Source organism: Demequina muriae (assembly GCF_030418295.1).
In the GTDB taxonomy this organism is placed as follows: Bacteria; Actinomycetota; Actinomycetes; order Actinomycetales; family Demequinaceae; genus Demequina; species Demequina muriae.
Genome location: NZ_JAUHQA010000001.1, coordinates 57,672 through 115,342, shown reverse-complemented (window position 1 = coordinate 115,342; position 57,671 = coordinate 57,672). Strand labels below are relative to the sequence as shown.

At 68.6% G+C, this 57,671-nt stretch carries 52 protein-coding genes and 3 rRNA genes (2 of these 55 cut by a window edge); 46 read left to right on the top strand and 9 right to left on the bottom strand.

The features are described from left to right. The 11 genes from argC to menC form a co-directional block, all read left to right on the top strand. Positions 1-660, top strand: the 3' portion of a protein-coding gene (gene argC / locus QQX02_RS00540) for an N-acetyl-gamma-glutamyl-phosphate reductase (protein WP_301140541.1). It extends 384 nt beyond the left edge of the window; the window shows 660 of its 1,044 coding nt (coding positions 385-1,044); its start codon lies off the left edge, out of view; it ends in the stop codon at positions 658-660. Next, positions 657-1,832 carry a bifunctional glutamate N-acetyltransferase/amino-acid acetyltransferase ArgJ gene (gene argJ / locus QQX02_RS00535; protein WP_301140540.1) on the top strand — a complete coding sequence of 392 codons (1,176 nt, stop codon included), beginning with the start codon at positions 657-659 and terminating at the stop codon, positions 1,830-1,832. Before argC ends, argJ begins: the two co-directional genes overlap by 4 nt. Then, complete coding sequence (gene argB, locus QQX02_RS00530) at positions 1,829-2,746, top strand: acetylglutamate kinase (protein WP_301140539.1); 918 nt, start codon at positions 1,829-1,831, stop codon at positions 2,744-2,746. Before argJ ends, argB begins: the two co-directional genes overlap by 4 nt. Positions 2,747-2,762: 16 nt before the next feature. After that, positions 2,763-4,004: an acetylornithine transaminase gene (locus tag QQX02_RS00525; RefSeq protein ID WP_301140538.1), complete on the top strand. Its 1,242-nt coding sequence runs from the start codon at positions 2,763-2,765 to the stop codon at positions 4,002-4,004. Next, on the top strand, positions 4,004-4,933 hold the full coding sequence (gene argF, locus QQX02_RS00520; RefSeq protein WP_301140537.1) for an ornithine carbamoyltransferase: 930 nt from the start codon (positions 4,004-4,006) through the stop codon (positions 4,931-4,933). The genes QQX02_RS00525 and argF overlap by 1 nt, the downstream gene beginning before the upstream one ends. Continuing rightward, complete coding sequence (argR, locus tag QQX02_RS00515; RefSeq protein WP_301140535.1) at positions 4,930-5,421, top strand: arginine repressor; 492 nt, start codon at positions 4,930-4,932, stop codon at positions 5,419-5,421. The genes argF and argR overlap by 4 nt, the downstream gene beginning before the upstream one ends. A 95-nt stretch (positions 5,422-5,516) precedes the next feature. Next, positions 5,517-6,719 carry an argininosuccinate synthase gene (locus tag QQX02_RS00510; RefSeq protein ID WP_301140534.1) on the top strand — a complete coding sequence of 401 codons (1,203 nt, stop codon included), beginning with the start codon at positions 5,517-5,519 and terminating at the stop codon, positions 6,717-6,719. Between the two features lie 2 nt (positions 6,720-6,721). Next, complete coding sequence (gene argH, locus QQX02_RS00505) at positions 6,722-8,182, top strand: argininosuccinate lyase (protein WP_301140533.1); 1,461 nt, start codon at positions 6,722-6,724, stop codon at positions 8,180-8,182. Positions 8,183-8,348: 166 nt separating this feature from the next. After that, positions 8,349-9,518: a M20/M25/M40 family metallo-hydrolase gene (locus tag QQX02_RS00500; protein WP_301140532.1), complete on the top strand. Its 1,170-nt coding sequence runs from the start codon at positions 8,349-8,351 to the stop codon at positions 9,516-9,518. Positions 9,519-9,625: 107 nt separating this feature from the next. Then, entirely contained in the window at positions 9,626-10,396 is a 771-nt protein-coding gene (locus tag QQX02_RS00495) for a hypothetical protein (RefSeq protein ID WP_301140531.1), read from the top strand. Next, positions 10,396-11,523: an o-succinylbenzoate synthase gene (gene menC, locus QQX02_RS00490; protein ID WP_301140529.1), complete on the top strand. Its 1,128-nt coding sequence runs from the start codon at positions 10,396-10,398 to the stop codon at positions 11,521-11,523. Before QQX02_RS00495 ends, menC begins: the two co-directional genes overlap by 1 nt. A gap of 58 nt (positions 11,524-11,581) precedes the next feature. Here the strand turns inward: menC and QQX02_RS00485 are convergent, their stop codons facing one another. Continuing rightward, a complete protein-coding gene (locus QQX02_RS00485) occupies positions 11,582-12,046 on the bottom strand; it encodes a YbaK/EbsC family protein (RefSeq protein WP_301140528.1) in 465 nt (154 codons plus the stop codon). Between the two features lie 22 nt (positions 12,047-12,068). On the opposite strand from QQX02_RS00485, the gene QQX02_RS00480 reads away from it, so the two are divergent. The 15 genes from QQX02_RS00480 to QQX02_RS00410 all read left to right on the top strand — a co-directional run bounded on the left by QQX02_RS00480 (position 12,069) and on the right by QQX02_RS00410 (position 31,032). Continuing rightward, positions 12,069-12,728 (top strand): nucleoside/nucleotide kinase family protein, encoded by a 660-nt coding sequence (locus QQX02_RS00480; RefSeq protein ID WP_301140526.1) that lies wholly within the window; start codon positions 12,069-12,071, stop codon positions 12,726-12,728. Positions 12,729-12,961: 233 nt separating this feature from the next. Beyond that, a complete protein-coding gene (gene tyrS, locus QQX02_RS00475; RefSeq protein WP_301140525.1) occupies positions 12,962-14,227 on the top strand; it encodes a tyrosine--tRNA ligase in 1,266 nt (421 codons plus the stop codon). A gap of 813 nt (positions 14,228-15,040) precedes the next feature. Beyond that, positions 15,041-16,563 (top strand): 16S ribosomal RNA (locus QQX02_RS00470). A 346-nt stretch (positions 16,564-16,909) separates the two neighbouring features. After that, positions 16,910-20,008, top strand: a 23S ribosomal RNA gene (locus QQX02_RS00465). A 68-nt stretch (positions 20,009-20,076) separates the two neighbouring features. Further along, positions 20,077-20,193: ribosomal RNA gene (gene rrf / locus QQX02_RS00460) — 5S ribosomal RNA — on the top strand. The 16S, 23S and 5S rRNA genes sit together here, the layout of an rRNA operon. 809 nt (positions 20,194-21,002) lie before the next feature. Beyond that, positions 21,003-21,737, top strand: a complete 735-nt coding sequence (locus QQX02_RS00455; protein ID WP_301140523.1) for a tetratricopeptide repeat protein — start codon at positions 21,003-21,005, stop codon at positions 21,735-21,737. Next, the gene (locus QQX02_RS00450) at positions 21,734-22,768 is read left to right on the top strand and encodes an HAD-IIA family hydrolase (RefSeq protein WP_301140522.1); all 1,035 of its coding nucleotides are present in this window, start codon (positions 21,734-21,736) and stop codon (positions 22,766-22,768) included. The genes QQX02_RS00455 and QQX02_RS00450 overlap by 4 nt, the downstream gene beginning before the upstream one ends. Next, positions 22,761-22,931 (top strand): hypothetical protein, encoded by a 171-nt coding sequence (locus QQX02_RS00445; protein ID WP_301140521.1) that lies wholly within the window; start codon positions 22,761-22,763, stop codon positions 22,929-22,931. The genes QQX02_RS00450 and QQX02_RS00445 overlap by 8 nt, the downstream gene beginning before the upstream one ends. A 93-nt stretch (positions 22,932-23,024) precedes the next feature. Further along, entirely contained in the window at positions 23,025-23,855 is an 831-nt protein-coding gene (locus tag QQX02_RS00440) for a TlyA family RNA methyltransferase (RefSeq protein WP_301140520.1), read from the top strand. Next, positions 23,852-24,802 carry an NAD kinase gene (locus tag QQX02_RS00435; RefSeq protein WP_301140519.1) on the top strand — a complete coding sequence of 317 codons (951 nt, stop codon included), beginning with the start codon at positions 23,852-23,854 and terminating at the stop codon, positions 24,800-24,802. Before QQX02_RS00440 ends, QQX02_RS00435 begins: the two co-directional genes overlap by 4 nt. Before the next feature lie 3 nt (positions 24,803-24,805). Next, the gene (gene recN / locus QQX02_RS00430; protein ID WP_301140518.1) at positions 24,806-26,506 is read left to right on the top strand and encodes a DNA repair protein RecN; all 1,701 of its coding nucleotides are present in this window, start codon (positions 24,806-24,808) and stop codon (positions 26,504-26,506) included. Between the two features lie 4 nt (positions 26,507-26,510). After that, positions 26,511-27,665, top strand: coding sequence for a putative cytokinetic ring protein SteA (gene steA, locus QQX02_RS00425; protein WP_301140516.1), 1,155 nt, complete (start codon positions 26,511-26,513; stop codon positions 27,663-27,665). Beyond that, the gene (locus QQX02_RS00420) at positions 27,662-28,630 is read left to right on the top strand and encodes a copper transporter (RefSeq protein ID WP_301140515.1); all 969 of its coding nucleotides are present in this window, start codon (positions 27,662-27,664) and stop codon (positions 28,628-28,630) included. Before steA ends, QQX02_RS00420 begins: the two co-directional genes overlap by 4 nt. Positions 28,631-28,696: 66 nt before the next feature. After that, positions 28,697-30,388 carry a CTP synthase gene (gene pyrG / locus QQX02_RS00415; RefSeq protein WP_301140513.1) on the top strand — a complete coding sequence of 564 codons (1,692 nt, stop codon included), beginning with the start codon at positions 28,697-28,699 and terminating at the stop codon, positions 30,386-30,388. Further along, a complete protein-coding gene (locus QQX02_RS00410) occupies positions 30,388-31,032 on the top strand; it encodes an NUDIX domain-containing protein (RefSeq protein ID WP_301140512.1) in 645 nt (214 codons plus the stop codon). Before pyrG ends, QQX02_RS00410 begins: the two co-directional genes overlap by 1 nt. A 28-nt stretch (positions 31,033-31,060) precedes the next feature. On the opposite strand, the gene QQX02_RS00405 is transcribed toward QQX02_RS00410, so the two are convergent. Then, positions 31,061-32,014, bottom strand: coding sequence for a COX15/CtaA family protein (locus QQX02_RS00405; protein ID WP_301140511.1), 954 nt, complete (start codon positions 32,012-32,014; stop codon positions 31,061-31,063). Between the two features lie 161 nt (positions 32,015-32,175). Here QQX02_RS00405 and QQX02_RS00400 point away from each other — a divergent pair, with 161 nt between their 5' ends. From QQX02_RS00400 to QQX02_RS00365, 8 genes are read left to right on the top strand one after another with little or no spacing between them, the layout of a single operon-like run. Further along, positions 32,176-32,826, top strand: coding sequence for a helix-turn-helix transcriptional regulator (locus QQX02_RS00400; RefSeq protein WP_367304242.1), 651 nt, complete (start codon positions 32,176-32,178; stop codon positions 32,824-32,826). Further along, positions 32,823-34,265 (top strand): Fe-S cluster assembly protein SufB, encoded by a 1,443-nt coding sequence (sufB, locus tag QQX02_RS00395; protein WP_436968487.1) that lies wholly within the window; start codon positions 32,823-32,825, stop codon positions 34,263-34,265. Before QQX02_RS00400 ends, sufB begins: the two co-directional genes overlap by 4 nt. Beyond that, positions 34,262-35,467, top strand: a complete 1,206-nt coding sequence (sufD, locus tag QQX02_RS00390; protein WP_301140508.1) for a Fe-S cluster assembly protein SufD — start codon at positions 34,262-34,264, stop codon at positions 35,465-35,467. Before sufB ends, sufD begins: the two co-directional genes overlap by 4 nt. Beyond that, positions 35,460-35,801 (top strand): Rieske (2Fe-2S) protein, encoded by a 342-nt coding sequence (locus QQX02_RS00385; RefSeq protein ID WP_301140507.1) that lies wholly within the window; start codon positions 35,460-35,462, stop codon positions 35,799-35,801. Before sufD ends, QQX02_RS00385 begins: the two co-directional genes overlap by 8 nt. A 16-nt stretch (positions 35,802-35,817) precedes the next feature. Further along, complete coding sequence (sufC, locus tag QQX02_RS00380; protein ID WP_301140505.1) at positions 35,818-36,573, top strand: Fe-S cluster assembly ATPase SufC; 756 nt, start codon at positions 35,818-35,820, stop codon at positions 36,571-36,573. A gap of 8 nt (positions 36,574-36,581) precedes the next feature. After that, the gene (locus QQX02_RS00375; RefSeq protein WP_301140504.1) at positions 36,582-37,856 is read left to right on the top strand and encodes a SufS family cysteine desulfurase; all 1,275 of its coding nucleotides are present in this window, start codon (positions 36,582-36,584) and stop codon (positions 37,854-37,856) included. Further along, the gene (sufU, locus tag QQX02_RS00370; protein WP_301140503.1) at positions 37,853-38,332 is read left to right on the top strand and encodes a Fe-S cluster assembly sulfur transfer protein SufU; all 480 of its coding nucleotides are present in this window, start codon (positions 37,853-37,855) and stop codon (positions 38,330-38,332) included. Before QQX02_RS00375 ends, sufU begins: the two co-directional genes overlap by 4 nt. Next, positions 38,329-38,655, top strand: coding sequence for a metal-sulfur cluster assembly factor (locus tag QQX02_RS00365; protein WP_062134265.1), 327 nt, complete (start codon positions 38,329-38,331; stop codon positions 38,653-38,655). The genes sufU and QQX02_RS00365 overlap by 4 nt, the downstream gene beginning before the upstream one ends. A gap of 27 nt (positions 38,656-38,682) precedes the next feature. Here the strand turns inward: QQX02_RS00365 and QQX02_RS00360 are convergent, their stop codons facing one another. Genes QQX02_RS00360 through QQX02_RS00350 form a run of 3 tightly spaced genes read right to left on the bottom strand, consistent with a single transcriptional unit; the run spans position 38,683 to position 40,898 of the window. After that, the gene (locus tag QQX02_RS00360) at positions 38,683-39,498 is read right to left on the bottom strand and encodes an energy-coupling factor transporter transmembrane component T family protein (protein WP_301140502.1); all 816 of its coding nucleotides are present in this window, start codon (positions 39,496-39,498) and stop codon (positions 38,683-38,685) included. Next, entirely contained in the window at positions 39,495-40,199 is a 705-nt protein-coding gene (locus tag QQX02_RS00355) for an energy-coupling factor ABC transporter ATP-binding protein (protein WP_301140501.1), read from the bottom strand. Before QQX02_RS00355 ends, QQX02_RS00360 begins: the two co-directional genes overlap by 4 nt. 9 nt (positions 40,200-40,208) lie before the next feature. Continuing rightward, on the bottom strand, positions 40,209-40,898 hold the full coding sequence (locus tag QQX02_RS00350) for a biotin transporter BioY (protein WP_301140499.1): 690 nt from the start codon (positions 40,896-40,898) through the stop codon (positions 40,209-40,211). A 121-nt stretch (positions 40,899-41,019) separates the two neighbouring features. Between QQX02_RS00350 and QQX02_RS00345 the strand changes: the two genes are divergently transcribed. Beyond that, positions 41,020-42,594: an ABC-F family ATP-binding cassette domain-containing protein gene (locus tag QQX02_RS00345; protein ID WP_436968518.1), complete on the top strand. Its 1,575-nt coding sequence runs from the start codon at positions 41,020-41,022 to the stop codon at positions 42,592-42,594. 10 nt (positions 42,595-42,604) lie between these two features. On the opposite strand, the gene QQX02_RS00340 is transcribed toward QQX02_RS00345, so the two are convergent. Further along, the gene (locus QQX02_RS00340) at positions 42,605-43,513 is read right to left on the bottom strand and encodes an SURF1 family protein (protein ID WP_301140496.1); all 909 of its coding nucleotides are present in this window, start codon (positions 43,511-43,513) and stop codon (positions 42,605-42,607) included. A gap of 74 nt (positions 43,514-43,587) precedes the next feature. Here QQX02_RS00340 and fabG point away from each other — a divergent pair, with 74 nt between their 5' ends. Continuing rightward, positions 43,588-44,292 carry a 3-oxoacyl-ACP reductase FabG gene (fabG, locus tag QQX02_RS00335; protein WP_301140495.1) on the top strand — a complete coding sequence of 235 codons (705 nt, stop codon included), beginning with the start codon at positions 43,588-43,590 and terminating at the stop codon, positions 44,290-44,292. 19 nt (positions 44,293-44,311) lie between these two features. Here fabG and QQX02_RS00330 read toward each other — a convergent pair whose 3' ends face one another. Further along, positions 44,312-45,646, bottom strand: coding sequence for a uracil-xanthine permease family protein (locus tag QQX02_RS00330; protein WP_301140494.1), 1,335 nt, complete (start codon positions 45,644-45,646; stop codon positions 44,312-44,314). Between the two features lie 144 nt (positions 45,647-45,790). On the opposite strand from QQX02_RS00330, the gene fabI reads away from it, so the two are divergent. Both fabI and QQX02_RS00320 read left to right on the top strand, forming a co-directional pair. Then, entirely contained in the window at positions 45,791-46,558 is a 768-nt protein-coding gene (gene fabI / locus QQX02_RS00325) for an enoyl-ACP reductase FabI (RefSeq protein ID WP_301143609.1), read from the top strand. Between the two features lie 4 nt (positions 46,559-46,562). After that, the gene (locus QQX02_RS00320; RefSeq protein ID WP_301140493.1) at positions 46,563-47,069 is read left to right on the top strand and encodes a SixA phosphatase family protein; all 507 of its coding nucleotides are present in this window, start codon (positions 46,563-46,565) and stop codon (positions 47,067-47,069) included. 133 nt (positions 47,070-47,202) lie between these two features. Here the strand turns inward: QQX02_RS00320 and serB are convergent, their stop codons facing one another. Then, entirely contained in the window at positions 47,203-47,835 is a 633-nt protein-coding gene (gene serB, locus QQX02_RS00315) for a phosphoserine phosphatase SerB (RefSeq protein ID WP_301140492.1), read from the bottom strand. 10 nt (positions 47,836-47,845) lie between these two features. Further along, positions 47,846-49,087, bottom strand: a complete 1,242-nt coding sequence (gene glgC / locus QQX02_RS00310; protein ID WP_301140490.1) for a glucose-1-phosphate adenylyltransferase — start codon at positions 49,085-49,087, stop codon at positions 47,846-47,848. A gap of 72 nt (positions 49,088-49,159) precedes the next feature. Between glgC and glgA the strand changes: the two genes are divergently transcribed. From glgA to QQX02_RS00270, 8 genes are all read left to right on the top strand, one after another. Next, positions 49,160-50,362 carry a glycogen synthase gene (glgA, locus tag QQX02_RS00305; RefSeq protein WP_301140489.1) on the top strand — a complete coding sequence of 401 codons (1,203 nt, stop codon included), beginning with the start codon at positions 49,160-49,162 and terminating at the stop codon, positions 50,360-50,362. A 10-nt stretch (positions 50,363-50,372) separates the two neighbouring features. Then, on the top strand, positions 50,373-51,155 hold the full coding sequence (locus QQX02_RS00300; protein WP_301140488.1) for an ABC transporter ATP-binding protein: 783 nt from the start codon (positions 50,373-50,375) through the stop codon (positions 51,153-51,155). Between the two features lie 96 nt (positions 51,156-51,251). Next, a complete protein-coding gene (locus QQX02_RS00295) occupies positions 51,252-51,689 on the top strand; it encodes an NfeD family protein (RefSeq protein ID WP_301140487.1) in 438 nt (145 codons plus the stop codon). A gap of 2 nt (positions 51,690-51,691) precedes the next feature. Further along, positions 51,692-52,768 carry an SPFH domain-containing protein gene (locus QQX02_RS00290; protein WP_301140486.1) on the top strand — a complete coding sequence of 359 codons (1,077 nt, stop codon included), beginning with the start codon at positions 51,692-51,694 and terminating at the stop codon, positions 52,766-52,768. Positions 52,769-53,006: 238 nt separating this feature from the next. Next, entirely contained in the window at positions 53,007-53,807 is an 801-nt protein-coding gene (locus tag QQX02_RS00285) for a TrmH family RNA methyltransferase (protein ID WP_301140484.1), read from the top strand. A gap of 115 nt (positions 53,808-53,922) precedes the next feature. Next, entirely contained in the window at positions 53,923-54,642 is a 720-nt protein-coding gene (gene imuA', locus QQX02_RS00280) for a DnaE2-dependent mutagenesis accessory factor ImuA' (RefSeq protein WP_301140483.1), read from the top strand. Beyond that, positions 54,639-56,411 carry a Y-family DNA polymerase gene (locus QQX02_RS00275; RefSeq protein WP_301140482.1) on the top strand — a complete coding sequence of 591 codons (1,773 nt, stop codon included), beginning with the start codon at positions 54,639-54,641 and terminating at the stop codon, positions 56,409-56,411. Before imuA' ends, QQX02_RS00275 begins: the two co-directional genes overlap by 4 nt. Positions 56,412-56,437: 26 nt before the next feature. Beyond that, positions 56,438-57,671, top strand: partial view of an error-prone DNA polymerase gene (locus QQX02_RS00270; protein WP_301140480.1) — the 5' portion only. It continues 2,153 nt past the right edge of the window; the window shows 1,234 of its 3,387 coding nt (coding positions 1-1,234); the start codon lies at positions 56,438-56,440; the stop codon falls past the right edge of the window.

The following is a 57,671-nucleotide window of genomic DNA, read 5'->3' as shown; positions in this document are numbered from 1 at the left end:
ATCACGGCCGACGGCCACCAGCGCGATTCCCTTGCGGGCGTCAAGCGCATCGCCGTTCCCGGCTGCAACGTGACCGCGGTGACGCTCGCTCTTCAGCCCGGAGTTGCCGCAGGCGTTGTGGACCCCACGGACATCGTCGCGGTGCTGGCCAACGGCTACTCGGGTGCCGGCAAGAAGCTCGCCACGAATCTGCTCGCCTCGGAGGGCCTGGGAGCCGCCTCCGCGTATGGCGTCGGCGGCGTGCACCGCCACATCCCGGAGATCGTGCAGAACCTCGGATCCGCAGGCGGTGAGGATGTCCGCATCAGCTTCACCCCCACGCTGGTCCCCATGGCGCGCGGCATCCTGGCGACGGTGACGGCACCGCTCGCGCAGGGCGTCACAGCCGACGAGGTCCGCGCTGCGTGGGAGTCCGCGTACGCCGACGAGCCGTTCGTGCACCTGCTGCCCGAGGGCCAATGGCCCACCACCGCCGCCACTCTCGGCGCGAACACCTGCCTCGTGCAGGTCGCCGTCGACGAGAAGGCCGGACGCGTGGTGGTGATCAGCGCGATCGACAACCTCGTCAAGGGCACGGCAGGCGCGGCGCTGCAGTCAATGAACCTCGCGCTGGGCCAGCCTGAGACCACCGGACTTCAGCTGAGGGGAGTGGCACCGTGAGCGTCACCGCAGCACAGGGCTTCGTCGCATCAGGCGTCGTGGCCGGCATCAAGTCGACGGGAGCCAAGGACGTGTCCGTCGTCGTCAACGAGGGGCCGTCCAAGGTCGCGGCGGGCGTGTTCACCACGAACCGCATCGAGGCCGCTCCGGTCACCTGGTCGCGCGAGGTCGTGTCCGACGGTCGCGCCGACGCCGTGATCCTCAACTCGGGCGGCGCGAACGCCTGCACCGGCCCCGAGGGCTTCGCCGACACGCACCGCACCGCGGAGCACGTGGCTCATGCCCTGAGCCAGACGGGCCGCGAGGTCGGTGCCGGAGACGTCGCCGTCTGCTCGACCGGTCTGATCGGACTGCGCCTCCCCATGGACACGCTGCTCGCGGGCGCCGATGCGGCGATCACCGGCCTCTCGCACGACGGCGGTGACGCCGCGGCCGAGGCCATCATGACGACCGACTCCAAGCCCAAGACCGCTGTGGCGGGCCGCGACGGCTGGACCGTCGGCGGCATGGCCAAGGGCGCGGGCATGCTGGCGCCCGGCATGGCGACCATGCTGTGCGTCGTCACCACGGACGCCGGGATCGATGCGGCGACCGCGAAGGCGGCTCTCGCATCGGCCGTCGCACGGACGCTCAACCGGGTCGATTCGGACGGCTGCATGTCCACCAACGACACCGTGCTGCTGATGGCGAGCGGCGCCTCGGGCCAGACCCCGGATCCGAGCCAGTTCGAAGCGGCTCTCACCGAGGTGCTCGCCAGCCTCTCCCGTCAGCTGGTCGCCGACGCCGAGGGCGCGAGCCACGACATCGCCGTCACTGTCGTGAATGCCACCACCGAGCACGCCGCAGAGGAGGTCGCGCGCGCCATCACCCGGTCGAACCTGTTCAAGGCCGCGATCTTCGGCAACGACCCGAACTGGGGCCGCGTGATCTCGGCTGCCGGCACGGTGCCGGAGGAGGTCGCCCCGTTCGACCCCACGCTCATCGACGTCTCGATCAACGGCGTCCAGGTGTGTAGGGCGGCAGGCGTCGGCGACGACCGCGATCTCGTTGACCTGACCGGCCGCGAGGTGACCGTGGTCGTCGACCTGCACGCAGGTGACGCCACAGCGACCGTCTGGACCAACGACCTCACCCACGACTACGTCCACGAGAACAGCGCATACTCCTCATGAGCCACGACATCGACACTCCGGACCTCACGCCCCAGCAGAAGGTGGGCGTCCTCATCGACGGCATGCCGTGGATCGAGTCCTTCAAGGGCGCGACCGTGGTGATCAAGTACGGCGGCAACGCCATGATCGACGAGACCCTCAAGAGGGCGTTCGCCCAGGACGTGGTGCATCTGCGCCTGCTCGGCCTGTACCCCGTCGTCGTCCACGGCGGCGGCCCGCAGATCTCCGAGATGCTGAACAAGCTGGGGATCGAGTCCGAGTTCAAGGGCGGGCTTCGCGTCACGACGCCCGAGGCGATGGACGTGGTGCGCATGGTGCTGACGGGCTCCGTCTCACGTGAGCTCGTCGGCCTCATCAACGACCACGGACCGCTGGCGGTGGGACTGTCCGGCGAGGACGCCGGTCTCCTGCAGGCCAAGCGCCGTCACGCCGACATCGACGGGAAGAAAGTCGACGTGGGCCAGGTGGGCGACGTCGTCAAGGTCAACCCGGCAGCGGTGGAGGACATCATCCACGCGGGACGGATCCCCGTGGTGAGCACGGTCGCTCCCGACATCGACGACCCGACCACTGTCCTGAATGTGAACGCCGACACCGCAGCGGCCGCCATCGCCGTGGCCCTGCGCGCGCGCAAGCTGATCATGCTCACCGACGTGGAGGGTCTGTACGCGAACTGGCCCGATCAGAGCTCGCTGGTGCGCCGCATCCACGCCACCGACGTCGAGAAGCTGCTGCCCACCCTCGCGTCCGGAATGGTGCCCAAGATGGAGGCGTGCCTGCGCGCGGTGCGCGGCGGCGTGCCCCAGGCGCACATCATCGACGGGCGCGAGCCTCACTCGATCCTCACCGAGATCTTCACCTCTCGCGGCATCGGCACCATGGTGCGCCCCGACGACGTCGATCTGTGGGCATGACATGACGGAGCGGAATATGGGAGAGCTGAGCAGCCACGGTGAGGCCGGCCTCGAGAAGGGCCGGGTCGAGACCCAGCGCTACGAGCACGCGCTCATGGCCACCTACGGAACGCCGATGCGCGCGCTCGTGCGCGGCGAGGGCTCATACGTCTGGGACGCTGACGGCAACAAGTACCTTGACCTCCTGGGCGGCATCGCCGTCAACGCCCTGGGCCACGGCCACCCCGCCTGGGTGAACGCGCTCACCCAGCAGGCCAGCACGCTTGCCCACGTGTCGAACTTCTTCGCGACCGAGCCGCAGATCGCGCTCGCCGAGCGCCTCCTCGATCTGGCGCACGCTCCGTCCGGCTCGCGCGTGTTCTTCTCGAACTCTGGGGCGGAGGCCAACGAGGCCGCGTTCAAGATGTCTCGCAAGACGGGGCGCGGCACGGTGATCGCCCTGGAGGGCGGCTTCCACGGCCGCACCATGGGCGCGCTCGCCATGACTCACAAGCCCGCGATCAGAGAACAGTTCGCCCCGATGCCCGCTGGCGTGGTGTTCGTCCCCGTGAATGACGCGGACGCGCTGCGCGCCGCCGTGACGGCGGCGGGCGACGACCTCGCCGCGATCATCGCGGAGCCCATTCTGGGAGAGGCGGGCATCCGTCCGCTCGATCACGAGTACCTCGCGCTCATCCGCACCCTCACGCACCGCACCGGCGCGCTGATGATCCTCGATGAGGTCCAGTGCGGCGTCGCGCGCACCGGCGCCTGGTTCGCCCATCAGCTGCACGGCATCCAGCCCGACGTGATGACCCTCGCGAAGGGGCTGGGCGGGGGCTTCCCTATCGGCGCGGTCGTGGCGTTCGGCGAGCGCGCGGGCACGCTGCTGGGCAAGGGAGAGCACGGCACCACGTTCGGCGGCAACCCCATGGGGGCGGCGACCGCTCTCGCGACGCTGCAGGCGATCGAGGACGAGGGCCTGCTCGCCAACGCGAAGTCGGTGGGCCAGCACCTGAGGGAGCGTCTCGAATCGATCCCCGGCGTGATCGAGGTGCGAGGCGAGGGGCTGCTGCTCGGCATCGGCCTCGCGGCGCCGGCGGCACCGGATGTCGCCCAGGCGGCGCTGTCCGCAGCCTTCATCGTGAACCCGCCGTCGCCCGACACGGTGCGACTCGTGCCCGCCCTGAACCTCACCACCGCCGAGGCGGACACATTCCTCGAGTGGTTCGCGGGCTACGCCGCGCGCCACCCGTTCGTCCCGGAAGGGGACCGCTGATGGGACGCCACTTTCTCCGCGACGACGACCTCACGCCCTCCGAGCAGCGCGAGGTGCTCGAGCTCGCGCTCGAGCTGCGCCGCGACCGGTACAAGGTGCAGCCCTTCGTGGGGCCCAAGGCCGTCGCCATCCTGTTCGACAAGCACTCGACACGCACGCGAGTGTCGTTCTCCACGGGGGTGGCGGAGCTGGGCGGCTACCCGCTCGTCATCGATGCGCAGAACTCGCACATGGGACGGGGCGAGTCCGTCGCCGACACGGCTCGTGTGCTGGAGCGGCAGGTCAGTGCGATCGTGTGGCGCACGTACGGACAGGACCGCATCGACGAGATGGCGGCGCACTCCTCCGTGCCCGTCGTGAACGCGCTCACGGACCAGTTCCATCCGTGCCAGATCCTCGCGGATCTCGCCGCGATCGCGGACGAGCGTGGGGGAGTGGGCGCGCTCGCCGGCCTCGACCTCGCCTATGTGGGAGACGGTGCCAACAACATGGCGCACTCCTACCTGCTGGGCGGGGCCACCGCAGGCATGCACGTGCGCATCGGCACCCCCGACTCCTACCTGCCTGACCCGGCCGTAGTCGCGCGCGCCGAGGAGATCGCCGAGTCCACCGGCGGCTCCGTGACCGTGACCTCCGACTGCGACGCCGCCGTGACCGGCGCCGACATCGTCGCGACCGACACCTGGGTGTCGATGGGCGATGAGGCGCAGAAGGCCGAGCGGATGGAGGTGTTCCTGCCGTACCAGGTGAACGATCGGACCCTCGAGCTCGCAGCGCCTGGTGCGCACGTGCTGCACTGCCTGCCGGCGTACCGCGGTCACGAGATCACCGCATCGGTCATCGATGGCGACCAGTCGCTCGTGTGGCTCGAGGCCGAGTACCGGCTGCACGCACAGAAGGCGTTGCTGAGCTGGCTGGTGGACCGGTGAGCCCGTACACGATCCCGGCTACCAAGGCCGCACGCCAGGCGCTCATCAGGCGTCTGATCGAGGCCGAGCCCATCCACTCGCAGGGGGAACTCGCCGTGCGCCTCGAGGTGCAGGGCATCACCGTGACCCAGGCGACGCTGTCACGCGATCTCGTGGACGTCGGAGCCGTCAAGGTCCGAGGCATCGACGGGCACCACGTGTACGCCACCGCCGACACCATGTCCGCGGGCGAGGACACGAATCAGCGCCTGACACGGCTGTGCGGCGAGCTGCTGTTCAGCGCCGACGGCTCGGCGAACCTCGCCGTGATCCGCACCCCGTCTGGGGCGGCGCAGTACCTGGCGAGCGCCATCGACGCCCATGAGGACCCCGACATCGTGGGCACGGTGGCGGGCGATGACACGCTCATGGTGATCTCGCGCGAGACGGACGGCGGGCGGCGACTGGCGCAGCGCTTCCTCGAGCGAGCCGCGGGCGCCGTCCACTAGGGCGCGCGCCCGCCGAACGACGTGCGCCGCCACCACGGCGGCGCTCCCAGCAGGATCTGACATACGCAATCGAGAAGTGAAGGAAACGAGCGAACATGAGCGACAGAGTGGTGCTTGCCTATTCAGGCGGGCTGGACACGTCGGTGGCGATCGGATGGATCGCCGATGCGACCGGGGCCGAGGTCATCGCGGTGGCGGTGGACGTGGGTCAGGGAGGCGAGGACCTCGAGCTCATCCGCCAGCGTGCGCTGGACTGCGGTGCCGTCGAGGCCTACGTGGCCGATGCCCGCGACGAGTTCGCGGAGGAGTACTGCATGCCGGCGCTCAAGGCGAACGGCCTGTACCAGGACAAGTACCCCCTGGTGTCGGGGCTGTCGCGCCCCGTCATCGTCAAGCACCTCGTCGCCGCCGCGCAGGAGTTCGGCGCGACCACGGTGGCGCACGGCTGCACGGGCAAGGGCAACGATCAGGTGCGCTTCGAGGTGGGCATCACGTCGATCGCTCCCGACCTCAAGTGCATTGCCCCGGTGCGTGACCTCGCGCTGACCCGCGACAAGGCGATCGAGTACGCGGGCCGTCACGAGCTGCCCATCGAGACCACCAAGTCCAACCCGTTCTCGATCGACCAGAACGTGTGGGGCCGTGCGATCGAGACCGGCTTCCTCGAGGACATCTGGAACGCCCCCACCAAGGACGTCTACAGCTACACCGACGACCCGGCCTTCCCGCCGGTGCCCGACGAACTGGTCATCACCTTCGCCCGCGGCATCCCGGTGGCGATCGACGGCCAGGCGGTGACGCCGCTGCAGGCGATCGAGCAGCTCAACCGCCGCGCCGGAGCGCACGGGGTGGGCCGCATCGACATCGTCGAGGACCGACTGGTGGGCATCAAGTCCCGCGAGGTCTACGAGGCGCCCGGCGCGATCGCGCTCATCGAGGCGCACCGCGAGCTCGAGAACGTGACGATCGAGCGCGAGCAGGCGCGCTTCAAGCGCGGCGTCGAGCAGAAGTGGGGCGAGCTCGTCTACGACGGCATGTGGTCCTCGCCGCTCAAGCGCTCGCTGGACGTGTTCATCGAGGACACCCAGGAGCACGTGAACGGCGACGTGCGGATGGTGCTGCACGGCGGACGCGCGACCGTGACCGGACGTCGCTCGGACACGGGGCTGTATGACTTCAACATGGCCACCTACGATGAGGGCGACGCGTTCGACCAGTCGGCCGCACGCGGGTTCATCGAGATCTACGGTCTCGCCGCCAAGCAGGCCGCCGCGCGCGAGGCCCGCCTGAAGGGGTAGTCATGTCCGATCAGCAGTCCGGTCCCGCTCCGAGAAGCGGCGAGCAGGGGACGAACGAGGGCGCCCTGTGGGGCGGCCGGTTCGCCGGCGGCCCTGCCGACGCTCTCGCCACACTGTCGAAGTCGACGCACTTCGACTGGCGCTACGCGGACGACGACCTGCGCGGCTCGATCGCGCACGCCCACGCTCTGCAGCGGGCCGGGCTGCTGACCGACGACGAGACGGACCGGATGGTCGCCGGACTGGACGCGCTGCGCCAGGACGTCGCCGCCGGCAAGGTTGGTGCCGCGGAGTCGGACGAGGACGTGCACGGCGCGCTCGAACGCCTCCTCATCGCACGCATCGGCACCGACCTGGGCGGCAAGCTCCGCGCCGGCCGGTCCCGCAACGACCAGATCGCGACCCTGGCACGCATGTACCTGCGCCGCCACGCCCGCATCGTCGCCTCCGGCGTGCTCGATGTGGTCGAGGCTCTTCTCGAGCAGGCGGATCGTCACCTCGACGCGCCCATGCCGGGTCGAACGCACTTCCAGCACGCGCAGCCCGTGACGCTCGGCCACCACCTGCTGGCGCACGCCTGGCCGCTGCTGCGTGACGTCGAGCGGCTCACGGATTGGGACGCCCGCGCGGCGTATTCGCCGTACGGCGCCGGGGCCCTCGCGGGGTCGACCCTCGGTCTCGACCCGCAGCGGGTCGCGGACGAGCTCGGGTTCGTGGGTGCGAGCGAGAACTCGATCGATGCGACCGCCTCGCGCGACGTCGTGGCGGAGTTCGCGTGGGTCGCCACGATGATCGGCATCGACCTGTCGCGACTGTCCGAGGAGGTCATCGCCTGGGCGACGGTGGAGTTCGGCTTCGCCAGCCTCGACGATGCGTACTCGACGGGCTCGAGCATCATGCCGCAGAAGAAGAATCCGGACATCGCCGAGCTCGCGCGCGGCAAGGCTGGCCGGCTCATCGGCGACCTGACGGGCCTGCTGGCGACGCTCAAGGGCCTGCCGCTGGCGTACAACCGCGACATCCAGGAGACGCACGAGCCGGCATTCGATGCGGTCGAGACGCTCGAGACCCTGCTGCCGGCCTTCTCCGGGATGGTCCGCACCCTGGTGTTCCACGAGGACCGCCTGGCCGAGCTCGCGCCCGCCGGCTTCTCGCTCGCCACCGACATCGCCGAGTGGATGGTCAAGGAGGGCGTGCCGTTCCGGGAGGCTCACGAGGTCGCCGGCGCGTGCGTGCGACTGTGCGAGAAGCGCGACAAGGAGCTGCACGAGCTCACTCCTGACGAGCTCGCCGCGATCCATCCTCGGCTGAACGAGCGCGTCCTCGAGGTGCTCACGGTCGAGGGGTCCCTCGCGGCGCGTGACGGCGCGGGTGGCACGGCACCGGCGCGAGTGCTCGAGCAGGGCAAGGCGGCGCGTGCACGCGTCAAGCACTTCCGCCCCTGGGCCTCCGCCTCCCACTGACCCGCCCCCACTCCTGTCCGGCACTAGTGGTCGGCTAGCGGCCCTCGCGGATCGCTGTCCGGCACTGGTGTCCACCGGGTGCCGGACAGGATGACGCCATCGCCTGGAGGGGTCAACCATTGCCGGACAGGGTCCGGCCACGCGCGCACCTGGCAGGATGGGCACGATGACCGACCTGCTGACCGACGCCCGCGCACGCTTGCCCGCGATGCTCGACGACGCCGTGCGCCTGATCGAGTGCGAGTCGCCGTCGAGCGATCTCGACGCGGTGGTGCGCAGCGCGGACGTGGTCGCGGAGGTGCTCGGCGCCCGGCTCGGCGCGGCGGGCCTCCCGGCGGAGCCCGAGCGCATCATCGTCGACGGCGTCACTCACCTGCGTTGGCGGCTGGGCGGACCGACCCGCGTGCTCCTGCTCGGGCACCACGACACGGTCTGGCCGCACGGCACCCTCGCGACGCACCCCGCGGTCGTCACCGACGGCGTCCTCACCGGTCCCGGCTGCTACGACATGGCCATCGGACTCGTCCAGGCGGCGCACGCGGCCGCATCGCTCGTGACCGTCCATGGGGCCGATGCGCTCGCCGGGGTCACCATCCTGGTCACCGGAGACGAGGAGGTGGGCTCGACATCGTCGCGTGCGCTCCTCGAAGACGAGGCTCGCGGGGCCGATGCGGTGCTCGTCCTCGAGGCGTCCGGACCCGGAGGGGCGCTCAAGACCGAGCGCAAGGGCGTCTCGCTCTACACGGTGACGGCGCTTGGCCGCGCCGCGCACGCGGGCCTCAACCCCGAGCGCGGCGTCAACGCCGGCCTCGAACTCGCCCACCAGCTTCCGGCGATCGCCGCCATCGCCGACGGCTCCACGACCGTCACCCCGACCCGAGGAAGCATCGGCACCACCGTCAACACGGTGCCGGCGCAGGCGCGGGTCGACGTCGACGTGCGGGCCACCACCGCCGCGGAGCAGCACCGCGTCGACACGGAGATCCGCGCGCTCGCCCCCGTCCTCGACGGTGCTCGCCTGAGCATCGACGGCGGGGTCAACCGGCCGCCGCTCGAGCTGGCGCTCGCCGACGATCTCTTCAGCCGCGCGCTCCAGCTCGCACCGACGGCAGGAATCGACGACCTGCGGCAGTGCTCGGTGGGCGGAGCCTCCGACGGCAACCTCACCGCCGGCCTCGGCGTCCCCACCCTCGACGGTCTCGGTGGGGTGGGCGGCGGTGCTCACGCGGCCGACGAACACGTCGAGGTCGCGCACGTGCCGCATCGCACCGCTCTGCTGGCACTGCTCGTGCACGACATCCTCGCCAGCCCACGCCTCAGCGCAGGCGCGCAGTGACCCCGGACCCCGCCCGCGCATCGGCCGCCCCTGGGTTGTCTGTTGCGACACGCGATTGGCTGCCTCGCGCCACTGAGGATGCCCGCGCGGCGGCCGAACGCGCGGGCGTGACGGTGCGTTCGCTCGCGACAGTCGAGGTGGGGGAAGCCGCGCGTCTGCTGGAGTCGATCTGGGGGACCGCCGCCGTCGAACCGCCGCTCATGGTGGCGCTCTCGCATGCCGGCGCCTACGTGGTCGGGGCGTTCGAGGGGCACCGGCTCCGCGGCGTATGCGTGGGATACTTCTCCATGCCGTTGGGCGTCGCACTCCACTCTCACGTCGCCGGAGTCGAGCCGGGAACCGGCCGGCGCGGTGTCGGCATGGCTCTCAAGCTGCACCAGCGTGCGTGGTGCCTGGAACGGGGCCTGTCCCGCGTCACCTGGACGTTCGACCCCTTGGTGTCGCGCAACGCGGCGTTCAACCTCAACCGTCTGGGCGTCGAGATCCAGGAGTACCTGGTGGACTTCTACGGTGAGATGAGCGACGGCGTCAATGCGGGACAGGGGAGCGACCGGCTGCTCGCGAGCTGGCCGCTCGACCGCGACCTGCCCGGTCCCTCGTCGCACGCGTCGGAGGAGCCTCCTACCGACCGCGACCTCGAGGCGTCGGCGCTGCTGACGACCACCGCCGATGGCCGTCCTCATCCTCACGTCCCGGACCCCGCCGCCCGCTTCCTCTCGGTGGCCGTTCCCCCCGATGTGGAGGCGCTGCGCCGCACCGATCCTCGGGCCGCCGCCCAGTGGCGCGGTGCCGTCCGTGGTGCGATGGCTCCCATGATTCAGAGCGGCCGTCGCGTCGCCGGCTTCCATGACCACCGCTACCTCTTGGAGACTCGCTGATGCAGATCGATCACGTGACCCTGCGCACCCTGCGCATCCCGCTCGTCACGCCCTTCACCACGTCGTTCTCGACTCAGACCGCGCGCACGGTGCTCACGGTCGAGGTCTCCGCCCGGGTGGCGGGACGCGAGGTGACGGGCTGGGGAGAGTGCGGTGCGCTCGCCGAGCCGGTGTACTCGGACGAGTATGCGGCCGGGGCCGCGGACGTCATCGAACGCTTCCTCCTTCCACGCCTCGCGGCGGCCTCTGCCGACACCGTCCTGACGGCGGAGACCGTCGGCGAGCTGCTCGAGCCCGTCGTCGGGCACCGGATGGCCAAGGCCGCCCTCGAGGCCGCGATCCTCGATGCGCAGCTGAAGGCGGCCGGGACCAGCTTCGCCACCTACTTGGGCGTGACGCGCGACAGGGTCCCGTCCGGCGTCTCGGTGGGGATCCAGGACTCGATCCGGGCGCTGCTCGATGCGGTGGCGGGCTACCTGGACGAGGGCTACCAGCGCATCAAGCTCAAGATCCAGCCGGGGTGGGACGTCGAGCCCGTGCGCGCGGTGCGCGAGGCGCACCCGGACGTGGCGCTGCAAGTCGATGCCAACGCCGCGTACACCCTGGTGGATGCCGCCCACCTGCGCCGTCTCGACGAGTTCGACCTCCTGCTCATCGAGCAGCCGCTCGCCGAGGACGACCTCCGTCAGCACGCCGAACTCGCCCGCGCCATGGCCACGCCGATGTGTCTCGACGAGTCCGTCGTCTCCGCCGCATCGGCCGCAGACGCCATCCAACTGGGGGCCGCCGCCGTGATCAACATCAAGCCCTCGCGCGTGGGCGGCTACCTCGAGGCGCGGCGCATTCACGACGTCGCGCGCGCATCGGGCATCGCCGTGTGGTGCGGCGGCATGCTGGAGACCGGTCTCGCGCGCGGCGCCAACGCGGCCCTTGCCGGGCTTCCCGGATTCACCCTGCCGGGCGACATCTCCGCATCGTCGCGCTTCTACGCTCGCGATCTCACGACCCCGTACGTCATCGAGAACGGATCGATCGCCGTGCCCACGTTCCCGGGGCTGTGCGAACAGCCCGAGGCCGATGCGCTCGCAGAGTTCAGCACCGAGGTGCGCGAGGTGTCGCCGGCCTGAGTGCCGGCCCAGACATGCGGTCAGGCGCCGCCCTCGTCCTGCGGTGGCGCGGGTGCGGCTACTCCACCGCGATCTCGACGGCGCCAGTCAGCGCCTTGAGGTCCGCGTAGGAGATCTCGAACACGCTCGCAGGCACCCCCGCGGCCGCCCACAGCTCCCCATGCTCCGCGAGCTCGACATCGAGATAGGTGGGCAGCGGTGCCGGATGGCCGATCGGCGCGACGCCCCCGATGGGCTGGCCCGTCGCGGCCCGCACCTGGTCGGGAGTCGCACGGCTCACGGCCTCGGCGCCGATCGCGGCTGCGACCACGTCCGTGTCGACACGATGTGCGCCGGACGTGAGCACCAGAATGGGCCCCTTCTCCGTCATGAAGATGAGAGAGTTCGCGATCGCGCCCACCTCGCAGCCCAGCAGCGCGGCCGCCTGGGCCGCAGTATGGGTGCCTTCGGTGAGCTCCCGCACGCGCCCGTGGAGTCCCGCCTCGTCGAGGAACGTCTTGACCTTCTGCACGTTCGGATGCATACCGCTACCGTAGCCTGGCCTGGTGACCCTGCACGAGACGAAAGCGGGCCGAATGCTGGCGGACGTGGCGAGCATCGGCCGCATCGCCGACCTTGTCCGTGCTCAGCCGCCCACGCTCGGCACCACCCGGCTGGTGCTCGTCGACGGGCCAGGGGGGTCGGGCAAGACCACGCTCGCAGGCAGGCTGGCGGTGACTCTCGGGGGCGCATCGGGTCAGGGTCCGGACGGCGTCCCGCCCGGCGATCACTCGGACGAGGGTGCGGCAGTGCAGGTGCTCCATGCCGATGACATGTACGAGGGGTGGGGCGGCCTCCCCTCGCTGGGAGACATCGTGATGGATCAGGTGCTCACCCCGATGGCCCGTGGCGAGACCGGCAGGTTCCGGGTGTGGGACTGGCATCGCGGTGAGCGTGCCCGCGAGGTCGTGGTGACGGCGCGAGATGTCCTCATCATCGAAGGCGTGGGTGTCGCAATGCGTGGCGCTCGCTCCCTTGCGAGTCTGGTGGTCTGGGTGGAAGCGGACCCGGACGAGAGGCTGCGGCGCGGCATCGAGCGTGACGGAGAGGCCACCCGCGACGACTGGGTGCGTTGGCAGCGCGCCGAACTCGAGGAGTTCGCGCGCCAGGGCACGCGTGCCGCGGCTCACGTGCGGGTCGACGGGAACCGCGCGCTTCCGAACTGACCCGAGCTCGCGCGCCTGTGCCGCGGCCTCACTCTGAGAGCCCTCTCAGATTGACGGGATTAGCGTCGATGGTGTCGCTGGGCATGCGACACTCGAGTCGGTAGGACCCCTCGCAAGACGTCCACCCCTCAGCGCCGATTCGTGGATCCGCTCCGCGTGCCCAGCGGCACTTTCGTGTCCTGGGTCAACGACGCCTCAGGACCGCACTCCCGGGCTGGCACAATGGCCCCATCATGACTGAGCACATTCTCGACGAACTCGCGTGGCGCGGGCTGATCGCACAGACGACCGGCCTCGACGACCTCCGCACTCACCTCGACCAGGGGCCCGTGACGCTCTACTGCGGGTTCGACCCGACGGCACCGAGCCTGCACCACGGACACCTCGTGCAGCTGGTGGTGCTGCGCCATCTCCAGCGCGCTGGACACCGCGTGCTGCCACTCGTGGGTGGCGCGACCGGCATGATCGGCGACCCCCGCATGTCCGGCGAGCGGGTGCTGAACACCAAGGAGACGGTCGCGGAATGGGTGGACAGGCTCCAGTCCCAGATCTCGCGGTTCCTCGACTTCGATGGCGACAACCCTGCCCAGATGGTGAACAACCTCGATTGGACAGGGGAGCTCACCGCGATTGACCTGTTGCGCGAGGTCGGCAAGCACTTCCGGCTCGGCACGATGCTAGCCAAGGACACGGTCGCGAGACGACTGAACTCCGACGAGGGCATCAGCTACACCGAGTTCAGCTACCAGGTGCTGCAGGGCCACGACTTCCTTCAGCTGTACCGGCGGCATGGGTGCACGCTGCAGACCGGTGGCAATGACCAGTGGGGCAACCTGCTGAGCGGTGTCGAGCTGGCGCGCAAGGCGGACGGTGCGCAGGTGCACGCGATGACCACGCCTCTCATCACCAAGGCGGACGGCACCAAGTTCGGCAAGTCCGAGGGCGGAGCCGTGTGGCTCGCCCCCGATCTGATGAGCCCGTATGCCTTCTACCAGTTCTGGTTGAACACCGACGATGCGGACGCTGTCCGGTTCCTCAAGATCTTCACCTTCCTCGACCGTGCCGAGATCGACAGGCTCGAGCACGCCGTCGCAGACGAGCCATTCCGACGAGAGGCCCAGCGCACTCTCGCGTGGGAGGTCACCGCGCTCGTCCATGGGGCCGATGCGACCGATGCTGTCGTGGAGGCGTCTCAGGCGATCTTCGGCCGAGGTGAGCTCGCCGGGCTGGATGAGGTGACGCTCGCCGGATGCGCGTCCGCACTCGGCGGCGTCGACGTGGGGGAGGGCGCCACGGTGGTCGACGCGCTGGTGGAGTCAGGACTGGTGGGCTCTCGCTCGGATGCCCGTCGGGCCGTTCAGGATGGCGGGGCCTACGTCAACAACGTCAAGGTGGAGTCCATCGATGCGACGATCGCAGAGTCCTCTCCACTCGCCGGCGGCTGGTTCGTGCTGAGGAGAGGCAAGAAGTCCGTGGGACTTGTGCGGACGGGCGCCTGACGCCAGACGCACGTGCCACGGCCAGATGCCGGTCTGCCAGGCCGAACGCCGGGCTTGGCGCCGCGACACGCCGCAGACGCTTGGATTTGACTTGATGTTCACGGAGCCGTAATGTCTTGCTCGCTGCCAAAGACGGAAGCGCTTCTCGGAGGACTGCACAAGGCCACGAGAGGCCCCACTTGACAGCCACCCCATCAAGTCACAGCCGCGGTCGCAAGAGCGACCGAGGTGATGTACGATGGAGAGCCCCCCACGGGATCGGACCTGAAAACCCGCCGACACGGCGAGTTGACAGAGCGAAAACAAGGGGGTAAGTTGGAAGGGTTGCCCGGACGGGCTCAGGGAAGTCAGCCGCTCAGAGAGCTGGATTTGACACACTGAATACGGCCGAGTAACTTAACCGAGTTGCCTGACAGATGTGAACTGCGAAACGCTGATAAGCGATTTGACAGACAAATGACAGGCAAGTAACTTAATCGAGTTGCCACAGCAGAATGAAGCATGGCGGTCGCTCACAGAGCGATTTGACAGCGCGGAAACATGTGTGTAACTTATAAGGGTTGCCCCGAGACCGGCTCAGAAGGCCGAGAGCGGTGCGCGTCCGAACCTTGAGAACTCAACAGTGTGCCACATAGTCGATGCCAAAAACCTCCGGCATCACGGCGTCAGAGCTTTGCTCTAGCAACGTGATGTTGGATTCCTTTGGTAGACAACGAAATGTCAGTGACATTTTGTTCGAAGCTAGAGATTAAACGGTTCTTCGGAACCACTTCGTTATGTAAGTAAACCGGCTTGCCGGATTGCTAATAAACATTCACGGAGAGTTTGATCCTGGCTCAGGACGAACGCTGGCGGCGTGCTTAACACATGCAAGTCGAACGGTGAAGTGAGAGCTTGCTCTCGCGGATCAGTGGCGAACGGGTGAGTAACACGTGAGTAACCTGCCCCAGACTCTGGGATAAGCCTTGGAAACGAGGTCTAATACCGGATACGAGACGAGATCGCATGGTCATCGTCTGGAAAGAATTTCGGTCTGGGATGGACTCGCGGCCTATCAGCTAGTTGGTGAGGTAATGGCTCACCAAGGCGACGACGGGTAGCCGGCCTGAGAGGGCGACCGGCCACACTGGAACTGAGACACGGTCCAGACTCCTACGGGAGGCAGCAGTGGGGAATATTGCACAATGGGCGCAAGCCTGATGCAGCGACGCCGCGTGGGGGATGAAGGCCTTCGGGTTGTAAACCCCTTTCAGCAGGGAAGAAGCGAAAGTGACGGTACCTGCAGAAGAAGCGCCGGCTAACTACGTGCCAGCAGCCGCGGTAATACGTAGGGCGCAAGCGTTGTCCGGAATTATTGGGCGTAAAGAGCTCGTAGGCGGTTTGTCGCGTCTGCTGTGAAAACCCGAGGCTCAACCTCGGGCCTGCAGTGGGTACGGGCAGACTAGAGTGTGGTAGGGGAGACTGGAATTCCTGGTGTAGCGGTGGAATGCGCAGATATCAGGAGGAACACCAATGGCGAAGGCAGGTCTCTGGGCCACTACTGACGCTGAGGAGCGAAAGCATGGGGAGCGAACAGGATTAGATACCCTGGTAGTCCATGCCGTAAACGGTGGGCACTAGATGTGGGGCTCTTTCCATGAGTTCCGCGTCGCAGCTAACGCATTAAGTGCCCCGCCTGGGGAGTACGGCCGCAAGGCTAAAACTCAAAGGAATTGACGGGGGCCCGCACAAGCGGCGGAGCATGCGGATTAATTCGATGCAACGCGAAGAACCTTACCAAGGCTTGACATATACCCTTTATCCCTAGAGATAGGGAGTCCTTCGGGGGGGTATACAGGTGGTGCATGGTTGTCGTCAGCTCGTGTCGTGAGATGTTGGGTTAAGTCCCGCAACGAGCGCAACCCTCGTCCTATGTTGCCAGCACGTAATGGTGGGGACTCATAGGAGACTGCCGGGGTCAACTCGGAGGAAGGTGGGGATGACGTCAAATCATCATGCCCCTTATGTCTTGGGCTTCACGCATGCTACAATGGCCGGTACAATGGGCTGCGATACCGTAAGGTGGAGCGAATCCCAAAAAGCCGGTCTCAGTTCGGATTGAGGTCTGCAACTCGACCTCATGAAGTTGGAGTCGCTAGTAATCGCAGATCAGCAACGCTGCGGTGAATACGTTCCCGGGCCTTGTACACACCGCCCGTCAAGTCACGAAAGTCGGTAACACCCGAAGACGTCGGCCTAACCCTTTTGGGAGGGAGACGTCTAAGGTGGGATTGGCGATTGGGACTAAGTCGTAACAAGGTAGCCGTACCGGAAGGTGCGGCTGGATCACCTCCTTTCTAAGGAGCACTTGGCGCTCTTCGGAGCGTCCAAATCTCGTTTCGTTCTCATACGTAGAACGGCGAGAGCTCATGGATGGAACATCGACGTGGCAGCGAGAGACACCGCACACACCTAGTACACCTTCGGGTTGGAACGCGTGAGTATGAGTAGAAGTCGCTGCATGGCACACTGTTGGGTCCTGAGGGATCGGGCGAAAGCTCACCTCAGGCTGGCCATAAGCCGGCTGGACGGATCACCGGATCTGGATGAACCACCTCGCGAAGCGGGGCAGGCGCCAGTGGTAGGTGAGACCGCCCGTACCTTGAGAACTGCATAGTGGACGCGAGCATCTTTGATTTCTGTAGTCAAGTTTTTAAGAGCACATGGTGGATGCCTTGGCAGTGGGAGCCGAAGAAGGACGTTGTAGCCTGCGATAAGCCTCGGGGAGCTGGCAAACAAGCTTCGATCCGAGGATGTCCGAATGGGGAAACCCCGCTGGAGTCATGTCCAGTGACCCTCGCCTGAACACATAGGGCGAGTGGAGGGAACGTCGGGAAGTGAAACATCTCAGTACCGACAGGAAGAGATATTCCGTGAGTAGTGGCGAGCGAAAGCGGAAGAGGCCAAACCGTCAGCGTGTGATAGCCGGCAGGCGTTGCGTTGACGGGGTTGTGGGACCTTTTGGAGGGAACTGCCGTTCTCTCAAGGAGTCAGAAATCCGCGTAATAGTCGAAGGGCATTGAAAGGCCCGGCACAGAGGGTGTGACCCCCGTAGACGAAATTGCGCGGACTCCTAAGAGTCATCCCAAGTAGCACGGGGCCCGAGAAATCCCGTGTGAATCCGCAGAGACCACTCTGTAAGCCTAAATACTACCCACTGACCGATAGCGGAACAGTACCGTGAGGGAAAGGTGAAAAGTACCCCGAGAGGGGAGTGAAATAGTACCTGAAACCGTGTGCTTACAATCCGTCGGAGCCTCCCTAGCAGGGGTGACGGCGTGCCTTTTGAAGAATGAGCCTGCGAGTTAGTGGTACGTGGCAAGGTTAACCCGTGAGGGGCAGCCGTAGCGAAAGCGAGTCCGAATAGGGCGTTTCAGTCGCGTGCTCTAGACCCGAAGCGAAGTGATCTATCCATGGCCAGGTTGAAGCGCGGGTAAGACCGCGTGGAGGACCGAACCCACTTGGGTTGAAAACCGAGGGGATGAGCTGTGGATAGGGGTGAAAGGCCAATCAAACTTCGTGATAGCTGGTTCTCCCCGAAATGCATTTAGGTGCAGCGTTGCGTGTTTCTTACCGGAGGTAGAGCTACTGGATGGCTAATGGGCCTCACCAGGTTACTGACGTCAGCCAAACTCCGAATGCCGGTAAGTCAGAGCGCAGCAGTGAGACTGTGGGGGATAAGCTTCATAGTCGAGAGGGAAACAGCCCAGAACACCAACTAAGGCCCCTAAGCGTGTGCTAAGTGGGAAAGGATGTGGAGTTGCACAGACAACCAGGAGGTTGGCTTAGAAGCAGCCACCCTTGAAAGAGTGCGTAATAGCTCACTGGTCAAGTGATTCCGCGCCGACAATGTAGCGGGGCTCAAGTACACCGCCGAAGTTGTGTCATTCACACATTGCCTGATCTTCGGATCCAAGCGTGTGGATGGGTAGGGGAGCGTCGTGTGGCGAGTGAAGTCGCGGGGTGACCCAGCGGTGGACGCCACACGAGTGAGAATGCAGGCATGAGTAGCGAAAGACGGGTGAGAAACCCGTCCGCCGAATGATCAAGGGTTCCAGGGCCAGGTTAATCCGCCCTGGGTAAGTCGGGACCTAAGGCGAGGCCGACAGGCGTAGTCGATGGACAACGGGTTGATATTCCCGTACCGGCGAAGAACCGCCCATGCAGAGGCAGATAATGCTAAGCGCCCAAAGTCACTGAACTCTTCGGAGGAACGTGATGGAGCGCGCGACCCAAGTCTGTAGTAAGCAAGCGTATTAACAGGGGTGACGCAGGAAGGTAGCCAGGCGTGGCGATGGTAGTCCACGTCCAAGGTTGTAGGGCGAGTCGTAGGCAAATCCGCGACTCACATAGCCTGAGAGCTGATAGTGACCGCATCTAGCGGGAATCTGGTGATCCTATGCTGCCAAGAAAAACCTCGGCGCGAGGTTCTAGCCGCCCGTACCCCAAACCGACTCAGGTGATCAGGTAGAGAATACTAAGGCGATCGAGTGAATCACGGTTAAGGAACTCGGCAAAATGCCCCCGTAACTTCGGGAGAAGGGGGGCCTGAGGCGTGAAGGAACTTGCTTCCGGAGCGTTCGAAGGCCGCAGAGACCAGGGAGAAGCGACTGTTTACTAAAAACACAGGTCCGTGCGAAGTCGCAAGACGATGTATACGGACTGACGCCTGCCCGGTGCTGGAAGGTTAAGAGGAAGGGTCAGCCGCAAGGCGAAGCTCTAAATTTAAGCCCCAGTAAACGGCGGTGGTAACTATAACCATCCTAAGGTAGCGAAATTCCTTGTCGGGTAAGTTCCGACCTGCACGAATGGCGTAACGACTTCTCCGCTGTCTCAACCGTGAACTCGGCGAAATTGCACTACGAGTAAAGATGCTCGTTACGCGCAGCAGGACGGAAAGACCCCGGGACCTTTACTATAGCTTGGTATTGGTATTCGGTGTGGTTTGTGTAGGATAGGTGGGAGACTTTGAAGCCGATACGCCAGTATTGGTGGAGTCATTGTTGAAATACCACTCTGATCACTCTGGATATCTAACTTCGGTCCGTAATCCGGATCAGGGACAGTGCCTGGTGGGTAGTTTAACTGGGGCGGTTGCCTCCCAAAGAGTAACGGAGGCGCCCAAAGGTTCCCTCAGCCTGGTTGGCAATCAGGTGGCGAGTGCAAGTGTACAAGGGAGCTTGACTGTGAGACTGACAGGTCGAGCAGGGACGAAAGTCGGGACTAGTGACCCGCTGGTGGCATGTGGAAGCGCCAGCGCTCAACGGATAAAAGGTACCCCGGGGATAACAGGCTGATCCTGCCCAAGAGTCCATATCGACGGCATGGTTTGGCACCTCGATGTCGGCTCGTCGCATCCTGGGGCTGGAGTTGGTCCCAAGGGTTGGGCTGTTCGCCCATTAAAGCGGTACGCGAGCTGGGTTTAGAACGTCGTGAGACAGTTCGGTCCCTATCCGCTGCGCGCGCAGGAAATTTGAGAGAATCTGACCCTAGTACGAGAGGACCGGGTTGGACGAACCTCTGGTGTGCCAGTTGTTCCGCCAGGAGCACGGCTGGTTGGCTACGTTCGGAACGGATAACCGCTGAAAGCATCTAAGCGGGAAGCCGGTCTCAAGATGAGATTTCCATGAGATTCGTCTCGAGAGGCCCCCAGTAGACCACTGGGTTGATAGGCCGGATGTGGAAGAGAGGACTAAAGACTCTTGAAGCTGACCGGTACTAATAGGCCGATAACTTGACTTTTATCAATGTGCTATGCGTCCACTATGCGGTTCCCGAGATACGGTCGGGTACCAACATCTCAATAGAGTTTCCGCTGTCATAGCGAGAGGGAAACGCCCGGCTCCATTCCGAACCCGGAAGCTAAGCCTCTCAGCGCCGATGGTACTGCACTCGTGAGGGTGTGGGAGAGTAGGTCGCAGCGGGACATTTTTCTACGAAGGGCCGCCCAATGCTGGGCGGCCCTTCGTCATTTCAGGGAGAATGTTCTCGAGCACCACCCCGTAGCAGGGATCGGAGAGCCATGTCGAATCAGCATGACGACAGCGGAGACAGCGCGAAGCGTCCAGAGGACCGCGGCGACGACACGTCGTCGAGCGAGGCAGCGAAGCCGCCTCGCAAGAGCGGCCCTACACGTCCGCCGGCGATCGGCGGCCCACGCGGCAGCGCCAACGACCGCGGACGTGCTCCCTTCGGCGGACGCGGTGGCGCAAGCCCCCGCACCGAGGGCGGCGCCCCGTCCCGGGGTGGAGACCGCGAGCGTCCTGCACGGGATGCCCGTCCCGATCAGCGGCGTGCCTCGGACGGTCAACGCTCGGGCAGCAGCGCCGGAGCTGACCGCGGGGCTCGTTCCGGTGGTCCGCGGCGAGACTCGCGACCTGACCGCGGCTCCAGTTCCGACCGCGGCTCCAGTTCCGACCGCGGCGACCGCTATGGATCGCGTGAACGTGGGGGCGACCGCGACACCCGCGGTGCGGCGCCTCGAGGCGACTCACGCAAGGGCGGCCCGAGCCGCTACGGCCGTCCTGACTCCTCGCGTTCGGACGGGCGCTCTGGCGACCGTTTTTCGCGGGGCCGTCCCGACGCTGCTGGTCGACCTGACTCACGCGGCCGTCCCGACAGGGGCGATCGACCGTCGTACGGCAACGCCGGTGCCAGGCCGGGTGGTCGGGACGCCGTGCGTCGTGAGGACCGTCGGTCAGAGCGCGAGGACGGCTCCCGTCGCGGCGACCGGTCCATGCAGCGACCCTCCGTCGAGGTTCCCGAGATCCCCGATGAGGTGTCATTCGGTCAGCTCGACCGCGAGGTGCGGCAGCGACTGCGCACACTGAGCAAGGACAACGCTGAGGACGTGGGCCGCCACCTGATCATGGCTGGCGCATTGATCGAGCTCGATCCCGAGCTCGCGTATCGGCATGCCCAAGTGGCACTGCAGCGCGGTGGCAGGGTCGATGTGGTGCGCGAGGCCAACGCTCTCGCGGCGTATGCGACAGGGCGCTTCACCGAGGCGCTGCGCGAGTTCCGCACCGTGAGGCGTCTCAACGGTTCGCACGAGTATCTGCCGCTCATGGCGGATTGCGAGCGGGGTCTGGGCCGTCCGGAGCGCGCGATCGACCTGGCCCGCAGCGACGATGCCGCGACGCTGCCTGCGTCCGCACGTGCGGAGCTCGAGATCGTCGCGGCGGGCGCGCGGCTCGACCTTGGCGACGCCGAGGCCGCGCTCGTGGCGCTCCGACGGATCACCGTGACCGACGACGAGCTCCGTGCCCGCGTGGATGAGGCGTCGGTCCCCGTGCTTCGTGCACTCGGTCGCGACGCCGACGCCGACGAGATCGAGAGCCGCCTCGCGACAGCGGAGGGCGACGACGATGGCGAGGTGGAGTTCGACGTCACGGTGTATGACGTTGCCGAGCTCGCCGTTCCCGTCGATGAGCGACAGCAGACCGACGAGGTGAAGGAGGAGGACCGATGACCGCATCGGACCTGCGGGGAAGCGACGAGCCGCTCTTCACTGCCTTCGACGCCGCGCTCGTGGACCTCGACGGTGTCGCGTATCGCGGTCCTCACGCGATCCCGTCCGCACCGCCGGCGCTCGCCGCAGCGCGCGAGGCCGGCATGAGTGTGGTGTTCGTGACCAACAACGCGTCCCGCGAGCCCGAGACCGTGGCCGCCCACTTGACCGACTTGGGCATGCCCGCGGAGGTCGACGAGGTGATGACGGCCGCACAGGCAGTCGCCGCACTCATGCGCGAGTCTCTCGACGCGGGTGCGAGCGTCTACGTCGTCGGGGGTGCGGGTCTGCGCACGGCCGTGACACAGGCGGGCTACCGCATCGTCGACGCGGCAGAGCCCACGCCCGATGCGGTGGTCCAGGGCTTCTCGCCGGACGTGTCGTGGCGCGAGATGGCGGAGGCTTCGTACGCCATCCGGGCGGGCGCGCGATACTTCGCGTCCAACAAGGATCTGACGATTCCGAACGAGCGGGGAGTGGCTCCCGGGAACGGCGCTCTCATCAACGTGGTGGTGACCGCCACGGGCGTGGAGCCTCCCGGCGCGGGCAAGCCGGAGCCTGCCATGTTTCGACTCGCAGCGGCGAAGGTCGACGCTGAACTCCCCCTCGTCGTAGGCGACCGTCTCGACACAGACCTCAAGGGGGCTCGCGCGGCCGACATGCCCGGTCTGCAGGTGCTGACCGGCGTCGATGGAGTGCGCGAGGCCATCCTGGCCCCGCCCGCGCATCGGCCGTCCTTCCTCGGCCGAGACCTGACCGCTCTCGCCGACCCCCACCCTCACCCGGAGCGCGAGGGCGCCAGGTGGCGCGTCCGTGCCGCGACCGCGTGGATCCAGGGCGGAGTTCTCCGTGTCGACGAGGCCGATGCGGGCCCGGACGGACTCGACGGCGCCCGCGCCGCGTGCGCCGCCGCGTGGGAGGCCGCAGACGGCGGCGCCACCGTGACGGTTGAGTCCACGCCCGGCCGGGAGGTACGCTCGTCCCATGGGTGAGATCAAGGATCAGCGCGAGCCTCTTGGCGAAGTCAAGTACCCCGCCGAGGTGCGAGAAGCGCTCAACGCCGTCACGGAGCTCCCGGATGACCTCGACCAGCAGGCCGAGTTCTTCGACAAGATCCAGGACTCGCTGTCGACGCGCCTGCGCGAAGAGCAGTAGAGACACCGCTGTCCAGACCACGCGGAGCCGTCACGACGACGCAGGGCAGTAGCAACGACTCAGAGCAGTGACGACATCGATGCAGGAGGGGCCGTGGTGCGCCTCGACCGGGCATTGCATGCACGCGGGCTTGCTCGGTCCCGTTCGCATGCCCAAGAACTGATCGCCGCAGGCGCGGTCACCGTCGACGGCAGAGTGGCGACCAAGTCCGCGCACCCGGTGTCGGACGATGCCGTGCTAGACGTCGCTCCCGACGCGGGACGCTATGTCTCGCGTGCCGCCCACAAGCTCGTCGGCGCTCTCGACGCGTGTGCTCCGGACGGGCTCTCCGTGGACGGACGCCGGGCGCTCGACGCGGGCGCCTCGACGGGTGGCTTCACCCAGGTGCTGCTCGAGCGGGGGGCCGCTCATGTGCTGGCCGTCGACGTGGGCCATGATCAGCTCTCCCCGTCGATCCGTGGCGACGCGCGCGTGACGGTGCGCGAGGGCGTCAACGTACGCGATCTCGACGCGAGCACCCCGGGTGCGGGCGTGGGTCTCGTCGTCGCCGACCTGTCGTTCATCGCGCTGCCGCTCGTCATCCCCGCGCTCGTGGCCTTCGCCGGCGAGGGCGCCGATCACCTGCTCATGGTCAAACCGCAGTTCGAGGTGGGGCGCGGCAAGCTGAGCGCGCGAGGCGTCGTGACGTCCCAGGCAGCACGCGCATCGGCCGTCCGTGGCGTGGCCCGGGCCATGGCGGATGCGGGGCTCACTCTGCATCGGGTGGCGCGCAGCGCACTGCCTGGCCCACAGGGCAACGTGGAGTTCTTCATCTGGGCCTCGAACGTCTGGCAGGCTAGGAGCGGCGACGCGCACGCGCGTCCTGTGCTCGACGGAGAGTTGCTCGAGCAGGCCATTGCACGCGAGGTGAAGGAAGACTCATGACCCGCAGGATCCTGATCGTCGCCAATCCGCACCGCCCCGAGACCCTCGAGGCAGGCGAGGAGGTCGCGCGGGTGCTCGCTGACGCGGGCATCGACTGCTGCACTGACTTCACGCCCGGCGTGTCCGTGCCGATCGAGGCCGCGATCGTCCTGGGAGGAGACGGCACGATGCTGCACGCCGCCCGCATGACGCACGGCACCGACATTCCGCTGCTGGGAGTGAACCTTGGCCGGGTGGGATTCCTCGCCGAGCTGGAGCGCGACGATGTCGCTCGTGCCGCCCAGCGCCTCGCCGACGGCGACTACACGGTCGAGGAGCGCGGCACCCTCCGCGTGACGGTCACCAGCGCCGACGGCACCGTCGAGGAGGGATGGGCCCTCAACGAAGCGACGCTCGAGCGCGCGAACCGGCTGCGCACGCTCGAGGTGACGCTCGCCGTCGATGGCGAGCCGCTGTCGAGCTTCGGATGCGACGGCGTGGTGGTGTCGACCGCCACCGGGTCCACGGCTCACGCCTTCTCCGCGGGCGGCCCGGTGATGTGGCCAGACGTGGATGCGCTGCTGTGCGTCCCTCTCGCGGCGCACGCGCTGTTCGCCCGCCCCCTCGTGGTGGGACCGTCATCGTCGTTCGCGATCCAGGTGGTGCCCAGCTCCGAGTCGTCCGGCCAGGTGGTGCTCGATGGCGCGCACAGCATCGAGGCGGGCCGCGGTTCCGTGGTCGACATCCGCCGCGGAGTGCACAGCGTGCGCCTCGCGCGTATGTCCGACGCTCCCTTCACCGCCCGTCTGGTGCGCAAGTTCTCCCTGCCGACCGACGGCTGGCGGGGCGAACGCGCCTACCCGACGCCGATCGGTCAGGAGATCCATTCCGAGCACTGGGCTGTCGAGCACGACGCTGCGCCGGTGGCCGAACCGGTGCGTGCCGGCGGCCCCGACGAGGACGGGTGACCCGTGCTGCATGAGCTGACCATCTCCGATCTCGGGGTGATCGAGTCCGCGCGACTCGAGTTCGGTCCAGGACTGACATGCGTGACCGGCGAGACGGGCGCGGGCAAGACGATGGTGCTGACGGGCCTGGGTCTGATCCTGGGGGCGAAGACCGTTCCCGCCACGGTGCGCACAGGGGCCGATGCGGCGGTCGCCGAGGCGATCATCGACGTCCCGGCCGCAGGGCCGCTCGCCGAGCGTCTGGCCGACGCGGGCGTCGCCGTGGAGGAGGACGGCTCGGCGGTGGTGGCCCGCACGGTGGGAGCGACCACGCGGTCGCGCGCCGTCATGGGCGGTCGCACCGTTCCGCAGACCCTGTTGGGCGAGGTCGCGGCGGAGCTGGTGACCGTGCACGGTCAGTCGGATCAGGTGCGTCTGCGCTCGCCCGCCCGCCAGCGCGACACCCTGGACGCGTACGGCGGCGCCGAGACCGCCGATGCGCGTCGCGACTACGCCGCAGCGTGGGACGAGTGGCTCACGGCCGCGGAGCGCCTGCGCCGGATGCAGGAAGGAGCCGACGCCGAGCGCGCAGAGGTGGCTCGCCTGCGCGACGACCTCGCCGCGATCGACGCTGTCGCTCCCGAGGCGGGAGAGGACGCGGCGCTCGTCGCCGAGGCCGGGGTGCTGGAGAACGCCGAGGCGGTGCGCACCGGCGCCGCGGCCGCATACGAGGCGATCGCGGGCGACGAGGCGATCACGGTGGTCGCGACGCTCGAGGCCGCTCGGCGTGCTCTCGCGGATGCGGCCAGGCATGACAGTGCGCTCGCAGCGCTCGAGGAGCGCCTCGCGGACTACTCGTACGGCGCGACGGACGTCGGCGCGGAGCTCGCCTCGTATCTCGACCGCCTGGACGCCGATCCGGGCCGTCTCGACGAGATCAACCAGCGCCGTTCCGACCTGGCGACGCTGACGCGCCGCATCGGCGTGCCGGATGTCGACGGCGTGCTCGCCTACGCCGAGCGCGCTCGTCCGCGGGTCGAGGAGGACGACGCCTGGGACGAGACTCTTGTGGCCCGTCGGGAGGACGAGGCGCGCTGCCGCGCGGCGCTCGAGGCCGCAGCCACGACTCTCCACGACGCGCGCGCCGCGGTCGGCGAGCGACTCGCGCGTGCGGTGCGCGACGAGTTGGCGCTTCTCGCGATGCCGGATGCTGACATCGCGATCGCGGTCGAGCGCACCGAGCCGACGGCGCATGGCGCCGACGTGGTGACGATGACGCTGGCGTCTCACCCGGGGGCTCCCCACCGCCCGGTCGCGGACGCGGCGAGCGGCGGCGAGTTGTCGCGCATCATGCTGGCAATCGAGGTGTCGCTCGCCGGCGCCGACCATGAGTCCGATGACACGGCGCGCACGTTCATCTTCGACGAGGTGGACGCTGGCGTCGGCGGCAAGGCGGCCGTGGCGGTCGGAAACCGACTGGCTCAGCTGGCGCGCACGCACCAGGTCATCGTCGTCACGCATCTGGCCCAGGTGGCCGCCTTCGCCGACACCCACGTGGTGGTGGCGAAATCCACCGACGGCGCGGTGACGCGTGCACAGGTGGGCGCCGTCACTGGCGAGGACCGAGTGCAGGAGATCGCACGGCTGCTGTCGGGCCAGGAGGACTCGACGACGGCACGCGCCCATGCGCTTGAGCTGTTGGAGGGCTCCGCCGTGGCACGATGACGGCATGAGCCGTTCCGACCGCACGACCAGCGGGGACGACGGCACCGTCACCGGCGCTCTGCGCATCGAACCGAGTGTGAGGACGCTGCTGCGTCGCCTGCGCCCCGGAGACGTGGCCGTCATCGACATCCTCGACCTCGATCAGCAGACCGCCGAGGCCATCGCGGAGCGTCGTCCTGCCGCCGTGGTGGACGTCCAGGCCGCGATCTCCGGCAGGTATCCGACCGGAGGGCCTCGTGTCCTCCTCGAGGCGGACATCCCGCTCATCGACGAGGTGGGCGGCGCGATCCTCGGAACCAAGGACGGCGCCCAGGCGAGCATCAGCGGGTCTCAGGTGCTGGTGGGCGGCGACGTCATCGCGGAGGGAAGGCTCGTCACGCTGGACGTGCTGACCGAGGTGATGGTCGGCGCCACCGAGGGTCTGCGCGTCCAGCTCGCGACGTTCACTGCGAATGCGATGGACCACGTCGAGCGCGAGGCGGACACGATCCTCGACGGTGCGGGCCTGCCCGACCTGGGACTCGACCTCGACGGGCGCCACGTCGTGATCGTCGCGCCCGGCCTCCGCCACCGCGAGCAGCTCACCGCGATTCGACGCTATGTCCGCGACCATCGCCCCATCCTCATCGCCGTCGGCGAGGCGGCCGATGCGACCCTCGCGCTGGCCTCGGCGCCTCACCTCATCATCGGAGACGTCGACGGCGTCGGCGATGATGCACTGCGGTCTGCTGACCGCGTGCTGCTTCACGAGCCACGTGGGGGTGCCTCGGGGCAGGCACGCGTCGACGCGCTCGGCCTCGCGCACAGCGTCTCCGACTCGGCGCTGTCGTCCGTGGCCCTCGCAATCCTGCTGGCACACGCCGGCGGGGCGTCGGTGATCGTGACGGTCGGCGTCGAGTCGTCGCTTCAGGACTACCTCGACACCTCGCAGGCCGATGCGTCGGGCACGTTCCTGGCCCGGCTCCAGGCGGGCACGAGCATCGTCGATGCGCCTGCGGTCGCGCAGGTCTACCGGCACCGCTACTCCGCCTGGACGCTCGTCCTGCTCGTCGTCTCAGGCCTCCTCGCGCTGGCCGTGGCGATCGCCTCGACCCCGGCCGGGCGGGCGTGGGTGGCTGACCTCTGGACGGCGGCGACGTCGTGGATCGGTGGCACATGATGAAGGACTTCCGTTACCACGTCGTGTCGCTCGTCGCGGTGTTCCTTGCGCTCGCGGTCGGCGTCGTGCTCGGCTCCGGTCCCATGCGGGACGCGCTCGTCGGGGACCTGTCGGACCAGATCTCCTCCCTCGAGGAGGAGGCCGAGTCGGCCCGTGCGGACGCCGATGCGGCCCAGGCGCAGACCACCACCGCACAGCAGTTCACGGACGAAGCGGCGCCAGCGCTGCTGTCGGAGACCCTGCTGGGGGTGGCGGTGGCCACCGTGGAGGTCGCCGGGCCGGATCCGCAGGACTCCTCCGGCGTCCGCGACCGGCTCGTGCAGGCGGGTGCCACCGTGGCGGCAGAGATCGTCATCGAAGAGGCGTGGACGAATCCCGACCAGACGGCCTTCCGTTCGTCGCTGGCGTCCACCATGGCTCCCAACGTGGTCGGGGTGGACGACGCGACCTCGCCCACGACGGTGCTGTCGCACGCGCTGGCACAGGCGCTCATGCCGGGCGTCCTGCCGCCCGGCTCCACCGAGGACGACCTCTCCGGAACAGACTTCCCCGATCCTGCCAACGCCGCTGAACGCTCGGCGCTGCTCCTCGACCTGCTGGTCGAGGCGGAGCTCGTCTCCGGCACCACCACTGCGCCGATCGAGTCCTTCGCGATCATCGCCGGCCCGGGCGCCGAGGACGATGCCGCCAGGGCCGAGCTGTCGAGCTCGCTCGCCGCGACCGCGGTGGTGCTGGCGGATTACACCGCAGGAGTCGCGGTCGCCTCGGGGCCCGACGCGCCCGGCGATCTGGCAAGCGCCGTGCAGAACTCTCCCGATGCATCGGCCGTCGTGGCAACGGTCGTGGAGGGCACCGACAGCTACGGCCAGATCTCGGTGCCACTCGCGATCTCCCAGGCCTTTTCTGGCACCGTCGGCCACTATGGACCGGGGGAGGGGCGCACCTTGGTGCCCCCGACGCCGTGATGAATCGGCAGACGATCGGCCTCGTCGCGATGTCGGCCACCTGAATCGCTGTTAGTGTTGAAGCCCGTGGAGCGAACGCGATTCTCGTCCGGCACGGACCATGTCACCCGTCACATCTTTGTCACGGGAGGCGTTGTGTCCTCCCTCGGCAAAGGCCTTACTGCATCGTCCTTGGGACGCCTCTTGCGCTCGCGCGGACTGCGCGTCACGATGCAGAAGCTCGATCCCTATCTCAACGTGGATCCGGGCACGATGAACCCCTTCCAGCACGGCGAGGTCTTCGTCACCGATGACGGTGCCGAGACCGACCTGGACATCGGACACTACGAACGCTTCCTCGACGTCAAGCTGTCGGCGAGCTCGAACGTCACGACCGGCCAGGTCTACTCGCAGGTGATCGCCAAGGAGCGCCGCGGCGAGTACCTGGGCGACACGGTCCAGGTGATTCCGCACATCACCGACGAGATCAAGCGCCGCATGCGCGATCAGGCGGGACCCGAGTGCGACGTCATCATCACCGAGGTGGGCGGCACCGTGGGCGACATCGAGTCGCAGCCGTTCCTCGAGGCAGCACGTCAGATCCGGCACGATGTGGGCCGCGACAATGTGTTCTTCCTGCACGTCTCGCTGGTGCCGTACATCGGCCCGTCGGGGGAGCTCAAGACCAAGCCCACCCAGCACTCGGTGGCGGCGCTGCGTTCGATCGGCATCCAGCCCGACGCGATCGTGTGCCGCGCTGATCGTGAGATCCCGCAGGCGATGAAGAACAAGATCGCCCTGATGTGCGACGTCGAGGGCGAGGCGGTCGTGACCGCCAAGGACGCCCCCAGCATCTACGACATCCCCCGCGTGCTGCACTCTGAGGGTCTGGACGCGTACGTGGTCCGGCGCCTGAACCTGCCGTTCCACGACGTCGAGTGGGGCGCGTGGCAGCAAGTCCTGGACCGCGTCCACCGCCCCCAGCACCAGGTCGAGGTCGCGTTGGTCGGCAAGTACGTCGACCTGCCGGACGCCTACCTGTCGGTGGGCGAGGCGCTGCGCGCTGGCGGCTTCCACCACAGCGCGAAGGTCAGTATCCGATGGGTCGCCTCCGACACGTGCCAGACGCCTGAGGGCGCGCAGAAGGCACTGGGCGGCGTCGACGCCGTGCTGGTGCCTGGCGGCTTCGGCGTGCGCGGCGTCGACGGCAAGATCGGCGCGCTGCGCTGGGCGCGCGAGAACCGCGTGCCCACGCTCGGCATCTGCCTGGGCCTTCAGACCATGGTCATGGAGTATGCCCGCAACGTGCTCGGCCTCGAGGGCGCCTCGAGCTCCGAGTTCGACCCGGGAACGCCGCACCCCGTGGTCGCCACCATGGAGGAGCAGCACGAGTTCATCGATGGTGAAGGCGACATGGGCGGCACCATGCGGCTGGGCGAGTACCAGGCGGTCCTCAAGGAGGGGTCGGTCGCGGCCGAGACCTACGGCGCGACCACCGTCGGCGAGCGTCACCGTCACCGCTACGAGGTCAACAACGCCTATCGCCAGCAGCTGGAGGAGGCCGGTCTCGTGGTGTCGGGGGAGTCTCCGGACCGCGAGCTGGTCGAGTTCGTCGAGCTGCCGCGCGAGACTCACCCGTATTACATCTCGACGCAGGCCCACCCCGAGTTCCTGTCGCGGCCCACGAAGGCGCACCCGCTGTTCGCCGGGCTCATCGGCGCTGCTCTCGAGGTGCGCGAGGCCGCCGCAGAGGCGACGACCGAGCCCGCGACTGCATGATGGCGGAGGCGTCGCTCGCCGATCTCCGTGCCGAGCGACCGGTCCTCGCGACCCACGAGCGCTTCGAGGGCAAAGTGTGGAACGTCGCCAGCGACGAGGTGGATCTGGGCGAGGCCGGTGAGGTGACGCGAGATTACCTACGCCACACTGGCGCCGTGGTGATCATCGCGATGGACGACGCCGACCGGGTCTACCTGGTGCGTCAATATCGCCACCCCGTCAGCGCCGAGTGCTGGGAGCCCCCCGCCGGCCTGCTCGATGTTTCGGGGGAGTCCCCGGTCGATGCGGCGCGTCGCGAACTGCACGAGGAGGCCGACCTCACCGCGTCCGAGTGGCACACGCTCGTCGACTACTACCCGTCAGGCGGGTCGAGCTCGGAGGCGGTGCGCATCTTCCTGGCCCGTGGCATCGGCGAGGTGCCCGCAGACGAGCGTCATGTGCGCACGGACGAAGAGAGCGACATGCTCGGCGCGTGGGTCGCGCTCGACGACGCCGTCGACGCGGTCATGGACGGACGCATCCACGCCTCGTCGGCCGTGGCGGGGTTCCTCGCCGCCGACCACGCGCGTCGCAGCGGGTATGCGACGCTGAGGGCGGCCGATGCGCCCTGGATGCGTCCGGAGGCGACGCGCCTTCAGCGATAGGCGACCGGCACTGGCGAGTGAGCGGCTGCTAGGCCGCAGCGGTCGGTGAGCGCCGAGCGCTCAGCAGGTAGTGCATCGCGGCGTGAGCAGCGGTGAGCGCGCCCACCCCGACCAGGTGGAGCCCCACCAGCACCTCGGGCAGACCGGTGAAGTACTGGGCGTAGCCGATGCCGCCCTGGGCGAACGTGATGATGACCAGCACCACCCATGCGCGGCGCACCTCGTCGCGACCGCCTGCTGCGTGGTGGGCGGACTCGGACACGTCGCGGCGGACCCGCCAGACGATCCACGCGAGGCACGCGACGAATGCCCACACCGCGAGAGCGTGAGCCCTGGCGATCATCGCGGGATCAAGAGAGAGCCGCTCGGTCGCATCGGCGTCCCCCGAGTGCGGACCGGCTCCGGTGGTGAGGGCGCCGAGGACGAGCAGCACCACGAGCAGGAGCGAGGACAGGCGAAGCGACCACCGCATCGGCCGCCCCGCACGCCGGGGTGCGCGTCGATATCTCAGCGCAAGCCACACCGAGTACCAGACCAGCAGCGCGGAGAGCAGCAGGTGAGGGGCTACCACGAGCGGGTGCAGCTCGACGAGCACGGTGATGCCGCCCACGACGGCCTGCAGGATCACGCCGATGCCGGGAACGAGCCCCAGCCACTTGAGGTCGGGACGGTTGCGCCATACGGCGATGGCGACCCCGAGGGCGACGATGACCAGCACGAACGTCAGCAGCCGGTTGCCGAACTCGACGGCGGGATGCAGCCAGTTCTCGCTGTGGAACTCGGGGGTGAAGCGCCCGGGCTCGCACTGCGGCCAGGTGGAGCACCCCAGTCCGGATCCCGTGAGCCGCACGACGCCACCGGTGACGATGATGCCCGCCTGCGCGAGGATGTTGGCGATGGTGAAGCCGCGTCCGTGCCGGGCGACGAGGTCGAGGACCCATGTCAGGGCGGATCGCAGGGCGTGAACGAGGCGGGATGGCACGCCCCAATCCTAGATCGCGCACCCCGAAGGTCCCGCCATCGGACGGCGCTCGGGGGCGCCGCGGGGCGTCACCGCACGCTCAGGTTAGGTCGTCCTTGCTTGCCGGGAACGAATTCAGCAACAACACTGTTGTCTAAGCACGAGACCAGAAGGAGGGCACCATCGGCAACGACACTACGCGTGACCGCGTCCTCGGTCTGATCGCGTCTGCTGGACCGATCACCGCCTCGACCCTCGCTCATGAGCTCGGCGTCACCCCGGCTGGGGTGCGTCGTCACCTGGGCGCGCTCGGTCTCGACGGCCTCATCACCGAGCACGAGCCCGCCGGTCACCACGCGCGCGGGCGGGGCCGCCCGTCCAAGTCCTACGTCGCGACGACGGAAGGACAGCAGTCGCTCGCGACGGCGTACACGTCCGTGGCCGTCGACGCGATGTCGTTCATGCGCGAGAACGGGCAGCTCGACCAGTTCGTCGAGGCCAAGATGGCCGAGCTCGAGACTGCACTCGAGGAGGCGGTCCCGGCGGACGCCCCCATGTCGGAGAGGGTCGACGCGCTGTCACGGGCGTTGGCCGACAAGGGCTTCGCCACCTCCGTGCGGCCCGGCCCCGGCGGCTACACGGTCCAGTTGTGCCAGGGGCATTGCCCCATCCAGTCCATCGCCGAGGAGGCGCCCGAGTGGTGCGAGGCGGAGACCCGGGTCTTCTCTCGCATCCTCGACGTCCACGTCCAGCGCCTGTCCACCCTGGCAGGCGGCGCCCATGTGTGCACCACGACCATCCCCGTCGCGACAGCGGCGGCCAAGGAAGGATGACTATGAGCACTCCCACCGACAAGGCTCCCGCGCAGACCGATGAGGAGATCATCGACTCGATCGGCTCATACGAGTTCGGGTGGCACGACTCCGACAGTGCCGGTGCCATCGCGGCCCGCGGCATCTCCGAAGACGTCGTGCGCAACATCTCGTCGCTGAAGGACGAGCCCGAGTGGATGCTGAACCAGCGTCTCAAGGGCTACAAGCTCTTCGGCAAGAAGCCGATGCCGCACTGGGGATCCGACCTCTCCGGCATTCACTTCGACAACATCAAGTACTTCGTGCGCTCCACCGAGAAGCAGGCCACCAGCTGGGAGGACCTGCCCGAGGACATCAAGCGCACGTACGACAAGCTCGGCATCCCCGAGGCGGAGAAGCAGCGCCTGGTCTCCGGCGTCGCGGCGCAGTACGAGTCCGAGGTCGTCTACCACCAGATCCGCGAGGACCTGGAGGAGCAGGGCGTCATCTTCATGGACACCGACACCGCGCTGAAGGAGCACCCGGAGCTGTTCGAGCAGTACTTCGGCACCGTGATCCCCGCCGGCGACAACAAGTTCGCTGCGCTCAACACAGCTGTGTGGTCGGGCGGATCGTTCGTGTACGTCCCCCCGGGCGTCCACGTCGACATCCCGCTGCAGGCCTACTTCCGCATCAACACGGAGAACATGGGCCAGTTCGAGCGCACGCTGATCATCGCGGACGAGGGTTCGTACGTGCACTACGTCGAGGGCTGCACCGCGCCGATCTACACGTCGGACTCGCTGCACTCGGCCGTCGTCGAGATCATCGTCAAGAAGAACGCCCGCGTGCGCTACACGACCATCCAGAACTGGTCGAACAACGTGTACAACCTCGTCACCAAGCGCGCCACGGCCGCCGAGGGCGCCACCATGGAGTGGGTCGACGGCAACATCGGCTCGAAGGTCACCATGAAGTACCCGGCGATCTGGCTGCTCGGCGAGCACGCTCGCGGCGAGACGCTGTCGATCGCCTTCGCAGGCGAGGGCCAGCACCAGGACGCGGGCGCCAAGATGGTGCACGCCGCTCCCAACACGTCGAGCTCGATCGTCTCCAAGTCGGTCGCGCGCGGCGGGGGTCGCACCAGCTACCGCGGTCTCGTCCAGGTGCTCGAGGGCGCCAAGGGCTCCAAGTCCAACGTGCTGTGCGACGCGCTGCTCGTCGACCAGATCAGCCGGTCCGACACCTACCCATATGTCGACGTGCGCGAGGACGACGTCAGCATGGGCCACGAGGCGTCCGTCTCGAAGGTGTCCGAGGACCAGCTGTTCTACCTGATGTCCCGAGGCATGACCGAGACCGAGGCCATGGCCATGATCGTGCGCGGGTTCGTCGAGCCCATCGCGCGCGAACTGCCCATGGAGTACGCGCTCGAGCTGAACCGCCTCATCGAACTGCAGATGGAAGGATCCGTCGGTTGACCGTCACTGATCACACCCGAGCCACCGCCGACGCCGCGCACACGCACGGCCTCGCCGCTCCCACCCCCGACGCGTCGCGCGCGGACCGTCCCACGTCCTTCGACGTGGACGCGTTCGCGATGCCGACCGGGCGCGAGGAGGACTGGCGGTTCTCCGCCGTCCGCGACCTCGCACCCGTCCTGAAGGACGTCGACGCCGGCGGCACCCTCGACTGGAGCGTCCCCGACCTCCCCGAGGGCGTCACGCTGACCGACCTGGACGTGGCGAGCGCGCGTGAGCGCTCCGTCCGCGCCCCAGGCGACCGCGCATCGGCCGTCGCCGCTGCTCACTCCGGCGGAGCGAAGGTGCTGGCGATCGCGCCGGGCACCATCGTCGACAAGCCGATCACCATCACGGTGACCGGGAACGGCGCCGACGCACGCGGCCACCTCCTGGTCGAGGCAGGCACCAACTCGGAGGCTGCGGTCGTCATCGAGCGCAAGGGCTCCGCGACGTACTCCGAGTTCGTCTCGGTGGACCTCGGCGCGAACGCCGGCCTCAAGCTCGTCCTGCTCCAGATGTGGGAGGCCGATGCGGTGCACGCGGGAGAGGTCGTCGCCCGTCTGGGCCGCGACTCGCGCCTGCGCGGCTCGGTCGTCACGCTCGGCGGAAAGGTGGTCCGTCTCAACACGTCGGTCGCCTTCGCCGGCGAGGGGGCCAGGGTCGACCTGTTCGGCCTGTACTTCGCGGACTCGGGCCAGCACCAGGAGCACCAGCTGTTCGTGGACCACGCGGTGCCGCGCTGCACCTCGCGCGTCACCTACAAGGGTGCGCTGGCGGGAGCCACGGCTCGCACCGTGTGGATCGGCGACGTGCTGATCCGCAAGGAGGCCGAGGGCACCGACACGTACGAGCTCAACCGCAACCTCGTGCTCTCCGACGGCGCTCGCGCCGACTCGGTGCCGAACCTCGAGATCGAGACCGGTGAGATCGAGGGAGCGGGCCACGCATCCGCGACCGGCCGGTTCGACGACGAGCAGATGTTCTACCTGCGTTCGCGTGGCATCTCCGAGGACCTCGCGCGCAAACTCGTCGTCCGTGGCTTCTTCGCCGACCTGGTGCAGGAGATCGGTGTGCCCGAGGTCGAGCAGGGCCTCATGGACGCGATCGAGCTCGAGCTGGAGCACGTCAACGAGGAACTGTCAGAGGGCGACCATGGCTGAGCAGTTCGCGTGCGACGTGACGGCTCTCGAGCCGGGGTCCGCACTGCAGACCGACCTCACGCTGGCGGACGGCACGGACACGCCGGTCGCGGTCGTCCGTACCGATGACGGCGACTACTACGCCATCGGCGGCATGTGCACGCACGGCGAGGTTCCGCTCGGCGAGGGCGACGTCGACGGCTGCCACCTCGAGTGCTGGGCGCACGGGAGCCGCTTCGATGTGCGCACGGGCGTCCCTGACGAGCTGCCCGCGATCGACCCCGTCGCCACCTACCCCGTCCGCATCGACGGCGAGCGCGTGCTCGTCGACGTCGACAACCCCCTGTCTTCTTAAGAGTTTGGAGCAACACATGAGCACCCTGGAAATCAAGAACCTCCACGTGAGCGTGGATACGCCTGAGGGCACCAAGGAGATCCTGAAGGGCGTGGACCTCACCATCAACTCTGGTGAGACGCACGCCATCATGGGTCCCAACGGCTCGGGGAAGTCCACGCTGGCCTACTCGGTCGCCGGACACCCCAAGTACCAGATCACCGACGGCGAGGTGCTGCTCGACGGCGAGAACGTGCTCGACATGAGCGTCGACGAGCGCGCCAAGGCGGGCCTGTTCCTCGCGATGCAGTACCCGGTCGAGGTCCCCGGCGTCTCGGTGTCCAACTTCCTTCGGACGGCGAAGACCGCGCTCGACGGCGAGGCACCCAAGCTGCGCCACTGGGTCAAGGACATGAAGGCCTCGATGGAGCAGCTGCGGATGGACCCCGCGTTCGCCGAGCGCAACGTCAACGAGGGCTTCTCCGGCGGCGAGAAGAAGCGCCACGAGATCCTCCAGATGGAGCTCCTGCAGCCCAAGATCGCGATCCTCGATGAGACGGACTCAGGACTCGACGTGGATGCGCTCCGGATCGTGTCCGAAGGCGTGAACCGCGTCAAGGAGACCACCGGCCTGGGCGTCATGATGATCACGCACTACACGCGGATCCTCCGTTACATCAAGCCCGACTTCGTGCACGTCTTCGTGGACGGACGCATCGCCGAAGAGGGCGGCCCCGAGCTCGCCGAGCAGCTTGAGGCCGAGGGCTACGACCGGTTCCTGGCGAGCGCGTAAGGACCCCCATGCTGCTGCCCGATCTGCGCGACGACTTCCCGCTCCTGGCCCGCACGGTCAGGAACGGGAAGCCGCTCGTGTACCTGGATTCGGGAGCGACCTCGCAGAAGCCCCGTGTCGTGCTCGACGCGGAGCGGGACTTCTACGAGCATCACAACGGCGCGGTCGCGCGTGGTGCCCACCTGCTGGCGGAGGAGGCGACCGACCTCTTCGAAGGCGCGCGCTCTGACGTCGCCACGCTGGTGGGCGCCGCACAGGACGAGATCGTGTGGACCGAGAACGCGACTGCGGCGCTGAACCTCGTCGCCAGCGGCATCGGCAACGCGTCTGCCGGCATCGGCGGGGCCGAGGCCGAGCGCTTCCGCATCGGCCCCGGCGACGAGATCTGCGTCACCGAGACCGAGCACCACGCGAACCTGGTGCCATGGCAGGCTCTCGCGATCCGCACGGGTGCGACCCTGAGATGGATCCCGGTCGACGACGACGGCCGGATGATCCTCGATCACCTGGAGACACACGTGAACGAGCGCACCAAGGTGCTCGCGTTCACGCACGTCTCGAACATCACCGGCGTGATCTCGCCGGTCGCCACGTTGGTGGCGCGCGCGAAGGCGGTCGGCGCACTCACGGTGCTCGACGGCTGCCAGTCGGTGCCTCACCTCCCCGTGGACGTGAAGGCGCTCGACGTGGACTTCATGGCCCTCAGCGCGCACAAGATGCTCGGTCCCACCGGCATCGGCGCTCTGTATGGGCGCAAGGCGCTCCTGGACGCGCTGCCGCCGAGCATCTTCGGCGGTGGAGCGGTGAAGACCGTCACGATGGAGGAGACCTCCTGGCTCGAGGCGCCGATGCGCTTCGAGGCGGGCACGCAGCCCGTCGCCCAAGCCGTCGGCATGGGTGCCGCCGCGCGGTACCTCATGGGCATCGGCATGGACCGCGTCGAGGCTCACGAGCGCGACATCGCCACGATCCTGCGCGGAGGAGTCGCCGAGATTCCCGGCGTGCGCCTGCTCGGGCCGGTCGGCGACGCCGACTCCCGCGACGTCATCGCCATCGCGGCGGTGGCGGTGGACGGCGTGCACACGCACGACGTGGGCCAGGTGCTCGACGATGCTGGCGTGGCGGTGCGCGTGGGGCACCACTGCGGCCAGCCCCTGCACCGCCGGTTCGGGCTGACGGGCTCGACCCGCGCCAGCGCCCACGTGTACACCACCCTGGATGATGCGCGCGCGTTCGTCGACGCGCTCGCGACCGTCCCTGCCTTCTTTGGAGTGAGAGCATGAGCACCACGAGCGGCTCCAGCGGACTGGAGCAGATGTACCAGCAGGTCATCATGGACCACGCGCGTGCGCCCCATGGGCGCGGGCTGGTGGACGTCGACCTTCCTGCGACGGGGGAGTCCCACCAGGTGAACACCACGTGCGGAGACGAGATCCGCCTGCGCGTGGGTCTCGACGGCGACCGCATCTCCTCGCTGTCGTGGGAGGGCCAGGGCTGCTCGATCTCCCAGGCGTCCGTGTCCGTGCTGCACGAACTCGTCGAGGGCGAGAGCCTGGCCGAGGCGGATCTTACGATGGACGCCTTCCGCGAGCTCATGCAGTCCAAGGGTCAGCCCCTGGACGAGACCAAAGAAGACCTGCTCGGCGACGCCACCGCGTTCGTCGGAGTGGGCAAGTATCCGGCACGCATCAAGTGCGCCATGCTGGGATGGATGGCGTTCAAGGACGCTGTGATCCAGGCACGAAAGGACGAATCATGACCGAGACCAAGACCCCTGCCAACGCGGCGGACGTCGAAGAGGCCATGCGCGACGTGATCGATCCCGAGCTGGGGATCAACGTCGTCGATCTGGGACTCGTCTACGGCGTCTCGCTCGACGAGAATCAGCACGCCGTCATCGACATGACGCTCACGTCGGCAGCCTGCCCACTGACTGACGTGCTCGAGGACCAGACGGGCCAGGCGCTGGAGGGAATCGTCGACGGCTTCCGCATCAACTGGGTGTGGATGCCGCCGTGGGGCCCCGACAAGATCACCGACGACGGCCGCGATCAGCTGCGGGCGCTCGGCTTCAACGTCTAGACCGAGCCGAGCTGGGACCGCGCCACGCTACTTCGGTGCGGTCCCCGCCTCGCCGGCGTCCCCGGGAGACGTCGCCGACAGCAGGTCGAACGCGTCCTGGCGTGACATGGTCTCGCCGGCCGATGCCGGTGCCGCAGCGCCAGCATTCGCGCCCGGGGAATCCTTGGCCTGCTTCTTCGCGCGCTTCAGGACTCGCGCCTCGGCGGCCTTCGCCGCTCGCGACTGACGCTTCTCGCGTGCCTCCTCCGCGATGCCGCGTGCGTGGAGCGCCTGCCCCAGCTGCAGTGAGAAGCCGACCGTGCGCGTGGTGGTGGGGAACACGACCGCTCGGATCGATCGGTCGAGCCCGCGCGCACGCGCAGCCTGGCGCGACTCCAGGTACATCCTCGCCACCTCGGGCAGCGCCCGCAGCATCAGCGCGAACATCAGGCCAAGCGTCTCGGGTGGCAGCAGGAACCGGATCGGTCGGGCGGCCCACGACACGAAGTCGAGCATGGCCTCCATCGAGGTCGAGCAGGTGACGGCGAGCGCCAGCGCGACGATGCCGATCAGGTCCGCGGAGATGTCGATCGCCCGCGCATAGTCCCCGCGCCACAGGTGAAGGCTCGAGCTCAGCGCCGCGACGATGGCCGTGCCCAGCAGCGCGAGCAGGGTCGCGCGTGGCGGCGGCTCGGTGCTGAGCAGCAGCAGGAGACACGCGCACATGATGCCGACAGACGTGACGGGATCGCCGATGGCGACGGTCACGATCGCGAGGGTCACGAGCATGAGCACCTTGAACCACGCCGGAGCGGAGTGCAGAGGCGTGCGGCGCGGCCGGTACAGGCCGAGCATCGAGATCACGCGGAGTCCCTCCGCACGCGACCGAACATGAGGTCCCGGTAGTACGCGACAGCCTCGACCGGCGAACCGTCGAAGGCGACGGCGCCCTCGTCGATCACGAGCGTGCGCTCGGCCCTGGCCGCGGAGTCGAGATCGTGGGTGACCTCGATGAGCTGGACGGGCAGTGAGCGCAGCAGTGAGCCGATGTGTGCGCGCCACCGCAGGTCGAGCAGGGTGGTGGGCTCATCGGCCACGAGCACTCGCGGCGTCACCGCCAGCACGCCCGCCATGGCGAGCAGCTGGCGCTGGCCGCCCGAGAGCGCGCTCACGGAGACGTCGGCGCGGTCGCCCAGGCCGAACTCCTCGAGAGCGGCGAGGGCGGCGGCGGTGCGCTCGTGCTTGTTCTTGATGGTGCGCCGGAGCGACAGCATCACGTCCTCGATCGCCGTGGGCATGATGAGCTGCGCGGACGGGTCCGTGAACAGGAACCCGACCATGCGGCGCACGCGTGGCCCGTGCTTGGCCACATCGAGCCCCTCGACCTCGACGGAGCCCTCCGATGGCAGCACCAGCCCATTGATGAGTCGCACCAGCGTGGACTTGCCGCCGCCGTTGGCGCCGACGATGGAGATGTGCCGTTCAGTGAGCGTGAGGCTGGTCGGTTCCAGGATGGGCACGCCGGAATCGGGCGCGACCACGGCCGCGTCCTTGAATTCGATCATGCGTCAAGGCTAAGCGGTCGCGGCCGTTTCGCGCTTCACTGCCGCCCCGCGGAGCGCAGGAGCCGGCATCAACTGGGGGTAGGCGCGGTGGATGACGGCGGCCGCGAGCGCGGCAAGGGCCACCTTGACGAGGTCGCCAGGCAGGAACGGCACCACGCCCACCGTCAGCGCGTTCGCGCACTCCTCCGACACGCTCCAGAGGTTGTCGCAGCCCGCGGGGGGCAGCACGGGCAGTCCGGTGCGCGCGGCGAGCCACGGCACTCCGACGGCGTAGATGACCGGGATGGACACGAGGCCGGGGCCGATCAGCGCGAGGAACGTGAGAGGTCCGCGGCGGCGGCGCCACGTCACGAGCGCGCCGACGACGACGGTGGCGGCCAGCATGCCCACCAGGTATCCGCCGGTGGGGCCCGCGAACACGCTGGGGCCGCCGCGGAAGTTGGCGAAGATCGGCGCGCCGGCGAGCCCCACCACGAGGTACAGCGACATGGCGGCGGCCGCGCGCCAGGGGCCCAGTGCGAGGGCGGCGAGCACCACTGCGAAGGTCTGCAGCGACAGCGGCACTCCGAAGGCGAGCGTGACCTCTGGCACGGCAGTGGAGGCCGCGATGAACGCGGCGAAGACGGCGACCAGGGCGACGGTCGGGCCGTTCAGGTGGCGGTGCATGAGGTTCCCCTCCTCTGGGACAATGGTTTCCAAGCGCACACGCTACTGGCGGGGACATCGGTCTCTCGCCGTGTGCAGAAACTCTGTGGACACCCCACAACACACGTGTCACCACCCGGAAGGACATTCGTTGATTGCCGCCCAGGAGCTCGAGATGCGCATCGGCGCCCGGGTGCTGCTGCACCCCACGTCGTTCCACGTGAACGCAGGCGACCGCATCGGCCTGGTGGGCCGCAACGGAGCGGGAAAGACCACCCTGACGAAGATCCTTGCGGGGGAGGGGCTTCCCTCCTCGGGCAAGGTCGTGACCAAGGGACTCCTGGGATACCTGCCCCAGGACCCCCGCACCGGTGACCTCGAGCAGCTCGCCATGGATCGGATCCTCGCGGCGCGTGACCTGGCCGGTCTCGCCGCCAAGATGCGCGAGGCCGAGCAGGCGATGGCCAGCGAGGATGACGCGGTCCGGGACAAGGCGATGGACCGGTATCCGAAGATCGAGGAGCGGTTCCGTGCGGCCGGGGGATACGCCGCCGAGGCGGAGGCCTCCCGCATCGCCGCCAACCTCGGGCTCGACGAGCGCATCCTCGCTCAGGAGGTGGGCGTGCTGTCCGGAGGTCAGCGCCGCCGTGTCGAGCTCGCCCGTGTGCTGTTCTCCGGGGCCGAGACGCTGCTGCTCGATGAGCCGACGAACCACCTGGACGCGGACTCGATCGCGTGGCTGCGCGACTTCCTGGTGCAGTACTCGGGTGGACTGATCGTGATCTCCCACGATGTGACGCTGGTGCGCGCGACCGTGAACAAGGTCTTCCACCTGGATGCGAACCGGGGCGTCATCGACCAATACGCGATGGGATGGGACCTCTACCTTCAGCAGCGCGAGGACGACGAGAAGCGTCGCCACCGCGAGCGCCGCAACGCGGAGAAGAAGGCAGGAGAGCTGCTCGCGCAGGCCGACAAGATGCGCGCCAAGGCCTCCAAGGCCGTGGCCGCGCAGAACATGGCCAAGCGTGCGGAGCGGCTGCTCTCCGAGACCGAGGCCACGCGCCAGAGCGACAAGGTCGCCTCGCTGCGCTTCCCCACGCCTGCCCCGTGCGGCAAGACGCCGTTGCGGGCATACGAGCTGTCCAAGTACTACGGGTCGCTCGAGGTCTTCACCGACGTCGAGCTCGCGATAGACCGTGGATCCAAGGTGGTGGTGCTCGGACTCAATGGCGCCGGCAAGACCACGCTCCTGCGCCTGCTCAGTGGCGTCGAGACTCCTGACACCGGCTACATCGAGGCGGGCCACGGCCTCAAGCTCGGGTACTACGCCCAGGAGCACGACATGCTCGACATGAATGCGACCGTGGGGGAGAACATGGCGCATGCCGCGCCCGATCTCGGCGAGACCGAGGTGCGCAAGGTGCTCGGCTCGTTCCTGTTCAGCGGGGACGATGCGGACAAGCCCGCGCGGGTGCTGTCCGGTGGCGAGAAGACCAGACTCGCGCTCGCCACGCTGGTGGTGAGCCAGGCCAACGTGCTGCTGCTCGACGAGCCCACCAACAACCTGGATCCCGCCTCTCGAGCCGAGATCCTTCACGCCCTGAACTCCTACGAGGGTGCCGTGGTGCTCGTCACGCACGACGAGGGCGCCGCCGAGGCGCTCGAACCCGAGCGCGTGCTGCTGCTGCCCGATGCTGACGAGGACCTGTGGAACGACGCCTACCGGGACCTCATCGCGCTCGCGTGATCGACGCGCTCTAGAGCGCGTCCTCGATCTCCTCGTCGGAGGGGCCCTTGCGGCGACGCCGGGATGCGGCCGATGCGCGGGCGGGCTCGCGCGGCGCGCTCACCGCGGTCGGCGGCGGCAGGGGCGCACCGGCGCCGTCCGCGAGGGGGCTTCCGTCCGCGATCCGCTCGTCCGCCGTCCGTTCATCAGCGACGAGGCGATCGCGGCGCAGCAGCAGGATGCCGCCTGCCGGGGCCATCGCGGCGAACAGCCACCACTGCCACGCGTAGGACAGGTGGGGACCCACGGACAGTTCGGGCAGGGGCACCGGGGCGCCCACAGGGGTCTCGGCGCAGCCGCCGTCGTCGCAGATCTCGCGGAGCATGCCGTAGCCCGGGACGGGATCGCCGGCGGGCTCGGGCAGCTGGGCGGGCGTGATGCGCGTGATGCTGTCTCCTGCGCCCTTGCCGTCGTCGGGCTCCCACTCGCGCAGCACCGCCGTCACGGTGACGCGCTGTGTCGCGTCGAGGTCGGGCACGGCGGGGTCCTCGGTGGGGCCCGGCTGGCGGATCCAGCCCAGGTCCACGAGGAACGATCGGCCGTCGTCCGTGTCGAGCCATGCGAGGTACTGCCACGCGGGAGTGCTCTCCACCGGCCGCGTGCGCAGCACGGTCAGCGAGCCCGGGTCGACGATGCCGGTGGCGGTGACCGTCCGCCATTGCGTGCCCGACGGGAGCGCCGTCGCGCCCCGGGGGGCCACCTCGCCCACCTCCACCGGGCCGAGGTCCGCGGCCGCCTCGAAGTCCGCGACGGCATCGGCCCTCTCGACGTGACGTCCGTACTGCCAGAAGCCGAGCATCACGGCGACGGCAGCGACGGACAGCGCGATCGCCATCGTGAGGACGATGCGCATCACGCTGGGGTGGCGGGCGGAAGGCACCCCACGATGCTAGTCGGCACCGGCGCACGCTTCGGTGCCTCGCCTCCCCGGCCATTCGCGCTACCGTGGCGCCCATGACTCGACACGTCCTCGTCACCGGGGCGAACCGCGGCATCGGCCGCGCGATCGCCGAATCCTTCGTCGCCGCCGGCTTCACGGTGAGTTCGATCCATCGCAGCGGCGAACTGCCCGAGGGCGTCGACGGCGCCATCGCGGACATCACCGACACCGACGCCGTGAACGCCGCCTTCGACGCGCTCGAGGAGCGCCACGGCCGCGTCGAGGTGCTCGTCGCCAACGCGGGCATCACGCGCGACGGGCTCCTCATGCGCATGTCGGACGAGGACTTCGAGACGGTCCTCGACACGAACCTCACGGGCACCTTCCGGTGCGTGCGGCGCGCCACGCAGTCGATGGTGCGCCAGCGCTTCGGTCGGATCGTGCTCGTCGGCTCGGTGGTGGGCCTCATGGGCAACCCGGGACAGGTCAACTACTCGGCGTCCAAGTCCGCACTCGTGGGCATGGCGAGGTCGATCACGCGCGAGGTCGGCGCCCGCGGCATCACCGCGAACGTGATCGCGCCCGGCTTCATCACGACGGACATGACGGACGACCTGGGCGCGGACCTCGTCAAGCAGTACGAGGCGAACATCCCCGCCAAGCGCTTCGGCAGCACCGATGACGTCGCCGCGGCCGCGCTGTACCTCGCCTCCGACGGCGCGGGCTACGTCTCAGGGGCCGTGATCCCGGTCGACGGCGGCCTGGGCATGGGTCACTGACCGGGCCGAGGCGTCCGCGCTAGCGGGTCTGCTCCGCGGGCTCGGCGTCGCCGGCTCCATGGTCGCCCGCCACGTAGGCGGGCGAGGCCACGGCCTGGTCGGCGCCGCGCCAGCGGGTCACGGCCGCCATCAGGTGATAGGTCACGAGGGCGGCCGCCGTACCCAGCACGATGCCGCCGAAGGTCATGTCCCCGGCGGTCCAGGTGTAGTCCGCCGCACCGATGATGAGCGCGATGCCGGCCGGCATCAGGTTCACCGGGTTGCCGAAGTCGACGGAGCCCTGGGCCCAGATGCGGGCGCCGAGCACCGCGATCATGCCGAACAGGACCGTCGCGAGGCCGCCCAGCACGCCGGGAGGGGTCGCCGCGATGAGCGCGCCGAACTTGGGCGACAGGCTCAGCAGCAGCGCGAACAGCGCGGCGAACCAGTACGCGGCGGTCGAGTACACCCGGGTCGCCGCCATCACACCGATGTTCTCGGCGTACGTCGTGGTGCCCGATCCGCCGCCGAGGCCGGCCACGGTGGTCGCGACGCCGTCCGCGAGAAGCGCGCGTCCGGTGATCGGGTCGAGGTCGTCGCCCGTCATGGCGGCGACGGACTTCACGTGGCCGATGTTCTCGGCGATCAGCACGAACAGCACCGGCACGAACATCGCCAGCACTGACAGGTCGAACTCGGGCGCATGGAAGTCGGGGAGCCCCACCCAGGAGGCCTGCGAGACGCCCGTCAGGTCGTACTCGCCCCGCAGCGCGGCGACGAGGCAGCCGACGGCCGTGCCGAGCAGGATGGACAGCCGGCCGAGGATGCCGCGGAACAGCACCGTGATGAGCACCACGGCGACCCCCGACACGAGGGCGGTGCCCAACGACTCCTGCACCATGCCCCAGGCGGCGGGCGCGAGGTTGAGGCCGATGAGCATCACGATCGCGCCGGTGACGACCGGCGGCATTGTGAGCTCGATCCACCGGGTCCCGGAGACGTGCACGACCACGCCGACGAGGGCCAGGAGCAGCCCGGTCATCACGAGGCCGCCCAGCGCGACGCCCATGCCGCCCGCACCCATCGCGGCGGTGATGGGAGCGATGAAGGCGAAGCTCGAGCCGACGTACGACGGCAGCCTGTTGCCCGTGATCAGCAGGAAGATGACGGTGCCCACTGCGGAGAAGAAGATCGTCGCGGTGGGAGGGAAGCCGGTCAGCACCGGCACGATGAACGTGGAACCGAACATCGCGAGCACGTGCTGAGCGCCGATGCCGATGGTGCGCGGCCACGTGAGGCGCTCTCGTGGGCGCACGGCGCCGTCGGGGGCGATGGACTTGCCGTCGCGATGCAGGGTCCAGGACATCATGCTCATCGGTTCTCCTCTGGTGACGTGCCACGCCTGCGTGCGGCCCGCGCACAATCTAGCGACTCGAGCGCCGTCGGCGTGGGACCGTGGCCCCATGACACCCGCCCAGGTGCGCAGCCGCTAGGCTTCGGGCGAGGAGGAATGACATACATGGGCATGCTTGATGGCAAGAACATTCTGGTGACCGGCGTCCTCACGGAGGGGTCGATCGCGTTCGAGGTGGCACGGCTGTGCCAGGACCAGGGCGCGACGGTGGTCCTGACCGGCATGGGACGCACCCTCAAGATCACCCAGGCGATGGGTCGCCGGCTGCCGGCGGCCGCGCCCGTGGTCGAACTCGACGTCACGAATCCGGATCACCTCGCGGCGCTCGCGGACCAGGTGCGCGAGCACGTGCCGCACCTGGACGGCGTGGTGCACTCGATCGGCTTCGCTCCGCAGTCCGTCATGGGCGGGAACTTCATGTCGGGGGAGTGGGAGGACGTCGCGACCGCGATGCACATCTCCGCGTACTCTCTCAAGGCCCTCGCGCAGGCGGCGCTGCCTCTCATGACTCAGGGCGGCTCGATCGTGGGACTGACCTTCGACGGTCGCTTCGCGTGGCCGGTCTACGACTGGATGGGCGTGGCGAAGGCCTCGTTCGAGGCCGTCAGCCGGTACCTGGCGCGCGACCTCGGTCCCCAGGGGATCCGCTGCAACCTAGTCTCCGCCGGCCCGATCAAGACCACGGCCGCGCGCCACATCCCTGGCTTCGACCAGATGGAGAGCGTGTGGGCGGAGCGCGCACCGCTCGGCTGGGACTCCGAGGCGACTGAGCCGACCGCACGCGCAGTCACCGCGCTGCTCAGCGATTGGTTCCCCGCGACCACCGGCGAGATGATTCACGTCGACGGCGGCGTCCACGCGATGGGACAGTAGGGGCATGCCCACACTGATCATCGCTCGTCACGCCAAGGCCGAGGCCCCCGCTCCTGGTCTGCAGGACATGGACCGCACCCTCGCACTCATCGGCCGCAAGGCGTCCACGAAGCTCGGCGAGGAGATCGCCGCAGCCGGGCTGAAGCCCGCGCTCGCGCTGGTGTCTCCCGCCACGCGCACTCAGCAGACGTGGAAGCTCATGTCCTCGTCGCTCCCGGACTGCGAGAGCCGCTCGGTCGACGGACTGTATGAGACTGATGTCGAGGGTCTGGTGGAGATCGTGAATGCGATCGAGGGCGTCGACACGGCGATCCTCGTGGGACACGAGCCCACCTCCTCGGCCGCCGCAGCGTTCTTCGCTGGGGTCGGTTCCGACACCACCGCGCTCAAGCGCGTCGCGCACGGCCTGCCCACGGGCACCGCCGCCGTTCTCGAGTTCGACGGATCCTGGGCGGACCTCGGCTCGCGTCAGGCCCGCATGACCGTGGTGCTGTCCGGCCGCGACGTCTGACGGCAGCGAGCTACCGTCGCACTCACGCTCGACGTTCGCCGGTGCCGAGCTAGCGCTCGACGTTCGCTGGGGCCGAGCTAGCGCTCGACGTTCGCTGGGGCCGAGCTAGCGCTCGACGTTCGCTGGGGCCGAGCTAGCGCTCGATGACCTCCAGGACGGCGTCCAGGCGCGGGGCGTTGACGGCGATGTCTGCTTGGCTCTGGACGAGGGGCTTCGCGTTGAACGCGATGCCCAGCCCCGCCGCTGCCATCATGTCCAGGTCGTTCGCGCCGTCGCCCACCGCCACCGCATCGGCCGGAGAGATCCCCAGCTCGGCGCAGAACTCACGCAGGGCCTGAGCCTTGGCCGCCCGGTCGATGACCGGGCCCACCGTGCGGCCGGTGAGGCGCGTATCGGCCGTCTCGAGCCTGTTCGCGCGGAAGCGCTCGATGCTCAGACGTGCGGCGAGCGGTGCGACCACCTCGGCGAAGCCGCCCGAGACCAGCGCGGCCGTCCAGCCCTCGGACTGGAGGGTGCCCACCAGATTCTCGGCGCCAGGAGTGAACTGCACCTCGTCGAGCACCTCGGCGAACACCGTGTCGGGCACTCCCTCGAGCGTGGCGACACGCTGACGCAGCGACTCGGCGAAGTCGATCTCTCCGCGCATGGCGGCATCGGTCACAGCGGCCACCTCGGCCTCGGTGCCCGCGCGTCTGGCGATGAGCTCGATGACCTCGGCGGTGATCAGCGTGGAATCGACATCCAGGACGATGAGCCGTCCGGTCATGCCGCGGCCGTCATGCCTTGATCACGGTGCCCTTGGCGACGACGGTGATGCCTGACTCGGTGACGGTGTACCCGCGCTCGATGTCCGCCTGGCGGTCGATGCCCACGCGCGCGCCCTCTTCGACGATCACGTTCTTGTCGAGGATCGCGCGATGCACCTGCGCATGGCGGTTGACGATGACGTGGTCGAGCAGCACCGAGTCCGACACGGTCGACCATGAGTGCAGGCGCACTCCAGGTGACAGTACGGAGCCGGTGACGGTCGCGCCGGACACGATCACGCCGGGGGAGACCACCGAATCGGCGGCGTGGCCCAGACGGCCCTCCTCGGAGTGGATGAACTTCGCGGGCGGCTCGGTGATGAGGCCCTGGTGCAGCGGCCACTCGTGGTTGTACACGTTGAAGATCGGCATGACGGCGATGAGGTCCATGTGCGCGTCGTAGTACGAGTCGACCGTTCCCACATCACGCCAGTAGTCGCGATCGCGGTCGGTCGATCCCGGAACGTCGTTTTCGACGAAGTCGTAGAAGCCGCACGTGCCCTTGTCCACGAAGTAGGGCACGATGTCGCCGCCCATGTCGTGCTTGGAGTCCTCGTTCTCGGCATCCGCCTTGAGCGCCTCGAGGAGGGGCCCGACCGAGGCCACATAGTTGCCCATCGACGCGAGCACCTCGCCGGGGGAGTCCGGCAGACCCTCCGGGTCCGTGGGCTTCTCGAGGAAGGCCTTGATCATGCCCGGGTTGTTCTTGTCGATGTCGATGACGCCGAACTGGTCGGCCATCTCCTTGGGCTGGCGGATGCCAGCCACGGAGAAGTCCGCACCGGTCTCGATGTGCTTGTCGACCATCTGCGAGAAGTCCATGCGGTAGACGTGGTCCGCGCCCACGATGACGACGATGTCGGGCTGCTCATCCTCGATGATGTTGACGGTCTGGTAGATCGCGTCCGCACTTCCCAGGTACCAGTGCTTGCCGCGGCGCTGCTGAGCGGGCACAGGGGCCACGTAGTTGCCGAGCAGCGGGGACATGCGCCAGGTGCGGGCGATGTGGCGGTCCATGGAGTGCGACTTGTACTGCGTGAGCACGACGATGTGCAGATAGCGCGAGTTCACCAGGTTGGACAAGGCGAAGTCGACCAGTCGGTAGGTGCCGCCAAACGGCACGGCAGGCTTGGCGCGAGCGGCGGTGAGGGGCATCAGGCGCTTGCCCTCACCCCCGGCGAGGACGATGGCAAGTACTTTCGGCGCTGACATACGACCAGCATAAGCGCCACATCCGACGCGCGTAAGGCGGCGCGGCGGGAAGACCCGGACTACCGTGGTGTCATGCGAGCCGACATCCTCACCCGTGAATACCCTCCCCACATCTACGGCGGCGCCGGAGTGCACGTCACTGAACTGGCCGCCGTCCTGGGTCAGCACATCGACGTGGAGGTGCGCGCCTTCGATGGCCCACGCGACGATCCGCACGTGACGGGCTACGAGGCACTGGGTGGAGGCGTAGGCGACCCCGCGCTCGACGTCCTGGCGCACAACCTGCCGATGGCGAAGGACTGCGAAGGCGCCGACCTGGTCCACTCCCACACCTGGTACGCGAACATGGCCGGTCACCTCGCCGCACAGCTGCATGGCATCCCGCACATCCTGAGCGCCCACTCCCTCGAGCCGCTCCGGCCGTGGAAGGCTGAGCAGCTCGGCGGCGGCTACCGTGTGTCGTCGTGGATCGAGCAGACCGCCTACGACGGCGCCGATGCGGTGATCGCCGTCTCCGGCGGCATGCGCGACGACATCCTGCGCTCGTACCCGAGCATCGACCCGGACAAGGTGCAGGTCATCCACAACGGCATCGATGTGGACGCCTGGGCGGCGCCGTCGACCGATGAGGAGCGCGCCGCGGCCGCCGAGGTCGTCGCGCGTTGGGGCATCGACCCGTCCCGACCGGCCGTGGTCTTCGTAGGTCGCATCACGCGACAGAAGGGGCTGCCGCACTTCCTGCGCGCCGTCGAGAAGCTCCCGTCCGAGGTGCAGATCGTGCTGTGCGCCGGCGCTCCCGACACCAAGGACATCGCCGCCGAGGTCTCGGGGCTCGTGTCGAAGCTCCAGGAGCGCCGCGACGGCGTGATCTGGATCGAGGAGCACCTGCCGCGCCCGCAGCTGGTCGCTGTGCTCGATGCGTGCACCGCCTTCGCATGCCCGAGCGTCTACGAGCCGCTGGGCATCGTGAACCTCGAGGCGATGGCCGTGGGCCTGCCCGTCGTCGCCACCGCGACCGGCGGCATCCCTGAGGTCGTGGTGCCGGGCGAGACCGGCACGCTCGTGCCCATCGACCAGGTCGCGGACGGCACGGGCACCCCGACGGACCCCGAAGCCTTCATCGACGACCTGGCCGCGGCTCTCGCGGACATGGTGTCGGACCCCGAACGCGCCCGTCGCATGGGTGCCGCAGGCCGTGAACGCGCCGCCGAGCACTTCTCGTGGGAGACCATCGGGGAGCGCACGCTGGCGCTGTACAAGGACATCCTCGGATAGGCTCGTGGCCATGACTGAGGTGCTGACTCTCGAAGGTGTGAGCCTGCGCCGCGACGGCAATTCCATCCTGTCCGGGATCGACTGGACCGTGAACGCCGACGAGCGCTGGGTGGTGCTCGGGCCCAACGGTGCGGGCAAGACCTCGCTCGTCACGATCGCGTCGGCTCGCATGCATCCCACCGAGGGCACCGTGCGGGTGCTGGGGGAGACGCTCGGCGAGGCTGACACGCAGGACCTGCGCACGCGCGTGGGACTGTCGAGCGCCGCGCTCGCGGACCGCATCCCCGACGACGAGACCGTGCGCGACGTGGTGATGACCGCGGCGCATGGGGTCACGGGACGCTGGCGCGAGGAGTACGACACGATCGACGAGGAGCGGGCCGACGCCCTGCTCGCGGCGTTCGGGATGAGCGGCTTCGCGGAGCGCGAGTTCTGGACGTTGTCGGAGGGCGAGCGCAAGCGCGTCCAGATCGGCCGTGCGCTGATGACCGACCCGGAACTGCTGCTGCTCGATGAGCCGGCCGCCGGTCTTGACCTGGGTGGTCGCGAAGAGCTGCTCGCGGCGCTGTCCGAACTCGCGGGAGACCGACGTTCGCCCGCGATGGTCATGGTGACCCACCACGTCGAAGAGATTCCCACGAACTTCACGCACGCGATGCTGCTGCGTGACGGAGCCGTGGTCGCCAGCGGATCGCTGCGCGACACCCTCACCTCGGTGAATCTGAGCGAGGCATACGGCATGCCCGTGCGGCTCCACGCCTACGAGGGGCGCTGGACGGCTCGTCGCGGCTGATCCGCCGCGCTGGGGATTCGAACCGGAGCGTTTTCATCCGTGAGGACGATGCTTCCCTCGAACCGTGCCTGTTAGGTTCGAAAAAGGAGGTGAGCCGTGGACTCTCTGTGGTGGTTCGTAGGAGCGATGGTGCTGGGCATCGTCGAAGTCTTCACGCTGGATCTGACCTTTGCGATGCTCGCTGGCGGCGCGATCGCCGGTGGCGCAGCGGCGCTGCTGGGCCTGCCGTGGTGGGTGTGCGTGATCATCGCGTGCGCGGTGGCCGCCCTGCTGCTGTTCTCGCTCAGGCCCTACCTGCTCAAGTCGATCCGCGCCAAGGGCGCGGTCATCGAGACCAATGCGGCCGCCCTTGCAGGTGCCGCAGCCCGCTCTCTGGACGAGATCACCGAGTTCGCTGGTCGCGTCAAGCTGGCGGGAGAAGTGTGGTCTGCGCGTACCCAGGACGATGCGCCTGCGATCCCCGAGGGGGCCGAGGTCGTCGTGCTCGAAATCAGGGGAGCGACGGCCATCGTCGCGCCCGAGAAGGGGAACTAGTTATGGATCCAGTCCAGATCGCGATCGCCGCCGCGGCGGTCGTCCTCGTCCTATTCGTCATTACGGCGATCGCCCGCGCGATTCAGATCGTGCCGCAGGCAGAGACCCGCGTGGTGGAGCGGCTCGGCCGCTACGCCCGCACACTGCAGGCGGGCATGCACCTCCTCATTCCGTTCGTCGACCAGGTGCGTCAGAAGGTCGACATGCGCGAGCAGGTCGTGTCCTTCCCCCCGCAGTCCGTGATCACGTCGGACAACCTTGTCGTCGAGATCGACACCGTCATCTACTTCCAGGTCACCGACGCTCGCGCGGCGGTCTACGAGATCGCCAACTACATCGTCGGCATGCAGCAGCTGACCGTGACGACCATCCGTAACGTCATCGGCACCATGGACCTCGAGCAGACGCTGACCAGCCGTGACCAGATCAACGGCCAGCTGCGCACCGTGCTGGACGAGGCCACCGGCAAGTGGGGCATCCGTGTGGGACGCGTCGAGCTCAAGGCCATCGACCCGCCCGTGTCCGTCAAGGACTCGATGGAGAAGCAGATGCGCGCCGAGCGTGACCGTCGCGCCGCGATCCTGACCGCCGAGGGCGTCAAGCAGTCACAGATTCTCACCGCCGAGGGACAGAAGCAGTCGGCGATCCTGAAGGCCGAGGGTGACGCGCAGGCCGCGATCCTCACGGCCGAGGGTGAGGCCCGCGCGATCCTTCAGGTGTTCGACGCCATCCACGAGGGCGACGCCGACTCCAAGCTGCTCGCCTACCAGTACCTGCAGATGCTCCCCGAGATCGCCAAGAACGAGTCGAACAAGGTGTGGTTCGTGCCCACCGAGTTCACGGGCGCGCTGAAGTCGATCTCCGCGGCCTTCGGTGCCGAAGAGGCCGCCGAGCCTCTCACGCGCGATCACGAGCGTGGCAAGGACCGCAAGTCCAAGATCACCTCCGCGCTCGTCGACCCTGCAGAGGCGCTGCGCCTGGCCAAGCAGGAGGTGGCGGACGCCACGTCCGACGCCACCGAGGCCGGCACCACCTCGGGTCGCCCGTTCAACCCGGACGCCGAGAAGGGCCAGCAGTAGCCCACCCCTGTCCGGCACTCTTGGTCGCCTAGCGGCCTTCCGAGCGTCCTGTCCGGCACTCATCGTCGATGGGTGCCGGACAGGGCGCTTTGCTGTGCTGTAGGCGACACTCAGTGCCGGACAGCGAGCAGCGCCTTCGCCCCGCCTTCACTGCCTTAGCGTCCCAGTGGAGCGTGAGTGCCGCCTGGGCGGCTCCTCGTGATCCTGGCGGTCACTGAGTGTCGGACACAATGGGTCCGTGATCACCGACCCCTCCGACCCGCGCCTCGACGACTATCGCGGCCTCACCGACGTGGCGCTGCGCCGCCGCATCGAGCCCGAGCGCGGCCTCTACATGGCCGAGGGCGCCAAGGTGATCGAACGCGCGCTGGCTGCCGGGCATCGGCCGCGTTCCGTGCTCACGAGCGAGCGGTGGCTGGAGGGCATCCGGCAGGCGCTCGAGGGCGCGGGCGTCGACGCCCCCGTCCACGTCGCTCCCGAGTCCGTGATGGAGTCGGTCACCGGCTACCAGGTGCACCGCGGCGCGCTGGCGGCGATGGAGCGCCCCGTTCTCCCCTCGCTGGAGGAGATCGCGCGCGATGCCAGGCGCATCGTCGTCCTCGAGGGGATCGTCGATCACACGAACGTCGGCGCGATCTTCCGCTCGGCGGCGGGCATCGGCGCTGACGCGATCGTGGTCGCCCCCACCTGCGCCGACCCGCTGTACCGCCGCAGCGTCAAGGTGTCGATGGGCACGGTCTTCCAGGTGCCGTGGACCAGGGCAGACGAGTGGCCGGGGGCACTGAACGAGCTGCGTGACAGGGGCTTCGTCGTGGCCGCGCTCGCCCTGGCGGACGATGCGGTGGGCCTCGACGAGTTCGCGGCGGCCGGGCACGATCGGGTCGCCCTGGTGATGGGTGCGGAGGGCGACGGTCTGTCGCGCGCGGCCCTGCAGGCGGCCGATGCGGTCCTCACCATCCCCATGGCCGGGGGAGTGGACTCGCTCAACGTGGCTGCCGCATCGGCCGTCGCGCTGTGGGCACTGCGGCCCCAGCCGTGAGCCGTCCCCGGGGAGTTCAGCGCTCGGATTGACTCGGCGCCGATGTCGGCGTTCAATGCGATAATCGAACATATGTTCGAACGCGAGGACTTCTCGCAGTGATCGCAGGAGCGCCATGTCGACCCAGACGGACCCGGATGCCTCGCAGCAGCGGCGGCTGAGCCGCGCGCGTGCGGCGCTCAAGGGCGTCGAGGCGCGCATCGGCGCACCCCGCACCGCGTCGGATCGTCCGGTGCTGCCGCTCGCCTCCGAGCTCGCGCCGCTGCTGCCGGAGGGACTGGGACGCGGCCAGGTGGTCTCCGTCACCGGCGCCACCTCGCTCATGCTCGCCCTCGCCTCCGCGGCGTCGGCAGAAGGGTCCTGGACCGCGGCGATCGGCATGCCCACGGTGGGGGTGGTGGCGGCCGCCCGGCGGGGCATCGCGCTTGAGAGGTTCGCCCTCATCCCTCACCCGGGGGCACAGGCGGCGCAGGCGGTCGGGGCATGCGTGGACGGGATGGATGTGGTGCTGCTCGGCGAGAGACTCGCGCTGTCCGACGCGGATCGGCGTCGGTTGGCCGCGCGGGTCAAGGAGCGCGGCGGGCTGATCATCGCTGCGGGTGAGTGGCCGGGCGCGCACGTGACGCTCACGGTCGAGCGCTCCTCGTGGGAAGGCCTGGGCGCGGGGGACGGGAGGCTCATCGAACGTGAGCTCACCGTCGCTGTCAGCGGGCGTCGACAGGGTGCCGTGCGGCGCGTGCGCCTCACCTTGGACTCCGCCCCCGGCCTGCGGTTCGCACGGCCGGGTGCACGCATCGATGTGGACCGCGTGAACGTCGACGGGGAGGTCGCATGAGCGAGATGGTGTCGCGACGCGCGGGCGGCGACGGCGCTCCGCGGGCCGATGCGCGGGCGGGGGCTGCCTCCTCCGCACAGTCCGGGCCCGTGGCGACGGTGCGACGGGCGGTGCTGTGGGTCCCGGATTGGCCGGTGGTCGCAGCGATGTCCGAGGCCGGCATCGGTGCGGACACCCCCGCAGCGGTGCTGCACGGGCGCGGCATGATGGCGGTCTCTGCTGCGGCACGGGCAGCGGGGGTCAGGCGCGGCATGCGCAAACGGCTCGCCCAGCGGGCATGTCCCGACCTGGTGATCCTGCCTCACGACGAGGGCCGGGACTCACGGGTGTTCGAGACCGTCGCGGCTGCGGCCGAGGACGTCGTGTCCGGCGTGGAGATCTCGCGGCCGGGGCTGCTGATGATCCCCGCCGACGGCGCTGCTCGTTTCCACGGCTCCGAGGCTGCGCTCGCGGAGGCGCTGGTGAACTCCGTGGCGGAGCTCGCGGGCTGTGAGAGCGCCGTGGGGGCCGCAGACGGGCTGCTCGCCGCGATCCTGGCTGCGCGCGCCTCCGAGCTGGTGCCACCCGGCACGTCGCGCGAATACCTGGCCGGCGTCCCCGTGGGGGTGCTGCCACTCGCCGCCATGGAGCGGCGCCAGCGCGAGCAGGTCGAGGACCTCGTGGGGGTGCTGGTGCGGCTGGGCCTCACGTCGCTGTCCGACTTCACGAGCCTGCCGGCAGGCGACGTGCTCGCCAGGTTCGGCCCGGTGGGGAGGTGGGCCCACCGCATCGGCCGCGGGGAGGACGTGCGGCCGCCGGTGCTGCGTCGCTCCGAGGACGACATCGCCGTGAGATACGAGTTCGAGGAGCCGGCGCAGCGCGTCGAGCAGCTCGCGCTCGTCGCCGGTCACGTGGCCCAGCAGCTCGACACCGCCCTCCTTGAGGCCGGCGTGCGATGTGGCCGGGTGCGGATCTCCGCCGCCACCGAGCAGGGGGACCTGCTCGAGCGCGTGTGGCGCACCGACGTCGGCTCGCGCTCGGGTGCGTTCTCCAGGCACATGACGGACCGGGTGCGGTGGCAGCTCGAGGGATGGCTGTCGGGCACGGGGTCCGGTCCGGAGCCAGCGCCGTTGACTGCGCTGGGCCTGACGGCTGAGGATGTGGTGCCGCTCGGCAGCGAGCAGGCGTACCTGTGGGGAGGGGTGTCGGGATCCGACTCCCGTGCGCAGCGCACCCTGGAGCGGGTGCAGTCTCTGCTCGGGCCCGATGCCGTGCTCGCCGTGCGCGAGCAGGGCGGCAGGTCGCCCAGGGACCGGGTGCTGGCGCTGCCATGGGGACAGGAGGCGACGCCTACGCGCCGCATCGAGCATCCGTGGCCCGGAAGGATCCCCGACCCTGCGCCCGCCACCGTGTTGCCGTTGCCGGAGCCGCTGCAGGTCCTGGATGCAGGCGGGGCGCCTGTGCGGATCGACCGCCGGCTCGCGATGAGTGCTCCTCCCACCTGGGTGCGCCTGCAGGTGGACCCGCGGGACGAGCGCGCGGCCGCGGCCCGGCGGCACCCGTCCTCGGGTCACGTGGGTCGTGGCGAGGACGGGCCGACGTGGGGACTCGCGCAGCCCGTCGAGGCGTGGGCCGGCCCGTGGCCCGTGGTCGAACGGTGGTGGTCGCAGGACTCCTCGCGCCGCGCCTGCCTGCAGATCGCGCTCAGGCGCCCGGACGGGAGGCCTGGTCAGGCCGTGCTCGCGTCCTTCACCGCCGGGGCGTGGGTGCTGGAGGCGGTCTATGACTGACGGCGTCCTATGACTGGCGGTGCGTGATGACTGATTGTGTCGACTATGCCGAGCTGCACGCGCACAGCGCCTTCAGCTTCTTGGACGGCGCGAGCCATCCTGAGGAGATGGCGGCCGAGGCCGGGAGGCTGGGCCTCAGCGCGCTCGCGATCACCGACCACGATGGGCTCTACGGCGCCGTGAGGTTCGCGAACGCCGCGCGTGCGATCGACCTGCCCACCGTGTTCGGGGCGGAGCTGCACATGGGGGCACCCGAGACGCCAGGAGGCCCTCCCGTGCTGGACCCGCCCACGGGGGTTCCCGATCCCCGCGGCAGCCACCTGCTCGCGTTGGCGCGCGGGCCCGAGGGGTACTCGCGGCTGTCGCACGCCATCGGCATGGCCCACCTCGCGACCGGCGAGAAGGGGCTCGCGCGCTACACGCTGGAGGACCTGGCGGAGACGGCGGCGGGTCAGTTCCTGATCCTCACCGGCTGCCGGAAGGGAACGGTGCGGCGTGCGCTGTCAGGGGTGGGGGTCGCCGGGGCGAACGCGCTCACGGGCGCAGTCACGCCCGCCGGATTCGCCGCGGCACGCCGCGAGCTCGACCGGCTCTCCGCGCTGTTCGGCCGCGACAACGTGGCGGTCGAGATCACGGACACCGGCGACCCGTTCGATTCGGAGCGCAACGCCGCCCTCGCCGACCTTGCCTTCGACGCCTCGCTGCCGCTGGTGGCGACGTCCAACGCGCACTACGCGACGCCGCGGGACGCTGACCTCGCGGGAGCGCTCGCGTCGGTGCGGGCACGGTCGTCGCTCGACGACATGGACGGATGGCTGCCCGGGGGTGGGGGAGGCCACCTGCGCTCGGCCGCCGAGATGCTGCACCGGCATCGGCGCCATCCTCAAGCCGTGACGGCAGCCGCGCGGCTCGCTGCGGAGTGCGCGTTCGACCTGAACCTCGTGGCGCCGAACCTGCCTCCGTACCCGGTGCCCCAGGGCCACACCGAGGCCTCATGGCTGCGTGAACTGGTGCGCCGCGGCGCACACGCCCGCTACGGCTCGCCCCACGCCGAGCGCGTGCCGGGGGCGTGGAAGCAGATCGAGCACGAGCTCAACGTGATCGAGGCGCTCGACTTCCCCGGCTACTTCCTCATCGTCCACGACATCGTGAGCTTCTGCCGCGACCAGGACATCCTGTGCCAGGGACGGGGATCCGCCGCCAACTCCGCGGTGTGCTTCGCCCTGGGCGTCACCGCGGTCGACGCCGTCACTCACGGGC

What these genes read in the sequence shown, in the direction of transcription:
- QQX02_RS00500 (WP_301140532.1), top strand. Translation starts at nt 8,349, where the DNA reads ATGACCGACCTGCTGACCGACGCCCGCGCACGCTTGCCCGCGATGCTC.
- serB (WP_301140492.1), bottom strand. Translation starts at nt 47,835, where the DNA reads ATGACCGGACGGCTCATCGTCCTGGATGTCGATTCCACGCTGATCACC.
- QQX02_RS00345 (WP_436968518.1), top strand. Translation starts at nt 41,020, where the DNA reads ATGCGCATCGGCGCCCGGGTGCTGCTGCACCCCACGTCGTTCCACGTG.
- QQX02_RS00330 (WP_301140494.1), bottom strand. Translation starts at nt 45,646, where the DNA reads ATGAGCATGATGTCCTGGACCCTGCATCGCGACGGCAAGTCCATCGCC.
- fabI (WP_301143609.1), top strand. Translation starts at nt 45,791, where the DNA reads ATGGGCATGCTTGATGGCAAGAACATTCTGGTGACCGGCGTCCTCACG.
- tyrS (WP_301140525.1), top strand. Translation starts at nt 12,962, where the DNA reads ATGACTGAGCACATTCTCGACGAACTCGCGTGGCGCGGGCTGATCGCA.
- fabG (WP_301140495.1), top strand. Translation starts at nt 43,588, where the DNA reads ATGACTCGACACGTCCTCGTCACCGGGGCGAACCGCGGCATCGGCCGC.
- steA (WP_301140516.1), top strand. Translation starts at nt 26,511, where the DNA reads ATGAGCCGTTCCGACCGCACGACCAGCGGGGACGACGGCACCGTCACC.
- imuA' (WP_301140483.1), top strand. Translation starts at nt 53,923, where the DNA reads ATGTCGACCCAGACGGACCCGGATGCCTCGCAGCAGCGGCGGCTGAGC.
- QQX02_RS00445 (WP_301140521.1), top strand. Translation starts at nt 22,761, where the DNA reads ATGGGTGAGATCAAGGATCAGCGCGAGCCTCTTGGCGAAGTCAAGTAC.
- QQX02_RS00420 (WP_301140515.1), top strand. Translation starts at nt 27,662, where the DNA reads ATGATGAAGGACTTCCGTTACCACGTCGTGTCGCTCGTCGCGGTGTTC.
- QQX02_RS00525 (WP_301140538.1), top strand. Translation starts at nt 2,763, where the DNA reads ATGGGAGAGCTGAGCAGCCACGGTGAGGCCGGCCTCGAGAAGGGCCGG.
- QQX02_RS00455 (WP_301140523.1), top strand. Translation starts at nt 21,003, where the DNA reads ATGCAGCGACCCTCCGTCGAGGTTCCCGAGATCCCCGATGAGGTGTCA.
- glgA (WP_301140489.1), top strand. Translation starts at nt 49,160, where the DNA reads ATGCGAGCCGACATCCTCACCCGTGAATACCCTCCCCACATCTACGGC.
- QQX02_RS00320 (WP_301140493.1), top strand. Translation starts at nt 46,563, where the DNA reads ATGCCCACACTGATCATCGCTCGTCACGCCAAGGCCGAGGCCCCCGCT.
- sufB (WP_436968487.1), top strand. Translation starts at nt 32,823, where the DNA reads ATGACTATGAGCACTCCCACCGACAAGGCTCCCGCGCAGACCGATGAG.
- argH (WP_301140533.1), top strand. Translation starts at nt 6,722, where the DNA reads ATGTCCGATCAGCAGTCCGGTCCCGCTCCGAGAAGCGGCGAGCAGGGG.
- QQX02_RS00355 (WP_301140501.1), bottom strand. Translation starts at nt 40,199, where the DNA reads ATGATCGAATTCAAGGACGCGGCCGTGGTCGCGCCCGATTCCGGCGTG.
- QQX02_RS00275 (WP_301140482.1), top strand. Translation starts at nt 54,639, where the DNA reads ATGAGCGAGATGGTGTCGCGACGCGCGGGCGGCGACGGCGCTCCGCGG.
- sufU (WP_301140503.1), top strand. Translation starts at nt 37,853, where the DNA reads ATGAGCACCACGAGCGGCTCCAGCGGACTGGAGCAGATGTACCAGCAG.
- sufC (WP_301140505.1), top strand. Translation starts at nt 35,818, where the DNA reads ATGAGCACCCTGGAAATCAAGAACCTCCACGTGAGCGTGGATACGCCT.
- QQX02_RS00435 (WP_301140519.1), top strand. Translation starts at nt 23,852, where the DNA reads ATGACCCGCAGGATCCTGATCGTCGCCAATCCGCACCGCCCCGAGACC.
- QQX02_RS00410 (WP_301140512.1), top strand. Translation starts at nt 30,388, where the DNA reads ATGGCGGAGGCGTCGCTCGCCGATCTCCGTGCCGAGCGACCGGTCCTC.
- QQX02_RS00385 (WP_301140507.1), top strand. Translation starts at nt 35,460, where the DNA reads ATGGCTGAGCAGTTCGCGTGCGACGTGACGGCTCTCGAGCCGGGGTCC.
- QQX02_RS00290 (WP_301140486.1), top strand. Translation starts at nt 51,692, where the DNA reads ATGGATCCAGTCCAGATCGCGATCGCCGCCGCGGCGGTCGTCCTCGTC.
- glgC (WP_301140490.1), bottom strand. Translation starts at nt 49,087, where the DNA reads ATGTCAGCGCCGAAAGTACTTGCCATCGTCCTCGCCGGGGGTGAGGGC.
- menC (WP_301140529.1), top strand. Translation starts at nt 10,396, where the DNA reads ATGCAGATCGATCACGTGACCCTGCGCACCCTGCGCATCCCGCTCGTC.
- QQX02_RS00485 (WP_301140528.1), bottom strand. Translation starts at nt 12,046, where the DNA reads ATGCATCCGAACGTGCAGAAGGTCAAGACGTTCCTCGACGAGGCGGGA.
- QQX02_RS00300 (WP_301140488.1), top strand. Translation starts at nt 50,373, where the DNA reads ATGACTGAGGTGCTGACTCTCGAAGGTGTGAGCCTGCGCCGCGACGGC.
- QQX02_RS00365 (WP_062134265.1), top strand. Translation starts at nt 38,329, where the DNA reads ATGACCGAGACCAAGACCCCTGCCAACGCGGCGGACGTCGAAGAGGCC.
- QQX02_RS00375 (WP_301140504.1), top strand. Translation starts at nt 36,582, where the DNA reads ATGCTGCTGCCCGATCTGCGCGACGACTTCCCGCTCCTGGCCCGCACG.
- QQX02_RS00510 (WP_301140534.1), top strand. Translation starts at nt 5,517, where the DNA reads ATGAGCGACAGAGTGGTGCTTGCCTATTCAGGCGGGCTGGACACGTCG.
- argB (WP_301140539.1), top strand. Translation starts at nt 1,829, where the DNA reads ATGAGCCACGACATCGACACTCCGGACCTCACGCCCCAGCAGAAGGTG.
- QQX02_RS00450 (WP_301140522.1), top strand. Translation starts at nt 21,734, where the DNA reads ATGACCGCATCGGACCTGCGGGGAAGCGACGAGCCGCTCTTCACTGCC.
- argF (WP_301140537.1), top strand. Translation starts at nt 4,004, where the DNA reads ATGGGACGCCACTTTCTCCGCGACGACGACCTCACGCCCTCCGAGCAG.